53 protein-coding genes (2 of these 53 running past the window's edge) are annotated in these 55861 nt (G+C 65.7%); 17 read left to right on the forward strand and 36 right to left on the reverse strand.

The annotated features are described in order from the left end of the window. Positions 1-13 carry the 3' portion of a fumarylacetoacetase gene (gene fahA / locus TQ98_RS19260; RefSeq protein ID WP_044870498.1) on the forward strand. 1292 nt of this gene lie to the left of the window's left edge, so only the last 13 of its 1305 coding nucleotides appear in the window; the start codon falls outside the window, past its left edge; it ends in the stop codon at positions 11-13. 53 nt (positions 14-66) lie between these two features. Here the strand turns inward: fahA and TQ98_RS19265 are convergent, their stop codons facing one another. Continuing rightward, positions 67-672, reverse strand: coding sequence for a hypothetical protein (locus tag TQ98_RS19265; RefSeq protein WP_044870499.1), 606 nt, complete (start codon positions 670-672; stop codon positions 67-69). Between the two features lie 236 nt (positions 673-908). On the opposite strand from TQ98_RS19265, the gene TQ98_RS19270 reads away from it, so the two are divergent. Continuing rightward, on the forward strand, positions 909-1337 hold the full coding sequence (locus TQ98_RS19270) for an anti-virulence regulator CigR family protein (protein ID WP_044870500.1): 429 nt from the start codon (positions 909-911) through the stop codon (positions 1335-1337). Positions 1338-1518: 181 nt separating this feature from the next. Here the strand turns inward: TQ98_RS19270 and TQ98_RS19275 are convergent, their stop codons facing one another. The 6 genes from TQ98_RS19275 to TQ98_RS19300 all read right to left on the reverse strand — a co-directional run bounded on the left by TQ98_RS19275 (position 1519) and on the right by TQ98_RS19300 (position 8084). Next, entirely contained in the window at positions 1519-2172 is a 654-nt protein-coding gene (locus TQ98_RS19275) for a methionine ABC transporter permease (protein WP_044870501.1), read from the reverse strand. Beyond that, positions 2156-3235: an ATP-binding cassette domain-containing protein gene (locus TQ98_RS19280; RefSeq protein ID WP_044870502.1), complete on the reverse strand. Its 1080-nt coding sequence runs from the start codon at positions 3233-3235 to the stop codon at positions 2156-2158. The genes TQ98_RS19275 and TQ98_RS19280 overlap by 17 nt, the downstream gene beginning before the upstream one ends. Positions 3236-3396: 161 nt before the next feature. Further along, positions 3397-4194, reverse strand: coding sequence for a MetQ/NlpA family ABC transporter substrate-binding protein (locus TQ98_RS19285; protein ID WP_044870503.1), 798 nt, complete (start codon positions 4192-4194; stop codon positions 3397-3399). A gap of 35 nt (positions 4195-4229) precedes the next feature. Then, positions 4230-5630, reverse strand: a complete 1401-nt coding sequence (locus TQ98_RS19290; RefSeq protein ID WP_044870504.1) for an LLM class flavin-dependent oxidoreductase — start codon at positions 5628-5630, stop codon at positions 4230-4232. Then, the gene (locus TQ98_RS19295) at positions 5630-6838 is read right to left on the reverse strand and encodes an SfnB family sulfur acquisition oxidoreductase (protein WP_044870505.1); all 1209 of its coding nucleotides are present in this window, start codon (positions 6836-6838) and stop codon (positions 5630-5632) included. Before TQ98_RS19295 ends, TQ98_RS19290 begins: the two co-directional genes overlap by 1 nt. Positions 6839-6848: 10 nt before the next feature. Beyond that, the gene (locus tag TQ98_RS19300) at positions 6849-8084 is read right to left on the reverse strand and encodes an SfnB family sulfur acquisition oxidoreductase (protein ID WP_044870506.1); all 1236 of its coding nucleotides are present in this window, start codon (positions 8082-8084) and stop codon (positions 6849-6851) included. Between the two features lie 516 nt (positions 8085-8600). Here TQ98_RS19300 and TQ98_RS19305 point away from each other — a divergent pair. Then, complete coding sequence (locus tag TQ98_RS19305; protein WP_044870690.1) at positions 8601-9767, forward strand: HPP family protein; 1167 nt, start codon at positions 8601-8603, stop codon at positions 9765-9767. Between the two features lie 118 nt (positions 9768-9885). Here TQ98_RS19305 and TQ98_RS19310 read toward each other — a convergent pair whose 3' ends face one another. The 5 genes from TQ98_RS19310 to TQ98_RS19330 form a co-directional block, all read right to left on the reverse strand. Further along, the gene (locus TQ98_RS19310; protein WP_044870507.1) at positions 9886-10329 is read right to left on the reverse strand and encodes a nuclear transport factor 2 family protein; all 444 of its coding nucleotides are present in this window, start codon (positions 10327-10329) and stop codon (positions 9886-9888) included. A gap of 120 nt (positions 10330-10449) precedes the next feature. Beyond that, entirely contained in the window at positions 10450-11673 is a 1224-nt protein-coding gene (locus TQ98_RS19315) for an RNA polymerase sigma factor (protein WP_103103160.1), read from the reverse strand. A gap of 31 nt (positions 11674-11704) precedes the next feature. After that, a complete protein-coding gene (locus tag TQ98_RS19320; RefSeq protein ID WP_044870509.1) occupies positions 11705-12091 on the reverse strand; it encodes a YciI family protein in 387 nt (128 codons plus the stop codon). Between the two features lie 179 nt (positions 12092-12270). After that, entirely contained in the window at positions 12271-12798 is a 528-nt protein-coding gene (locus tag TQ98_RS19325) for an SRPBCC family protein (protein WP_044870510.1), read from the reverse strand. 63 nt (positions 12799-12861) lie between these two features. Continuing rightward, positions 12862-13755 carry a LysR family transcriptional regulator gene (locus TQ98_RS19330; protein ID WP_044870511.1) on the reverse strand — a complete coding sequence of 298 codons (894 nt, stop codon included), beginning with the start codon at positions 13753-13755 and terminating at the stop codon, positions 12862-12864. Positions 13756-13855: 100 nt separating this feature from the next. On the opposite strand from TQ98_RS19330, the gene TQ98_RS19335 reads away from it, so the two are divergent. Both TQ98_RS19335 and TQ98_RS19340 read left to right on the forward strand, forming a co-directional pair. After that, the gene (locus TQ98_RS19335) at positions 13856-14563 is read left to right on the forward strand and encodes a CTP synthase (protein ID WP_044870512.1); all 708 of its coding nucleotides are present in this window, start codon (positions 13856-13858) and stop codon (positions 14561-14563) included. Further along, complete coding sequence (locus TQ98_RS19340) at positions 14560-14880, forward strand: antibiotic biosynthesis monooxygenase (RefSeq protein ID WP_044870513.1); 321 nt, start codon at positions 14560-14562, stop codon at positions 14878-14880. Before TQ98_RS19335 ends, TQ98_RS19340 begins: the two co-directional genes overlap by 4 nt. Positions 14881-14994: 114 nt before the next feature. Here TQ98_RS19340 and TQ98_RS19345 read toward each other — a convergent pair whose 3' ends face one another. The 4 genes from TQ98_RS19345 to TQ98_RS19360 all read right to left on the reverse strand — a co-directional run bounded on the left by TQ98_RS19345 (position 14995) and on the right by TQ98_RS19360 (position 18574). Beyond that, positions 14995-16329 (reverse strand): porin, encoded by a 1335-nt coding sequence (locus TQ98_RS19345; RefSeq protein WP_044870514.1) that lies wholly within the window; start codon positions 16327-16329, stop codon positions 14995-14997. Between the two features lie 285 nt (positions 16330-16614). Further along, on the reverse strand, positions 16615-16848 hold the full coding sequence (locus TQ98_RS19350) for a zf-HC2 domain-containing protein (protein WP_044870515.1): 234 nt from the start codon (positions 16846-16848) through the stop codon (positions 16615-16617). Then, positions 16842-17453: an RNA polymerase sigma factor gene (locus tag TQ98_RS19355; RefSeq protein ID WP_044870516.1), complete on the reverse strand. Its 612-nt coding sequence runs from the start codon at positions 17451-17453 to the stop codon at positions 16842-16844. Before TQ98_RS19355 ends, TQ98_RS19350 begins: the two co-directional genes overlap by 7 nt. Then, positions 17453-18574, reverse strand: coding sequence for a beta-ketoacyl-ACP synthase III (locus TQ98_RS19360; RefSeq protein ID WP_044870517.1), 1122 nt, complete (start codon positions 18572-18574; stop codon positions 17453-17455). The genes TQ98_RS19355 and TQ98_RS19360 overlap by 1 nt, the downstream gene beginning before the upstream one ends. 407 nt (positions 18575-18981) lie before the next feature. Between TQ98_RS19360 and TQ98_RS19365 the strand changes: the two genes are divergently transcribed. Then, positions 18982-19416, forward strand: coding sequence for an HIT family protein (locus TQ98_RS19365; protein ID WP_044870518.1), 435 nt, complete (start codon positions 18982-18984; stop codon positions 19414-19416). Between the two features lie 218 nt (positions 19417-19634). Here TQ98_RS19365 and TQ98_RS19370 read toward each other — a convergent pair whose 3' ends face one another. From TQ98_RS19370 to fadD2, 4 genes are all read right to left on the reverse strand, one after another. Then, on the reverse strand, positions 19635-20156 hold the full coding sequence (locus tag TQ98_RS19370) for a DUF3087 domain-containing protein (protein ID WP_044870691.1): 522 nt from the start codon (positions 20154-20156) through the stop codon (positions 19635-19637). 17 nt (positions 20157-20173) lie between these two features. Beyond that, positions 20174-24202 (reverse strand): ATP-dependent RNA helicase HrpA, encoded by a 4029-nt coding sequence (gene hrpA / locus TQ98_RS19375; RefSeq protein WP_044870519.1) that lies wholly within the window; start codon positions 24200-24202, stop codon positions 20174-20176. A 318-nt stretch (positions 24203-24520) separates the two neighbouring features. Further along, positions 24521-26227 carry a long-chain-fatty-acid--CoA ligase FadD1 gene (gene fadD1 / locus TQ98_RS19380; protein ID WP_044870520.1) on the reverse strand — a complete coding sequence of 569 codons (1707 nt, stop codon included), beginning with the start codon at positions 26225-26227 and terminating at the stop codon, positions 24521-24523. 343 nt (positions 26228-26570) lie between these two features. Continuing rightward, positions 26571-28259: a long-chain-fatty-acid--CoA ligase FadD2 gene (fadD2, locus tag TQ98_RS19385; protein ID WP_044870521.1), complete on the reverse strand. Its 1689-nt coding sequence runs from the start codon at positions 28257-28259 to the stop codon at positions 26571-26573. Positions 28260-28484: 225 nt separating this feature from the next. Between fadD2 and TQ98_RS19390 the strand changes: the two genes are divergently transcribed. Beyond that, a complete protein-coding gene (locus tag TQ98_RS19390; RefSeq protein WP_044870522.1) occupies positions 28485-29444 on the forward strand; it encodes an alpha/beta hydrolase in 960 nt (319 codons plus the stop codon). Beyond that, positions 29441-29911, forward strand: coding sequence for a MaoC family dehydratase (locus tag TQ98_RS19395; protein ID WP_044870523.1), 471 nt, complete (start codon positions 29441-29443; stop codon positions 29909-29911). Before TQ98_RS19390 ends, TQ98_RS19395 begins: the two co-directional genes overlap by 4 nt. 159 nt (positions 29912-30070) lie before the next feature. Here the strand turns inward: TQ98_RS19395 and TQ98_RS19400 are convergent, their stop codons facing one another. The 3 genes from TQ98_RS19400 to TQ98_RS19410 are packed head-to-tail and all read right to left on the reverse strand — an operon-like array spanning position 30071 to position 33121. Continuing rightward, a complete protein-coding gene (locus TQ98_RS19400; RefSeq protein ID WP_044870524.1) occupies positions 30071-30928 on the reverse strand; it encodes an HlyD family secretion protein in 858 nt (285 codons plus the stop codon). A gap of 11 nt (positions 30929-30939) precedes the next feature. Next, the gene (locus tag TQ98_RS19405; RefSeq protein WP_044870525.1) at positions 30940-31146 is read right to left on the reverse strand and encodes a DUF1656 domain-containing protein; all 207 of its coding nucleotides are present in this window, start codon (positions 31144-31146) and stop codon (positions 30940-30942) included. Continuing rightward, positions 31133-33121 carry an FUSC family protein gene (locus TQ98_RS19410; RefSeq protein ID WP_044870526.1) on the reverse strand — a complete coding sequence of 663 codons (1989 nt, stop codon included), beginning with the start codon at positions 33119-33121 and terminating at the stop codon, positions 31133-31135. Before TQ98_RS19410 ends, TQ98_RS19405 begins: the two co-directional genes overlap by 14 nt. Before the next feature lie 193 nt (positions 33122-33314). Here TQ98_RS19410 and TQ98_RS19415 point away from each other — a divergent pair, with 193 nt between their 5' ends. Genes TQ98_RS19415 through TQ98_RS19430 form a run of 4 tightly spaced genes read left to right on the forward strand, consistent with a single transcriptional unit; the run spans position 33315 to position 36922 of the window. After that, positions 33315-33953, forward strand: a complete 639-nt coding sequence (locus TQ98_RS19415; RefSeq protein WP_044870527.1) for a TetR/AcrR family transcriptional regulator — start codon at positions 33315-33317, stop codon at positions 33951-33953. Then, positions 33950-34912, forward strand: coding sequence for an HlyD family efflux transporter periplasmic adaptor subunit (locus TQ98_RS19420; protein ID WP_044870528.1), 963 nt, complete (start codon positions 33950-33952; stop codon positions 34910-34912). Before TQ98_RS19415 ends, TQ98_RS19420 begins: the two co-directional genes overlap by 4 nt. After that, positions 34899-35846 (forward strand): ABC transporter ATP-binding protein, encoded by a 948-nt coding sequence (locus TQ98_RS19425; RefSeq protein ID WP_197708603.1) that lies wholly within the window; start codon positions 34899-34901, stop codon positions 35844-35846. The genes TQ98_RS19420 and TQ98_RS19425 overlap by 14 nt, the downstream gene beginning before the upstream one ends. Further along, the gene (locus TQ98_RS19430) at positions 35843-36922 is read left to right on the forward strand and encodes an ABC transporter permease (RefSeq protein WP_044870529.1); all 1080 of its coding nucleotides are present in this window, start codon (positions 35843-35845) and stop codon (positions 36920-36922) included. The genes TQ98_RS19425 and TQ98_RS19430 overlap by 4 nt, the downstream gene beginning before the upstream one ends. A gap of 148 nt (positions 36923-37070) precedes the next feature. Here the strand turns inward: TQ98_RS19430 and TQ98_RS19435 are convergent, their stop codons facing one another. From TQ98_RS19435 to TQ98_RS19450, 4 genes are all read right to left on the reverse strand, one after another. Beyond that, positions 37071-38201 carry a TIGR03364 family FAD-dependent oxidoreductase gene (locus tag TQ98_RS19435; protein WP_044870530.1) on the reverse strand — a complete coding sequence of 377 codons (1131 nt, stop codon included), beginning with the start codon at positions 38199-38201 and terminating at the stop codon, positions 37071-37073. Between the two features lie 86 nt (positions 38202-38287). Further along, a complete protein-coding gene (locus TQ98_RS19440; RefSeq protein WP_044870531.1) occupies positions 38288-39307 on the reverse strand; it encodes a putative 2-aminoethylphosphonate ABC transporter substrate-binding protein in 1020 nt (339 codons plus the stop codon). 53 nt (positions 39308-39360) lie between these two features. Next, positions 39361-41082: a putative 2-aminoethylphosphonate ABC transporter permease subunit gene (locus TQ98_RS19445; protein WP_044870532.1), complete on the reverse strand. Its 1722-nt coding sequence runs from the start codon at positions 41080-41082 to the stop codon at positions 39361-39363. Position 41083: 1 nt separating this feature from the next. Next, positions 41084-42142 carry a putative 2-aminoethylphosphonate ABC transporter ATP-binding protein gene (locus TQ98_RS19450; RefSeq protein ID WP_103103010.1) on the reverse strand — a complete coding sequence of 353 codons (1059 nt, stop codon included), beginning with the start codon at positions 42140-42142 and terminating at the stop codon, positions 41084-41086. 369 nt (positions 42143-42511) lie between these two features. Here TQ98_RS19450 and TQ98_RS19455 point away from each other — a divergent pair, with 369 nt between their 5' ends. The 3 genes from TQ98_RS19455 to TQ98_RS19465 all read left to right on the forward strand — a co-directional run bounded on the left by TQ98_RS19455 (position 42512) and on the right by TQ98_RS19465 (position 45431). Next, positions 42512-44374 carry a DUF2235 domain-containing protein gene (locus TQ98_RS19455; RefSeq protein WP_044870535.1) on the forward strand — a complete coding sequence of 621 codons (1863 nt, stop codon included), beginning with the start codon at positions 42512-42514 and terminating at the stop codon, positions 44372-44374. Further along, complete coding sequence (locus TQ98_RS19460) at positions 44371-44949, forward strand: DUF2931 family protein (RefSeq protein ID WP_103103011.1); 579 nt, start codon at positions 44371-44373, stop codon at positions 44947-44949. The genes TQ98_RS19455 and TQ98_RS19460 overlap by 4 nt, the downstream gene beginning before the upstream one ends. After that, entirely contained in the window at positions 44931-45431 is a 501-nt protein-coding gene (locus TQ98_RS19465) for a DUF2931 family protein (protein WP_242443166.1), read from the forward strand. The genes TQ98_RS19460 and TQ98_RS19465 overlap by 19 nt, the downstream gene beginning before the upstream one ends. A gap of 129 nt (positions 45432-45560) precedes the next feature. On the opposite strand, the gene TQ98_RS19470 is transcribed toward TQ98_RS19465, so the two are convergent. Together TQ98_RS19470 and TQ98_RS27795 are read right to left on the reverse strand one after the other, a co-directional pair. Then, the gene (locus tag TQ98_RS19470; RefSeq protein WP_044870537.1) at positions 45561-46421 is read right to left on the reverse strand and encodes a LysR family transcriptional regulator; all 861 of its coding nucleotides are present in this window, start codon (positions 46419-46421) and stop codon (positions 45561-45563) included. A gap of 237 nt (positions 46422-46658) precedes the next feature. Then, positions 46659-46796 carry a hypothetical protein gene (locus tag TQ98_RS27795; RefSeq protein WP_158249366.1) on the reverse strand — a complete coding sequence of 46 codons (138 nt, stop codon included), beginning with the start codon at positions 46794-46796 and terminating at the stop codon, positions 46659-46661. Positions 46797-47081: 285 nt separating this feature from the next. Here TQ98_RS27795 and TQ98_RS19475 point away from each other — a divergent pair, with 285 nt between their 5' ends. Next, the gene (locus tag TQ98_RS19475) at positions 47082-47465 is read left to right on the forward strand and encodes a hypothetical protein (RefSeq protein ID WP_044870538.1); all 384 of its coding nucleotides are present in this window, start codon (positions 47082-47084) and stop codon (positions 47463-47465) included. Between the two features lie 163 nt (positions 47466-47628). Here the strand turns inward: TQ98_RS19475 and TQ98_RS19480 are convergent, their stop codons facing one another. From TQ98_RS19480 to TQ98_RS19510, 7 genes are all read right to left on the reverse strand, one after another. Continuing rightward, positions 47629-48567, reverse strand: coding sequence for a p-hydroxyphenylacetate 3-hydroxylase reductase component (locus tag TQ98_RS19480; RefSeq protein WP_044870539.1), 939 nt, complete (start codon positions 48565-48567; stop codon positions 47629-47631). Positions 48568-48670: 103 nt separating this feature from the next. Then, positions 48671-49840, reverse strand: a complete 1170-nt coding sequence (locus tag TQ98_RS19485) for a p-hydroxyphenylacetate 3-hydroxylase oxygenase component (RefSeq protein ID WP_044870540.1) — start codon at positions 49838-49840, stop codon at positions 48671-48673. A gap of 257 nt (positions 49841-50097) precedes the next feature. Further along, on the reverse strand, positions 50098-50520 hold the full coding sequence (gene hpaR, locus TQ98_RS19490) for a homoprotocatechuate degradation operon regulator HpaR (protein WP_044870693.1): 423 nt from the start codon (positions 50518-50520) through the stop codon (positions 50098-50100). Positions 50521-50733: 213 nt separating this feature from the next. Next, entirely contained in the window at positions 50734-51684 is a 951-nt protein-coding gene (gene feaR, locus TQ98_RS19495) for a transcriptional regulator FeaR (RefSeq protein WP_044870541.1), read from the reverse strand. A gap of 131 nt (positions 51685-51815) precedes the next feature. Further along, on the reverse strand, positions 51816-52385 hold the full coding sequence (locus TQ98_RS19500; protein ID WP_044870542.1) for a DUF3156 family protein: 570 nt from the start codon (positions 52383-52385) through the stop codon (positions 51816-51818). Next, the gene (locus tag TQ98_RS19505) at positions 52366-53868 is read right to left on the reverse strand and encodes an APC family permease (RefSeq protein WP_103103013.1); all 1503 of its coding nucleotides are present in this window, start codon (positions 53866-53868) and stop codon (positions 52366-52368) included. The genes TQ98_RS19500 and TQ98_RS19505 overlap by 20 nt, the downstream gene beginning before the upstream one ends. A 113-nt stretch (positions 53869-53981) precedes the next feature. Further along, entirely contained in the window at positions 53982-55469 is a 1488-nt protein-coding gene (locus TQ98_RS19510; RefSeq protein ID WP_044870545.1) for an aldehyde dehydrogenase family protein, read from the reverse strand. 253 nt (positions 55470-55722) lie between these two features. Here TQ98_RS19510 and TQ98_RS19515 point away from each other — a divergent pair, with 253 nt between their 5' ends. Next, positions 55723-55861 carry the beginning of a phosphatase PAP2 family protein gene (locus tag TQ98_RS19515; RefSeq protein WP_044870546.1) on the forward strand. The gene runs 581 nt beyond the window's last position, so only the first 139 of its 720 coding nucleotides appear in the window; it begins with the start codon at positions 55723-55725; its stop codon lies beyond the right edge, outside the window.

Below are 55861 nucleotides of genomic sequence, written 5' to 3' on the forward strand. Positions count from 1 at the left end.
GGCAGCGCGCTGAATAACAGGATGCGTGAAGAGTGGGGGCAACCAACCGGTTGCCCCCAGTCATTTCTAGCGGTGGTTCTTGCCGTCGTTCTTGCTGGACGACGCTTCGGCCTGGGAGCGGCCGTGGGCGTTGTGATCGCCGGGCGTCGTCTCGGACACCGCGCGAGCGTTGGCCAGGCCGCGGCTGTCCTTGTCGCGGGCGACAGCGGAAGTCGCTTTCCCGTGGCCCTTGTCCTCGCCATTGCGGGTGGCCTTGCCGGTGTGGTCGGCGTCCTGGCCGAACTTGTTGCCCTTGCCAGTGTGATCCGCGTCCTGGCCGAACTTGTTGCCCTGGCCGGTGTGATCCGCGTCCTGGCCGAACTTGTTGCCCTTGCCAGTGTGATCCGCATCCTGGCCGAACTTGTTGCCCTGGCCGGTATGGTCGCTGTCACGGCCGAAGCTGTTGCCCCTGCCCTCGTGGCTGCTAGAGTGGCCGCCGCCCATTCCGCCACCCATACCACCGCCGTGACCTGCGCCATGACCACCACCATTCCCGCCACCGTTACCGCCGCCATTGCCGTTGCCACGGGCGTAAGCGGAATCAACCAGGGACGCGCCACCGGGCAGGACAGTGCCCGCCGCGAGGACCATCGCACAGGTCGCTGCAGCCAACAGGGTTTTCTTGCTGATCATTTTTGGAGCCTCCACAGGCACTTGTTCACAGTGACCGTGAGACTTCATACCGCGTGAGCCGGTTCACTCACGGGAGACGAGCGGACAGGAAAGTCGACGCCTGGCGCTGCACTTTTTGAACTACGTCATATTTCCGCTCAATCACGCTGACGATTAATCCTGTAATAGTGGCGGCATTGTCCCCTGCATTCGCAGTCAATCAGCAAAGGAAACATCCTCATGGAGGCCATACGGACATGATCAAGACCCGATCCCTGATCGTAGCGTTCACCAGCCTTGCCCTGATTGCAGGGTCCCCAGCGCTGCTGGCCGACCCTGGCAAGAACAAGGGCCATGGTAATCAGGCCCAGAGCAGCAACAGCGGAACTCAGGGCAAGAACGGGGCCGACAGCGGCCCGAGGGTGGATATCGGCGGCATCCGCGGCATCCTCGACGACAACCGCGAGTACTGGGGCCCCACCCAGGCGCTGCCGCCGGGCATCCAGAAGAACCTGGCGCGCGGCAAGCCGCTGCCGCCGGGAATCGCCAAGAAGCTCGACGGCCGCCTGGTCGACCGCCTGCCCCACTACGAGGGCTATGACTGGGTTCGCGCGGGCACTGACCTGGTCCTGGTGACCGTAGCCACCGGGATCATCTACGAAGTGCTGCAGGATGTGATGGATTGAGGCCTCCACCAGCCCCGTAGGTTGGCGCTGAGGAGCGAAGCCCAACGTGTCCAGAGCGAACCGGCCGGCACATCGCTCTTCGTAGGGTGGAAATCGCTCTTCATTTCCACCCTCGATGCCATCCCGGGCACCAATGGTGGACCGGTGAAGCGTGGTCCACCCTCCGTAACATTCACAGCCCTCACACCCGCTTGTTCAACACCCGCGCCAGCCGGTCTCCGCCGAACTGGATCAGGGTCACCAGCACCACCAGCAGAATGATCACCGTCAACATGATCTGGGTGTCGAAACGCTGGTAGCCGTAGCGGTACGCCAGGTCCCCCAGTCCGCCTGCGCCGATGGCGCCAGCCATGGCCGATGAGTTGATCATGGTCACCAGGGTGATGGTGAAGCCGCCGACGATGCCCGGCCGCGCCTCCGGCAGCAGCACATTCCAGATGATGTGGCGGCGCTGGCAACCCATGGCCTGGGCCGCTTCCACCAGGCCGAAATCCACTTCCCGCAGGCTCACCTCGGCGATGCGCGCGAAAAACGGCGTGGCGGCGATGGTCAGCGGCACCACCGCCGCCCAGACGCCATAGCTGGTGCCCACGATCAGGCGGGTGAAGGGGATCAGCGCCACCATCAGGATCAGGAACGGCACGGAGCGCAGCACATTCACGACACTGCCGAGGGTGCGGTTCAGGACGCGCGCCTCGAAGATGCCGCCCGGCCCCGTGGTGACCAGCACCAGCGCCAGGGGAATCCCCACCAGGAAGACGATCAGCGAAGACGCCCCGATCATCAGCAGGGTGTCGAGGATGCCTTGCAACAGGCGATCAAGCATGGGCGACATAGCCGAGCACCTCCGCCTTGTCCGCCAATGGTCGCGCCCGTTCCAGCAACTCCAGCCCGCCCTGCCCGGCCAGCGTGGCACTGAGCAGCAGGTGACCCTGGGCCCGCCCCTGGATGCGGTCGATGCCGCCGTGTACCAGGCTCACCCGCGTGCCGAGGGCCTGGGTGATGGCCAGCAGGTCCGGCTCGCGTCCGCTGGCACCGGTGAAGTGCAGGTCCAGCAGCAGTTCGTTGGCGCCATCCCGAGGCTGGCTCACCAGGCGCGCCAGCAGGTCGTCCGGCAGGTCGTGGCGCAGGGTGCCCAAGAGCGTCCGGGTGACCTCGTGACGGGGATCGCCGAACACCTGCCAGACCGCCCCCTGCTCCACCACCCGCCCCTGCTCCAGCACCACCACCCGGTCGCAGATCTCGCGGATCACCGCCATTTCGTGGGTGATGAGCACAATGGTCAGCCCCAGGCGCCGATTGATGTCCCGCAGCAGGGCGAGGATCTGCTGGGTGCTTTCCGGGTCCAGCGCCGAAGTGGCCTCGTCGCAGAGGAGGATTTCCGGCTGATGCACCAGCGCGCGGGCAATGCCGACCCGCTGCTTCTGGCCGCCCGAGAGCTGCGCCGGATAGGCATCGCGCTTGTCCGCCAGCCCCACCAGGTGCAGCAGTTCGTTGACCCTGCGCTCGACGTCGCCCCCGGAGACTCCGGCGACTTTCAGCGGCAGGGCGACGTTCTGCCAGACGGTCTTGGCCGACATCAGGTTGAAGTGCTGGAAGATCATGCCGACGCGACGTCGCAGCCGCACCAGCTGCTGCTCGTCCAAGGCGCCGATGTCTTCGCCGTCGATCAGCACCTGGCCGGCACTGGGCTTCTCCAGACGATTGAGGGTACGGATCAGCGACGACTTGCCGGCGCCGCTGCGGCCGATGATGCCGAACACCTCGCCTCGGCGGATGTCCAGGTCGATGCCCTGCAGCGCCTGCACCGGTCCCTTGCTGCCCTGGTAGGCCTTGCCCAGCCCCTGCAAGCGGATATGCGGCAGCTCCAGGCTGATGTTGCGATTGAAACTGACCATGTGGGGCCTCTCTGTTTCGAATTACCCGAAGTCGAAAAAATTTGTAGGGGCGAATTCATTCGCCAAGCAGGCCGAAGGTCTGCCTTCGAGTCCGCAGGGGCAGCGTTGCTGCCCTTGGCAAACGAATTCCCCCGACAGCATTTTCATCGACCGTCGTTAGGTCACTCCCAACCCGGCTGATAGAGCTTGCCGTGTGCCTTATCGAGGGCCGCGCGGACCTGCGGGGAGTGCTGGTAGATATCCACAAACTGGCCGAGGCGACCGTCGTCGCGGTAATCGGCGCGGGTGACGAACTGGATGATGTATTCCTTGTTCTCGATGCCGTCGAACAGCAGCGCGCTGTTGGGATCGAGGGTGCCGGCCAGGCGGATGTAGTGCGGGTAGCCCTGGGCCAGGTCGACGTCGTCCAGGGCACGCACCAGTTGCACCGCCTCCAGCTCGATGATGTCGATGTGCTTCGGGTTCTCGACGATGTCATCCAGCGTCGCCTTGTAGCCGACGCCATCCTTCAATTTGAGCAGGCCGGCCTTCTGCAGCAGCTGCAGGCCGCGTCCGCCGTTGATGGGATCGTTGGCGATGGCCACCTTGGCGCCGTCGGGCAGGTCGGCGATGGCCTTGTACTTTTTCGAGTAGAGGCCGACGTTGTTGATCACTCCGGGGGCGAAGGGCTTGAGCGCAAAACCGCCCTCCTTCTTCGCGTTCTCCAGGAAAGGCGTGTGCTGGAAGTAGTTCACGTCGATATCGCCAGCGGCCAGGGTGATGTTGGGGGAGTTCCAGTCGGTGAACTCCACCAACTCCACCTTGAGCCCCTTCTTGGCGGCCTCCTCCACCGCCACTTCCAGGGGTGGGGCGAAGGCGGCGGTGGTGCCGACCTTGAGGGGTTTCGAATCGGCGCCATGGGCGAGGCCGGAGGCCAGGAGCAGGCTGAGGGTGAGCGTTTTGAGGAGGTGTTTGGGCATGGTTGTCATCCTTTGAGCAAGGTCTTGAAGGGAAATCAGCTGGTTGTAGGGGCGAATGAATTCGCCCCTGCAGAGGAAAATTGCCCCACTGAGAAATGGGCGCCCGGGTGGCTCTCCGGCAGCCGATCCCCCGTACCAAACAACTTGTGGCGCAGGGTCCCTTCGGCATACGCCGTCTTGTAGGCGCCGCGTGCCTGCAACTCAGGCACCACCAGGTCGATGAAGTCCGCGTAGCTTTCCGGCGTGACGATGCGGGTGAGGTTGAAGCCGTCCAGCCCGGTCTCGTCGATCCAGGCCAGCAGCTCATCGGCCACCTGAGTGGGCGAGCCGATCAGCAGGATGTAGCGCCCACCCAGGGCGTGCTGTTCCAGCAACTGGCGGCGGGTCAGGCTGTTGTCCCTGAGCTTGCTGGCGGCCGATTCGATGGCGTTGGTCTTCACGTAGGGGATCGGCTCGTCCAGCCCGAAGCGGGAGAAGTCGATGCCGGTGGAGCTGGCGAAGTGGGCCACGCCCGCCTCGGCGCTGGCATGGGCCAGGTACTCGGCATGCTTGGCGCGGGCCTCGGCTTCAGTGGGGGCGACGATCACGCTGATGCCCATGAACACCTTCACCGCGTGTGGATCGCGCCCGGCTGCCAGTGCCGCGCCGCGCACCTTGTCCACCTGGGCACGGGTGGCGGCCTTGTTGTTACCGCTGATGAACACGCACTCGGCGTGTTCCCCGGCAAAGCGCAGCCCACGTGCCGAAGAGCCGGCCTGGAACAGCACCGGCGTGCGCTGGGGCGAAGGCTCGCAGAGGTGATAACCCTCCACGCTGAAGAACTCGCCCCGGTGGCGAACCTTGTGCACTTTCTCCGGCCGGGCGTAGAGGCGCTGCTGGCGGTCGACGACCACCGCGCCCTCTTCCCAGCTCCCTTCCCAGAGTTTGTAGAGCACCTCCAGGTATTCATCGGCCTGGTCGTAGCGGCGGTCGTGTTCCTCCTGCCGGGCAAGGCCCATGGCGCGGGCGGCGCTCTCCAGGTAACCGGTGACGATGTTCCAGCCCACCCGCCCGTCCGTGAGGTGGTCCAGCGTGGACATGCGCCGGGCGAAGAGGTACGGCGCGTCGTAGCTCAGGTTGGCGGTCAGGCCGAAACCCAGGTGCCGGGTGACTCCGGCCATGGCCGAAACCAGCAGCAGCGGGTCGTTCACCGGCAGCTGGATACTCTCCGCCAGGGTCAGGTCCACGTTGCCCTGGTAGACGTCATAGACCCCGACGATGTCCGCCAGGAACAGACCGTCGAACAGGCCGCGCTCCAGCAGCCGGGCCAGCTCCGTCCAGTGGGAGAGCTTGCGGTAGTCGGCCGAGCGGTCGCGTGGGTGAGTCCAGAGGCCGTGGTTGATGTGCCCCACGCAGTTCATGTTGAAGGCGTTGAGGAGGATCTGCTTGCGCGCCATCAGATCGTCCCCCGCCGTGGCGGCAGTTGGTCGTTGAGGTAGTAGTTGCCCACCGCGTGGTACTTCCAGCGCAACGGGTCGTGCAGGGTGTGGACCCGTGCGTTGCGCCAGTGACGATCGAGGTTGTGCTCGGCCAGGCTGGCGCGAGTGCCAGCGAGTTCGAACAGCTTGCTGCCGGCGGCGAGGGATACCTCGGTGGTCAGGGCGCGAGCTTCGGCCACGCCGATGGAGGCGGCGGCCACGGTTTCGGCCGTGGGCGCGGCGGTGGCGGCATCCAGCACGCGGCCGGCACGGTCGAGGATGGCTTCGGCGGCGTGCAGGCGGATCGCCAGGCGGCCGAATTCCTGGATGGCCAGCGGATCGTCGCGGGCCTTGTCCACGCCCGAGTCGATCCAGGGCCGCGAGCGTTCGCGGACGAAGTCCAGCGCGTCCTCATACGCGGCGCGGGCGATGCCGACATCGATGGCGGCATGGAGAATCTGGGCGAAGGGTCCCACGGTGGTCGGGCGCTCGAAGGCGGCCTGGAAGGACACCAGGTCCTCGGTCCTGACCGGTACATTTTCGAACACCACCGAGCCGCTGCCGGTGGTGCGCTGGCCGAAGCCCGACCAGTCGTCGATCACCGTCAGCCCCGGGGCATTGCGCGACACGAACGCCAGGTACTGATGGCCATCCTCGGCCACCACCAGGGTCGGCACGCGCTGGGCGAAAAGGGCGCCGGTGCAATAGAACTTGCGACCGTGGATGCGATAGCCGGCGCCTTCCTTGATCAGCCGGGTGTTGCGGTCATTGGCGGTACGGGTGCCAATCTCGGCGAGGGCGTTGCCGAAGCGTTCACCGGCCAGGGCGGCGGCGAACAGGCGGCGCTGCTGGGCTTTGCCACCATTCACCCGCAGCACTTCCAGGGCGTAGAAATGGTTCTGCGGAATCTGCCCCAGGGAGCCATCCGCCGCGCTGATGATGGCGACGACCCGAGCCAGGGTGACACGGGACACCCCCGCCCCGCCGAACTCGCGGGGCACGCCTATGCCCCCGAGGCCAGAGCGGCTGAAAGCCTCCAGTTCTTCATGGGGCAGGCGCCGGTCGCGGTCACGTTCGGCGGCGCCGGGCTTGAATTCGGCGGCGAGGCGGTGCGCCACATCGAGGGCTTCGGCGTCGTCGCGGATGATGGTGACGTGGGTCGCCGGGGCGTGTTGCAGCAAAGTCATGGCGAGCTCCTCAGATCCAGGAATGGCGTGCCGGGCGGGTGCCGTTGAGGTGCCAGGCGCCAACCGCCTGGACCTTCCAGCGCACCGGGTCGTGCAGGGTGTGGACGCGGGCATTGCGCCAGTGGCGGTCGAGGTTGAACTCGGCGAGGGTGGCGCGGCTGCCGGCCAGTTCGAAGAGCTTCTCGCTGGCGGCCAGGGCGATCTCGGTGGTCAGCACCTTGGCTTCGGCCACGGCGATGGAGGCGCGGGCAGCGGAGTCGGCATCGATGGGCGCGGCAGCCACTTCGTCCAGGACCCGGCCGGCACGTTCCAGCAAGGCATTGGCGGCATTCAGCTCCACCTTGAGGCGGCCGAACTCGGCGATGGTGTAGAGCTCTTCGCTGGCACGGTCGACGCCGGCATCCACCCAAGGTCGCGAGCGCTCGCGGACGAAGGCGATGGCGTCGTCGATGGCCGCTGCGGCGATGCCGGCATCGATGGCCGCCTGGATCAGTTGAGAAACGGCGCCCTGGATGCTCGGTACCTCGGCCAGCCGGCTGTTCTGGAACACCAGGTCGTCGGCCACCGGGGCGTTTTCCAGCAGCACGGTGCCGCTGGCGGTGGTGCGCTGACCGAAGCCGGACCAGTCGTCGATGATGGAAAGCCCCGGCACGCCCCGCTCCACCAGCCCCAGCACGCCGACGCCGTTGTCATCGATGGCCTTCACCGCCACCCAGTGGGCGAACAGCGCGCCGGTGGAATAGAACTTCTCGCCGCTGATCTTCAGGCCATCATCGGTGCGGGCGATGCGCGCCTTGATCTCCAGGGTGTGCCGGGTGTTGCGCTCAGGGCCCGCATTGGCCAAGCGGCGGCCAGCCAGGATGCCGGCGAAGACCTTGCGTTTCTGCGCCTCGCTGCCGACGTTCTCCACCACGCTGAGCAGGCCGAACTGGTTCTGCGGAATCTGCCCCAGGGCCGGGTCGGCGGCGCAGATGATGCGGAACACCTCGGCCAGGGTGACATGGGACACCTCCGCTCCGCCGTAGGCGCGGGGAATGCGGATGCCGCCCAGTCCCAGGCGGGTGAAGAGTTCCAGTTCACGCCAGGGCAGCTGGCGCTCGCGGTCCCGGGTGGCGGCGTCATGGCGGGCCAGTTTTGCCACCTCGTGGGCGGCTTGCAGGGCCTGGGCATCGTTCTCGATCAGCGCCGCCGGGAGTAGTGGCGGGGCTTCATCACGAATAGCGTGGTGTGCGCTTGAGTGGGTCATGGGCAGCTTTCTTCCCTCGGAGTTTCGCCGCAATGCATCGCGGCCTTGCTTGCGAAGGGGTATTGCAGCGCCCGTGCCAGTTTATTTTTTCTTTGATAATCAGATAGTTATAGAAGCCATCCAGAAATCAAGGCCGCCTGAAACAGGCCATCTGTTGGTCAACTGTTGCTGGAGCAACACCTTGCCGCTCGGAGTGCGCCGGTTCCGCCATACCGCCATGACCTCGGTTTAAGTGCATTTTTTTTGCACTGAAACAGCAACAACATTCATTGGCCTTCTATTTTCTCGCCCCTTAGGATTCGCCCATCCCCGACGCCCGGCCCGGCCGGGGCCTGCCCAGGCAGGCCTCCCGAGGAACCGTGCGCGAGAAATAGACGTTTCCATCTCCAGGGAAGGAGGCCCCCACTCCGGTGGGATTGAGGGGTCCCAGGCGCTGTACGAAAAATCACCGAGCCACGGCGGTTTTCGCACAGCACCTGGCGGCCTCCCCTTTTACAACTGCCCAGTGTCATGACCATGCCCCAGAACCCTCTGCGCCTCTGGCTGCAGCGTCTGCTGCCGGATGCGAGCAACGCCCCACCCCGGCAGTGGGTGCGCGCCGCCATTGGCGGCAGCATCGCCGTCGCCCTGGCCACCCTGGCCTGCCTCCATCTGTTCGGTGCTGAACCGGCCCTGCGCCTGGCTGCCCCCTTCGCTGCCTCGTCGGTGCTGCTGTTCGCTGTGACTTCAAGCCCCGTGGCGCAGCCTTGGCCCGTGGTGGCCGGCAATGTGCTGGCGGCCGCCATCGGCCTGTTCGTGGGCCAGTGGGGGCTACCGCCGCTGGCGGCCGCTGCGCTGGCCTTTGGCCTGGCGCTCGTCGCGATGCAGGCCCTGCGCTGCCTGCACCCGCCGAGCTGTGCCGTGGCCCTGGGCGCGGCCCTGGGCGGACCGATCGTCGCGGCAATGGGCTGGCACCTGCTGCTGCCGGTAGCGCTCGGTTCGCTGCTGCTGGTGAGTACCGCCCTGCTGTTCAACAACCTCAGCGGCATTCCCTACCCACGCAAGGTGGCCCATCCCGCCAGTGGACCCCACCTGACCGCCGACCCGCTACCCGGCGAGCGCAACGGCATCGCCGAAGTGGACCTGGACCATGCACTGGCGGAATTCGGCAGCTTCGTCGACGTCACCCGCGACGACTTGCAGCGCCTGCTCCAGCTCACCGAGAAGCATGCCCTGCGCCGCACCATGGGCGACCTGCGGGCCGCGCGGATCATGTCCCGCGACCTGCGCACGGTCGGTCCCCAGGCGCCGGTGAGCGACGCCTGGAGGCTGCTCGACCGCCATCACCTGAAGGCCCTGCCGGTGCTCGACGACCAGCAGCGGCTGGTGGGCATCCTGACCCTCTCTGACCTGCTCGGCCACGCCGCCAATACCGCTTCACGCAGCCTGGCCGACCGCTTCCGCGCCCGCCGCGAGGCGCCGGTGTCCCGGCTGATGACCCGCCCGGTGCGCTGCGTGACGGTGGATACGCCGGTGGTGGAGCTGGTGTCGCTGCTCTCCGATCAGGGACTGCACTGCCTGCCGGTGCTGGATGATGGCGGACGGGTGGTGGGCATCGTCAGCCAGAGCGACCTGATCGCCGCGCTCTACCGCAACTGGTTGCAGGACCTGCACCGGCAGCCGGAGTTGCAACTGGCCAGTTGATGGGCGTCGGGTCTTGAGTGGGGCTGGCTGCCCTCTCCCCGTAGGGTGCGCTGTGCGCACCGAAATCTCCGCACGGTGTTTCGGTGGGCACACCCTACGATCAGCCAAGCGCCGGGGGTCAGGGCTGGAGGTCGAACAGGGCCTTGGTGGTTTCCATGTCGAAGGGCGCGGAGAAGTGTTCGTGGATGATCTTCCACTGCCCGCCGCGCTTGACGTAGCACTGGGTGCCGCGCATCCAGCTGGTCTGTACCTGGCCGTCATGTTCGCCGCCGCAGCGGATCAGGCAATGCAGGAAAGCCACGTTGCCGTCGGCATGGATGGTCGGGTCGGCCGGTTCGAAGATGTGGTCGCCGCTGCACATTTCCATGCAGTAGCGCCAGTGCTGGCCGTAGGCCTGAATGCCCTTGAACTGCAGCTGGAGGATGGCGTCGTAGGCGATCACGTCGTCCGCATAGCGCGCCACGATGCCGTCGATGTCCTTGGCACGGGCGGCCTTGAGCCACTGGTTGAAGGCTTCGTGCACGTCCAGCTCGGCGGTGGCCTTGAGGGTTTCACTGCTCATGGTGCGTCTCCTTGTTCCAGGAAAGGATTCCGCCCGGCTGCAGGCCGACGGGTTCATCTATTGTCGTACGCCGCTGCCGGTCTTCGACCTGGCCCATCTCAGGACCGACCAACGGCCCGTTCAGTCTTCCAGCTCGCGCAGGCGCATCTCGATGAAACGCCGCTCAGGCTCCTGGCGAACCAGCGCCAGGGCACTGCGATAGGCCGCACGTGCGTCCTCCTTGCGCCCAAGGCGCCGGCAGAGGTCGGCGCGGGCCGCGTGCGCCAGGTGGTAGTCCCGCAGGTCGCCGGTTTCCAGCAGGGCATCCACTTCCACCAGCCCCGCTGCCGGTCCGTCCCGCATGGCGATGGCCACGGCACGGTTCAGTGCCACCACCGGCGACTGCACCAGACGTTGCAGCACATCGTAGAGGCCGACGATCTGGCCCCAGTCGGTGCGCGATGCGTCCGGCGCCTGGGCATGCACGGCGGCGATGGCAGCCTGTAGCACGTAGACGCCAACACGTCGGCCGGCCAGGGCCCGGGTCACCAGCGACAGGCCTTCGGCGATCTGCGCCCGGTCCCACAGGGAGCGGTCCTGGTCATCCAGCAGTATCAGCTCTCCATCGGCGCTGGCGCGGGCCGCGCGGCGCGAGTCGTGCAGCAGCATCAGGGCCAGCAGGCCCATCACTTCCGGGTCGGGCAGCAGTTCCAGGAGCAGGCGCGCCAGCCGGATGGCCTCGACGGAGAGATCGGTACGGGTCAGGGAGTCCCCCGAGGACGCCGAATAACCCTCGTTGAACACCAGGTAGATGACCCGCAGGACGTTATCCAGGCGCTCCGGCAGCTCGGCCATGGCCGGCACCTGGTAGGGAATGCGTGCGTCGCGGATCTTCGCCTTGGCGCGGACGATGCGCTGGGCGATGGTGGACGGGCTGCTGAGGAAGGCCCGGGCGATTTCCTCGGTCTTCAGGTCGCAGACCTCGCGCAAGGTCAAAGGCACCTGGGCGTCGGCGGGCAGCGCCGGGTGGCAACAGGTGAAGATCAGCCGCAGGCGGTCATCCTCCACGTCCTCGCCCTCCTCGAAGGCACTGGCGGCCTCTTCCAGCTCCTCCACCAGCTGACTCTTGGAGGCGTCGAAGCGCGACCGTCGGCGCAGGCTGTCGATGGCCTTGAAGCGCCCGGCCGAGACCAGCCAGGCACGCGGGTTGGCGGGGATACCATCCCGCGGCCATTGCTGCACGGCGGCGATGAACGCGTCGTGCAGGGCTTCCTCGGCCAGGTCGAAATCCCCCAGCAGACGGATCAGGGTGGCGAGCACCCGGCGCGAGTCGCTGCGGTAGATCGCCTCGACCCGCTGGCGCAGCGCGACCTCGTCCATCAGGCGCGCCGCCCTGTCACGAGGCCACGCCAAGCGGCTGGATGTTCGGCCGCATTTCCGGTTCGCGGACTGGCCGGACCTCGATGCAGCCCAGGCGTGCCGGCGGGATCTTGGAGGCGATCTGGATGGCTTCGTTGAGGTCGCGGGCTTCGATCAGGTAGAAGCCGCCCAACTGCTCCTTGGTTTCCGCGAAAGGCCCGTCGGTCATGGAGACCCGCCCGCCCTGAATACGCAGGGTGGTGGCGGTGCCCACCGACTCCAGGGCGTTGGACGCCAGGTAATGACCACTTGCGGTGAGCTGCGTGGTGTATTCCAGGCACTCGCCGGCGATGGCCTGGTAGTCGGCATCGGTCAGGCTGGCCAGCTTGGCCTCTTCGATATAGATCAGGCACAGGTATTTCATGATGGGTTCCTCGGGTGGCTTGGGGTACTGACACCCTTTTGTCGATCCGCTGACGGGGGAATCGACAGGGCCGCCGAAATTTTCTGGCTCGCAATGGAATGGACTGCCCCGTGGGGCGCGAATTCACTCGCGCCCCACGGGAAGGATTCAGGGTAGTCGACGGGTCGGCGGGGGTAGGACTATTTCTCGGCGGCGGCCTTCAGGTTGTTCAGACCCTGGTCGAACTTGCCGCCCACCATGTCATCCATGTCGAAGAACACCTGCATCAGCCGGTGGGTGTAGGGGGAAGGCCCGTACATGGCCCAGGTCACCTGGGTTCCGCCCTCGTGGGGCTGGAGGAGGAATTCGGCGGTGTTGTGCGCTTCGAAGGGCATCTGGAAGTCCAGTTTGATCTCCACCTTCGAGGCCGGCTCGCTCTTGGTGATCTCCATGCTGCCGGTGCCCACCTCATTGTTGCCCTTCCAGGCGTAGGTAGAGCCCACGCCCTGGGCCGGACCGCTGTATTCACGCTTCAGGGCCGGGTCGATCTTTTCCCAGGGCGACCAGGCGGTCCATTGATGGAAGTCGTTGATGAGCGGAAAGACCTTGTCCGGCGGTGCGGCGATGTGGGCCGTACGTTCGATGCGGAAGTGATCCGGGCTGATCGCGGCGTATCCCAGCACACCGACGCACGCGACGATAAGGATGGCAAAGATGGCTTTGAGCATGGCGCGCTCCAGGGGCTTGCAGGCAGGTTGGACCGGCGAATCGGCAGGACGGCAAGAACAAGGTTAGTCGCTCTGCGTTGCCGCGTCCGGCAGCCTGATATGCCGCGCCAGCTCCTCGAACAGGGTGGTGACGGAGCGCAGGGCGCGGCAGTCCGGCCGGGTCAGCAGCCAGAGGGCGCTGGCGCAGCCGGTCAGGTCCGTCTCCAGCACACGCAACCTTTCATCGCCTTTCACCAGGAATTCCGGCAAGGCCGCCACACCCAGGCCGGCGCGCACCAGTTGGGCCACCGAGAACATGCTGTTGCAGCGATAGGCGGGCTGCGCTTCGGGATAGCGTTGGCGGCGCCAGACCACGCTGGATTGGTTGGGCAGGAAGTCGTCCGGAGCGATCCAGGTCATCCGCGCCGGATCGTCACCGGCTTCTCGCGACAGGTACGCCTCCGACGCGCACAGCACGTAGGGTACGCGGCCCAGGCAACGGCCCACCAAGTGGCCCGGGGGCGCGGTGGTCAGGCGCAGGGCGATATCGGCATCGCGACGGCTGAGGTTGGCGAAGTCGTTGGAGGTGGTCAGCTCCAGTTCCAGCGCCGGGTAGGCCGGCATGAAGCGCGCCAGGGCCGGTAGCAGCAGCCCCTGGAGCACGGCGTCGGTGCAGGTCAGGCGCAGGGTGCCGCTGACCGCCTCGCGGCCTTGCTCCAGCCCCAGGCGCGCGGCATCCAGCGCCCTCTCCGCCAGTTCGGCCTGCTGCGCCAGCAGCTGCGCCGCGGCATTGGGCAGGTAGCCGGCGCGACTCTTCTCGAACAGCACGCTGCCCAGGGCCTGTTCCAGGCGGCGCAGGGATCGGAATACGGTGGACACGTCCACCTTGAGCAGTTCGGCCGCCCGCGCCAGGGTGCCGCCACGCACCAATGCCAGCACCAGGGCGAGGTCCGCGTGGTCGATGCTGTATTGCGTCATTGCAAACCTGCCTTGCCTGATCGCCAATATTGATTGCCCGATCGCAACTATATAGTCCGCCTGAACGGGCGCAAGACGCGCTCCCTTGGGAGGACAGGACATGAAGCATCCCCGGCACCTGCGCATCGCCCTGGTGGGCGACAGGGACGACAGCATCACCGCGCACCGCGCCATTCCCCGCGCCCTGGACCTGGCGTCGAGCGCCACTGGCCTGGCGCTGGAAGCCGTCTGGCTGGCGACCGACCGCATCGCCGACACCCCGCTGGAAGATTTCCACGGCCTCTGGTGCGTCCCCGGCAGCCCCTACCGCGATACCGAAGGCGCCCTTTCGGCCATCGCCCACGCCCGCCGCAACGCCCTGCCCTTCCTCGGCACCTGCGGCGGCTTCCAGCATGCGTTGCTGGAGCACGCGCGCAACGTGCTCGGCTGGGCCGACGCCGAACATGCCGAAACCACCCCGGACGCGCCGCGCGCGGTGATCAGTCCCCTGCCCTGCGCCCTCAGGGAAACCCTGGAGCGGGTGCAATTGCGCCCCGGCTCGCGCCTGGCCAATGCCTATGGCGCTGACGAAGCCTTCGAGGGCTATCACTGCGGTTACGGCCTCAACCCGGCCTTCCGCGAACAGCTCACCCAAGGGCCGCTGCAAGTGGCCGCCACCGACGCCAGCGGCACGGCGCGAGCGGTGGAGCTGGACGACCATCCCTTCTTCGTCGCCACGCTGTTCCAGCCGGAGCGCGCCGCCCTGATCGGCCGCCTGCCGCCGCTGGTAGCCGCCTTCGTCAATGCCTGCCGGGATGAAGCCCGATGATCGCCCGCACGCCTGAACCGCCCTATTACGCGGTGATCTTCACCTCCCTGCGCAGCGAGTCCGAACAGGACTACGCCGAAACCGCCGGCCGCATGCTGGAACTGGCCCGCGACCAGCCGGGCTTTCTCGGTGTGGAGTCCGCCCGTGGCGCCGATGGATTGGGGATTACCGTGTCCTACTGGAGCAGCGAGGAGGCCATCCGCAGCTGGCGCGCCCAGGCCGAACATCGGGAAGCACAGCGGCGCGGGCGAGAGGAGTGGTACCAGGCGTTTCGCACCCGAGTGGCACATGTAAGCCGGGAGTATGGGAAGGCGTGAATCCGGGCTGAGGGCGCTCCGCCCGGACGCCCGATCGAGACGTTCCGTCGCCCCATAAAAAAGCCCCGCCAGATTGGCGGGGCTGAAACTAAAGGAGCAGAACGTTTCGTCGTCTTAGAACACGTACTGGGCGCGGAAGACCATGCCGTCGCCGGAGTCGTCGCCGTTGGCGTTCTCGGCGTTGTCGACGTTGGCCTTGACGTAGTAGCCGCTCAGCTTGACCGCTTCGTTGGCGTACCAGTTCACACCGAAGTTGTGGACCTTGGCTTCGACGTCGTCGATGTTGGCGAAGGCGCCGTTGTCGTCTTCAGCGCTGATGTTGTCGAAGCGGTAGAACACTTCCCAGGCGCCGATGCGGTTGTTGGACGGCTTGATCTTGTCGAACTTGCCGAGTTTGTAGTCACGGGCTTCGCCGGTCAGGGTGTAGGCCAGCTGCACGTAGTAGCCGTCGGCATCGATGTCTTCGCGGTTGGCAGCCTTGGCTTCCACCTGACGCTTCAGGTATTCGCTCTGGATGGAGAACGGACCAGCGGCGAAGGCGGCTTCCAGGCCCCAGGTGCTGTCGTTGTCGAACGCGCCAGCCGGGGTGTTGTTGGCACCGGCCAGGACCAGGCGGTTGCCGTTGGTGCCAGCGTCCTGACCACCGTCGGTGCTCACGCCGCGGATGCCCAGGCGGCTGCGGATACGGCCGTCGAAAGCGGTGTCGGACAGGTCGCGCTGGGCGTAGTTCACGCCGAAGTGCAGGACGTTGCCGGCTTCGTGCATGGGGGCGAACACACCGCGGGCGTTGAACTGCTTGACGCTGTCGCCGTCTTTTTCCTGGTTGGTGGCGTCGTTGGCGGTGATGCCAGCCGAACCGTACAGAGAAGCACCCACGGTGCCGGAAACCTGTACGCCCATGCCGCCGTTGTGGGCGTTCACGTAGTCGGCCAGGTCATAGGCAGCGGTACGCTCCTGGGCAGTTACCCACTTGGAGCTGGTGGCCTTTTCCAGACCGAAATCGGGGTCGAAACGGCCCATCTTGATGACAACCGGCTGGAAGCCGATGTAGGAGATGGACGCTTCGTCGAAGTAGCCGTCACCGTTGGCGTCGCCGTTGCTGCCGCCACGGTTGTCGCCACCGGCGTTGTGGGAGAAGTCGTAGTTGACCTGGTAAGCCCAGTCGGAGAAGGCGATACCGCCGATCTCCAGGAATGCGCGACGGAAGTAACCGGCGTCGGCGGTGTCGCCGTTCACGGTATAGAAGCCGTCGAAACGGCTGTAGTCAGCCTGGAGACGGCCACCCAGCTTGAAGCTGAAAGCCTTGTCGGTGGTGCCAACTTCAAGGCCGCCTTTGGTCTTGACGACGATATCGGCGCCGTCGGTGGTAACGGTACCGGCGAAAGCCTGGGCGGAAATGGCCAGGGCCATGGCGCTGGCGGCAAAACCGGCGAAGTGCTTACGGATCATCGAAGAATTCCCCTATTGGTCTTTAGCGTTAGAAAACACTCGAGCGGTGGGCTCGTCGGTGCTGGTGGGGAATCTTGGCGACCGGTTATTTCAGCTCGGTTGCTCCTATATAAATATTTTGTGACAAAGGAACTTTTTTACTTCGAATATTTATAAGGCACGCGACGCTCTAGGACGGGCTTTTCAGCCGTTATTTGGGGAATTTTCAGGATCGAGGGGAAGAAAAAAACCGGCTTGCGGATTTCACATATCGCGACTACCGCCGGGGTAAAGCAGGGATTGGACTCAGAGGGATTCGCGTCGTTTTTGCGCCAGATGAGCCGCCAGACCCTCGACTTCGCCCCCTTGCAGATCCGGCAGGTGACGGATCACCGCCTGGGTGAGTTTCATCTGTTTGATGAAGCGCCGGCAGTTGCGGCAGAGCATCAGGTGGCGGCGCAGCGCCATGCGCTCACGGAAGCTCAGCGTGCCGTCGAGGAGATCGCTGGAACGGGCAACCAGTTCCTTGCAATTCAGCATTGGCCTGTCTCCTCGAAGTGTTCCAGCGTGGCGAACAGTTTCAGGCGTGCGCGATGCAGCAGCACCCGGACATTGGAGAGCGAGACATCCAATAAATTACAGATCTCCTCCAACTCCAGGCCCTGGCACTCACGCAGCAGCAGCACACTGCGCTGCGTGTCCGAGAGGCTCAGCAAGGTCTTTTCCAGGCACTCGCGCAGTTCGTCCTCGGCGAGCAGCGCTTCGGGCGAGTCCTCGTGCCAGGCGGGAAGATTGCCGACCCAGTGGCCGTCCTCGGCAAATCGCTCATCCCCGACGGAACCGTGGGGTCCGGGGAGATCGTCGAGCAACACTTCGCGGCGGTTCTGCCTGAGGCGACTGCGGGCGGTGTTGGCGACGATGGTCAGAATCCAGGTCTTGAGGCTGGAGCGCTGCTGGAAGCCGTCCAGGTTGCGCACCACGGCCAGCCAGGCGTCCTGCACCACTTCGTCGGCATTGCGGTGGCCGACGATGGCGTAGGCCACCGCGCGCATGGCGCCCTGATAGGCGCCGATCAGCTCGCGAAAGGCGCCCTGATCCCCGGCCAGCAGCCGGGGTAGCAGGTCCGCGTCGGCCGGTAGGCTCATCAGCGTTTGCGCAGAATCACGCTGCCGATGGAGTAGCCGGCACCGAAGGAGCTGAGCACACCCAGCGCGCCGCTGGGCAGGTCGTCCTGGTGCTTGTGGAAAGCGATCACCGAGCCAGCGGAGCTGGTGTTGGCGTAGGTGTCGAGGATCACCGGCGCCTCATGGGACTCGGCGTCACGGCCCAGCAGCTTGCGAGCGATCAGCAGGTTCATGTTGAGGTTGGCCTGGTGCAGCCAGAAGCGCTTCACGTCGGTGACGTTGAGCTTGTTCTCGGCCAGGTGGGCGGCGATCAGCTCGGCGACCATCGGGCAGACGTCCTTGAACACCTTGCGGCCTTCCTGCACGAACAGCTTGTCACGGGCACCTATGCCCTCTTCCGCGGCACGGTTGAGGAAGCCGAAGTTGTTGCGGATGTTGTTGGAGAACTGGGTCAGCAGCTTGGTGCCCACCACGTCGAACTGGTGCTTGGACGTGGCCTGGTCGGCGCGCTCGATGACCACCGCGGTGGCGGCATCGCCGAAGATGAAGTGGCTGTCGCGGTCACGGAAGTTCAGGTGGCCGGTGCAGATTTCCGGGTTGACCATCAGCACGGCGCGGGCCTGGCCGGTCTGGACCGCGTTGGTGGCAGCCTGGATACCGAAAGTGGCCGAGGAGCAGGCGACGTTCATGTCGTAGCCGAAGCCGTTGATGCCAAGGGCGGCCTGCACTTCGATGGCGACCGCCGGGTAGGCACGCTGCAGGTTGGAGCAGGCGACGATCACGCCGTCGATGTCCGCCGGGGTCTTGCCGGCACGTTCCAAGGCCTGCTTCGCAGCGCTCACGGCCATTTCGCAGAGGATGCCCCACTCGTCGTTGGAGCGTTCCGGGATGCGCGGCGCCATGCGCTTGGGATCGAGGATGCCTTCTTTATCCACCACGAAACGGCTCTTGATGCCGGAGGCCTTTTCGATGAAGGCCACGCTGGACTCGGCCAGCGCTTCGATTTCACCCCGTTCGATGGCGGCGGCGTTTTCAGCATTGAAGGCCTGGACATAGGCATTGAAGGAAGCCACCAGCTCTTCGTTGGAGATGCTGTTGGGCGGGGTATACAGGCCGGTGCCACTGATGACGACGTTGTGCACGGTCGATCCTCTCGATATTGGGCCGCTCGCGGGAGCAGCCGGTTCAGGCATTCAACCGCCGGCCTCGCAGGCCGGCGACGGGAAAGAGTTTCCCCGCATGGGCGGGGTGGGCGCAGCATCCTGCCATCGCATCCGTCTCTGCCCCTCGTATCGATAGGAAGCAGGTGCGCAATTCGCCACTGGTGGGTGCAAAGGGTAACTCCAGAAATTGCCTGTGGCGACGGGGACTTTGGCCAGAAATGCGCCCAAACCGTGTGGATAGATAGTCCAATCGCGACCATTCAGCCACTTTCTTTTCACCGTCTGCGCAGCCGTCGGCAAACGGGTGATTGATCGCCAGGGGATTCAATCCGAAAGCGGAGAGCGCTATGTTGCGCGACTCACTTTCGGCAACCGGAGAGCCCTTGATGAGCCTGCACGGCACTTACGATCCGCAGAACGTCTTCGCCCAGATCATTCGTGGCGAGGCGCCCAGCTACAAGCTCTACGAGGACGACGACGTGCTCGCCTTCCTCGATATCTTCCCGCAGTCGTTCGGCCACACGCTGGTGATCCCCAAGCGTTCCAGCGCGCGCAACATCCTGGAGATCGAGGCCGAGGCCTTGGCCAAGGTGATGGCCGTGGTGCAGCGCCTGACCCGTGTGCTGGTGGACGAACTCAAGCCGGCTGGCGTTCAGGTGGCGCAGTTCAACGGCGCCCCGGCGGGCCAGACCGTGTTCCACATTCATATGCACATCGTGCCGCGCTTCGAAGGCGAGTCGCTGGGCATCCATGCCAGCACGAAGGCCGATCCGCAGGTGCTGGAATCTCTTCAGGCGCGCCTGCTCAAGCACCTGCAATAACGCCCGGCTGCGGTGCCACTGCGCAACCGCGACGGTGGATCGGTGAAGCGTGATCCACCCTACAAGGGGCATTTCGAGCTACGTAGGGTGGATGGCGCTTTTTCCATCCACCATCGCGTGCCGACCGTCACCCTCCGGTAGCTCCAACGATGGGCGGCCCGGACCGACATGTGCGGCCCCTGAAACTTCGCTTGTTGGGTTTCGTTCCTCTACCCAACCTACAGATTCTTCACCGCGTCCAGCCAGGCGGGGTCCAGGCGGTTCTGCTCGGTTTCCAGCCCCTGGGCTTCCATGGCCTCGCGGTGCTGGTCGATCTCCCGCATCAGTTGGCTGAGATCGGAGAGGTTGCCATCCAGTTGGTGCATCTGGGTCAGGCCCAGGTGATAGAAGCGCAACAGCTTCATCGCCGCCGGATCGCGCGCTTCCACGCCGGCCTTGACCTTGTGCATGACATTGCCGATGCGCATCAGGCTGCGTTTGAGTTGCCAGCCGTAGACCGCCGGAGCCATCCAGGGGCGCGGCCAGAGCTGGATGCGCACCACGGCAACGGTCAGGGCAAGGCCGATCAGCACGCCCATCAGGTTCCAGCGGAAGTTGTCACCACCCGAGGCGCCGAACAGCTGCACGCATAAGGTGGACAGCAGCAGCGCCAGGGCGATGAAGAGGGCAGCGATCGTCAGGGTTATCCGCCGGGTCTGCTGGCGGTAGGCCTCGGGGCTCATGGGGCGGATTTCGAACATCGGATTCATGCTTTCCATTACGCCTCTACCTGGGTCCACTGTTTGTTCAATCGCTTGTCCGACACCGGCATCCGCGTGCCCAACTGCTGGGCGAACAGCGAGACGCGGTACTCCTCCAGCATCCAGCGGTAGGTCACCAGTTCCGGGTCGCGCTTGCCTTCCTGGGCGTGCTTGGCCAGGCGTGCCTGGTATTGCTCCCAGTAACCGGCGATCTCACCCGACCAGACGCGATCACGCTGCAATTGCGCGGCGATCTTGTCGAAACGCTGCTCGATGGCCTTGAGGTAGCGCGGCAGTTCCTTGAACCATTCCGCCGGGGTCTCCCGGACGAAACCCGGATAGACCAGGTTGCCCAACTGCGCCTTGATATCGTTCAGGGCCACCGCCTGAGCCAGGTCGATGCGACCCTTGAAGCGCTTCTGCAGCCCATGCCAGAGCTTCAGCACTTCCAGGGTCAGGCGGGCCAGGCGCTCGGCGTGCTCGGCCCAGGCGCCGCGCTTCTTCTCCGCCAGGGAGGCCAACGCAGCGCCATCGCGCGGCAGGCTGGCCTCGCCGTCGAGGATGCAGCTGTCCAGGCTGGCCAGCAGGATGTCCTCCACCAGGGCGTCCACCCGTCCCATATCGCGGTAGAGCAAGCCCAGCTCAGTCAGCCCCGGCAGCTTCCCACGGAGGAACTTGGCGGTTTCCGCCAGTTGCTGCAGCAATAGGCGCTGCAGGGCGCGACGATGCTGCCATTCGGCCTCGGCCTGGGTGGGGAAACGGCCTTCCTTGACGGTTCCGCCCTCCTCCACCAGCGCCGGGTAGACGGTCATGGAGAGGCCCGCCACCTTCTGCTGGGTCTTCTCCGCCACCTGGGCGAAGCCCTTGGCTTCCACCGGTTTCTGTTCCCGCTGCGCCTGGGGAATGGCCAGGGCGGCCTGGCTGGCTTCGGCGAAGCGAGCGGTGATCTCCACCAGGTCGCGTCCTTCTCCCAGGAACTTGCCCCTGGCGTCCACCACTTCCAGGTTCATCTTCAGGTGGCTTTCCAGCTGCGCGGCGGCCTCGACCCAGGCCTCTTCCGGCACGCGGGCGCCGGTCATGCGGGTCAGCTCGCGGCCCAGGGAGTCCGGCAGGGAACCCTGGCCAAAGGCGATCTTGTCCAGGGCGGCCTTCACGAAGTCCGGCACCGGCACGAAGTTCTTGCGCATCGCCTTGGGCAGGTTGCGCACCAGGGCCACGCACTTGGCCTCCAGCAGGCCCGGCACCAGCCATTCCAGGCGCTCCGGCGGCAGTTGTGGCAGCAGCGGCGCCGGCACGCGCAGGGTCACCCCGTCGCGAGGATGGCCCGGCTCGAAGTGATAGGACAGCGGCAGCTCCAGCTCGCCCAGGCGCAGCTTGTCCGGGTACTGCGCGGCGGTGACTTCACTGGCTTCGCGGGCCAGCACATCTTCCTCGCGCATGATCAGCAGGTCCGGGTTCGTCGCCCGCTCCCGCTCGTACCATTTCTCGAAGCTGGCGGTCTGGTAGATGTCCGCCGGCAAGCGCGCGGCGTAATAGGCGAACAGGGTTTCCTCGTCGGCCAGGATGTCGCGGCGACGGGCCTTGGCTTCCAGCTCGTCGAGCTTCTCCAGCAACTGGCGGTTGGCGGTGAGGCACTTGGCCTTGCTGTGGATTTCGCCACGCACCAGACCTTCGCGGATGAACAGCTCGCGCGAGGTTTCCGGGTCCACCGGGCCATAGTGAACGGCGCGGCGGCCGACGATGATCAGACCGTAGAGGGTGATCTGCTCATAGGCCACCACCTGACCACGGCGCTTCTCCCAGTGGGGCTCCAGATGGTTCTTCTTCACCAGGTGGCCGGCCAGGGGCTCCAGCCAGTCCGGCTCGATCTTCGCCACCATGCGGGCGAAGAGCTTGGTGGTCTCCACCAGCTCGGCGGTCATCACCCACTGCGGACGTTTCTTGGCGATGGCGGTGCCCGGGTGAATCCAGAAGCGGCGCTGGCGGGCCCCGAGGTAGTCGCCCTCCTCGGTCTTCTGGCCGATCTGGCTGAGGAGGCCGCAGAGGATGGCCTTGTGCACCTTGGCGTAGTCGATGCTGCGCTGTTGCTGTTCGGCCTTGGCGGTGGCGGACTGTGCAGACTGCCTCGCCTTGGCATCACTGGTAGCAGCATGGGAATCGCTGCGCTCCACCCCTCCTACGGGGGATTTGGATTTGCCGGATTCGGGGAAGAGCTTCAGTTCGCGGCAGATCAGTACCAGTTGGCGGTGTGCATCGCGCCACTCGCGCAGGCGCAGGTAGTTGAGGAAGCTCTTCCGGCACCAGTTGCGCAGGGCGTTGGAGCCCAGCGCCTGGCGCTGTTCCTCGAAGCCGCGCCACAGGTTGATCAGCGCGGCGAAGTCGGAGTCCACATCCTTCCACTGCGCGTGGGCCTGGTCGGCCGCCTGCTGGCGTTCGATCGGGCGTTCACGCGGGTCCTGCACCGAGAGTGCGGCGGCGACCACCAGCACTTCGTCGAGGCTGCCCTGGCGGGCGCCTTCCAGCACCATGCGGCCCAGGCGCGGGTCGATGGGCAGACGCGCCAGTTGGCGACCGATGGGGGTGAGCTGGCCCTCGCGGTTCACCGCCGAGAGTTCTTGCAGCAGGGTGAAGCCGTCCTTGATGGCCTTGCCATCCGGCGGCTCGATAAAGGGGAACGCCTCGATGTCGCCCAGGCGCAGATGGAGCATCTGCAGGATCACCGCCGCCAGGTTGGTGCGCAGGATCTCCGGGTCGGTAAAGGCCGGGCGCGCGAGGAAATCCTCCTCGCTGTACAGGCGTACGCAGATGCCCGGCTCCACACGGCCGCAACGGCCCTTGCGCTGGTTGGCGCTGGCCTGGGACACGGCTTCCACCGGCAGGCGCTGAACCTTGGCGCGGTAGCTGTAGCGGCTGATGCGCGCGGTGCCGCTGTCGATCACGTAGCGAATGCCCGGCACGGTGAGGGAGGTTTCCGCCACGTTGGTGGCCAGCACGATCTTGCGCCCGGGCATGGGCTGGAAAATCTTCTGCTGCTCCGCCGGGGTCAGACGCGCATAGAGCGGCAGCACCTCGGTGTGGCGCAGATTGGCCTTGCGCAGCACCTCGGCGCAGTCACGGATTTCCCGCTCGCCCGGCAGGAACACCAGCACGTCGCCGGGCCGCTTGCCCACATCGCGCTCGTGGGCAGTGATCTCGTCCAGCGCGCGAAGGATGCCCTGGTCCACGGAGAGGTCGTCGAACAGCGCCTCGCCGTCTTCGTCCACTTCGGCGGCGAGCGGCCGGTACCAGGTGTCCACCGGGTAGGTGCGGCCAGAGACTTCGATGATCGGGGCGTCCCCGAAGTGCTTCGAGAAGCGCTCCAGATCGATGGTGGCCGAGGTGATGATCAGCTTGAGGTCGGGACGGCGCGGCAGCAGGGTTTTCAGGTAACCCAGCAGGAAGTCGATGTTCAGGCTCCGCTCGTGGGCCTCGTCGACAATGAGGGTGTCGTAGCGTTCGAGGAAGCGGTCGTGCTGGGTTTCCGCCAGCAGGATGCCGTCGGTCATCAGCTTGATCAGGCTGCGTTCGTTGGACTGGTCCTCGAAGCGCACCTGATAACCCACCAGCTCGCCCAACGGGCTGCCGATCTCTTCCGCCACGCGGGTCGCTACGCTGCGGGCCGCCAGCCGGCGCGGCTGGGTATGGCCGATCAGGCCGTGGGCGCCACGGCCGATTTCCAGGCAGATCTTCGGCAACTGCGTGGTCTTGCCCGAGCCGGTCTCACCGGCGATCACCAGTACCTGGTGCTTTGCCAGCGCCGCCTTGATCTCGTCGCGCTTGGCGGCGATGGGCAGGGCATCGTCGTAGCGCATCACCGGCACGCTGGTACGCCGCGCCTCCACCCGCGACACGGAAGCCTGGAAGCGCTCGGCCCACTGCGCCAGCTTGGCGTCATCGGGGTGCTTGCGCAGCTCATGGAGCTGCCGGCGCAGGCGATGGCGGTCGGCGCCCATGGCCTGGTCGAGGCGTTGCAGGAGTTGTTCGGGGCTGGGGGATTGCTCGCTCATCGGGTCCGCTGATTCTGCTGTCGTTTTCGGCAAGGGCGGAATTGTCGCAGATTTCCCCCGGCGAGGGCTCGGGCCTGTGGGGCGCGAATTCATTCGCCAAGGGCGGCGCATTTCGTAGGATGGGTCGGGCGGCGTTCCGCGAGCTTGCGAAACCCATCAACCATGGTCCGCATGGGTTTCGTGCCTCAACCCATCCTACGGGGCTGTCCCGCCGAGGGCGCCACATCACCCTTTTCGCGAATGAATTCGCTCCAACAATCTTCCTCCGGAAACGACAAGGCCCCGCGAGTGCGGGGCCTTGTCAGTTGCGGGGCGGGATCAGGCCTGGGCCTTCTCCTGCTTGGCCTTGAGCTTCTTCAGCTCTTCGTCCCTCAGTTCGCGGCGCAGGATCTTGCCGACGTTGGTGGTCGGCAGCGCGTCGCGGAACTCGACGGCGCGGGGCATCTTGTAGCCGGTGACGTTGGCGCGCATGTGCTCCATCACCTGCTCCTTGGTGAGGCTGGCGCCCGGCTTGACCACCACGAACATCTTGATGGACTCGCCGGATTTCTCGTCCGGCACACCGATGGCGGCGCACTGCAGCACGCCCGGCAGGGCTGCCAGCACGTCTTCCAGCTCGTTCGGGTACACGTTGAAGCCCGACACCAGGATCATGTCCTTCTTGCGGTCGACGATGCGCATGTAGCCATCTTCCTGGATCACCGCAATGTCACCGGTGCGCAGCCAGCCGTCGGCGTCGAGGATTTCGTCGGTGGCTTCCTGGCGCTGCCAGTAGCCCTTCATCACCTGCGGGCCCTTGACGCAGAGCTCGCCGGGCGCGCCCAGGCCGACGTCATTGCCGGCATCGTCCACCACCTTGCACTGGGTGGACGGTACCGGAATACCGATGGTGCCGATCTGGTTGTTCTCGAAGATATTCACCGACACGACCGGGCTGGTCTCGGTCATGCCATAGCCTTCGCAGATTTCGCAGCCGGTGACCTCCTTCCAGCGCTCGGCCGTGGCCTGCTGCAATGCCATGCCACCGGAGAACGTCGCCTTCAGCGAGGAGAAGTCCAGCTTGCGGAAGTCCTCGTTGTTGCACAGGGCGACGAACAGGGTATTGAGGCCGACGAAACCGGTGAACTTGTACTTCGCCAGTTCCTTGGTCATGGCCGGCAGGTCGCGCGGGTTGCTGATCAGGACGTTGTGGCCGCCGACCAGCATCATCGCCATGCAATGGAAGGTGAAGGCGTAGATGTGATAGAGCGGCAGCGGGGCGATGAGGATCTCTTTGCCCTCAACCATGTTGGCGCCCATCAGGGCCTTCACCTGAAGCATGTTGGCCACCAGGTTGCGGTGGGTCAGCATGGCGCCCTTGGCCACGCCGGTGGTGCCGCCGGTGTACTGCAGCACGGCGATGTCGCCGCTCTGCGGGCTGGCTTCGTTCACGGCACGGCCACGGCCCTTGGCCAGGGCATCGTTGAGCTTGACCGCCTGGGGCAGGCTGAACGGCGGCACCATCTTCTTCACATGCTTGATCACGGCATTGACCAGCAGGCGCTTGAAGGTGGGCAGCAGGTCGCCCACTTCGGTGACGATGACGTGCTTCACGCCCGTCTTGGGCAGCACTTCCTCGGCCAGGTGGGCCATGTTGGCCAGGCACACCAGGGCCTTGGCGCCGGCGTCGTTGAACTGGTGCTCCATTTCCCGCGCGGTGTACAACGGGTTGGTGTTGACCACCACCAGGCCCGCACGCAAGGCACCGAAGACCACGACCGGGTACTGCAGGATGTTCGGCAGCTGCACGGCGATGCGGTCGCCGGGCTTGAGGTCGGTGTGGTTCTGGAGGAAGGCGGCGAAGGCGCCGGAGAGTTCGTAGAGCTCACCGTAGGTGAAGGTCTTGCCCAGGTTGCTGAATGCGGGCTTGTCGGCAAAGCGTTGGCAGGACTGCTTCAATACCGCCTGGACGTTGGGGTACTGATCGGGGTTGATCTCGGCAGGAACACCCGAAGGATATTTGTCCTTCCAGAAGTTTTCGGTCATGGAGGCCCACTCCTAAGCAACAGCTGATTTCACTGCCCTCAGAGGAGCAGTTGTTTGTTGTGTTCTGTGCGATTGTGCGCCCGTCCGGGCAAAAAAACGCGCCGAGAGTAGCAGCTTTGCCAGAGGCTAACCAGCACCAAAATAGCCCTGACAGGTCACAAAAATGACTTAATTAATTTTCACGGTCACTTTTGGAGTCTGAGCTCTAATTTACCGACAAACGGCGTACGGCGGGGCTTTCGCGGGTGTCTGGGGAGGCGTCGGGTGGGGTCAGGCGCAGGCCCCGGAGTTCGGGAAGGGAGAAAAGCGGGGCAGGACGGATGATCCGCCCTGCCCTCTTGCGTCAGGCGATGTCGCGCAGCTCGCGACGGAGAATCTTGCCCACCGGCGTCATGGGCAGGGCATCCTTCAGCACGATGTGCTTGGGCACCTTGTAGCCGGTGAAGTTTTCCTTGCAGTAGGCCTTCAGCTCCTCGACGCTGACGCCGCCCTCGCGGGGCACCACGAAGAGTTTCACCGCCTCGCCGGACTTCTCGTCCGGCACACCGATGGCCGCGCAGTTGGCCACTTTCGGGTGGGCCATGACCACGTCTTCGATCTCGTTCGGATAGACATTGAAGCCGGAGACGATGATCAGGTCCTTCTTGCGGTCGACGATGCGCACGTAGCCGTCCGGGTCGATCACCGCGATGTCGCCGGTCTTGAGCCAGCCCTCGGCGTCCAGCACCTCGGCTGTAGCTTCAGGTCGATTCCAGTACCCCTTCATCACCTGCGGCCCCTTGATGCACAGCTCCCCACGCTCGCCGAGGGGCATTTCGCAGCCCTGATCGTCGATGGTCTTGAACGCGGTACCCACCACCGGGATGCCCACAGTGCCCAGGCGCGCCTGGCCGCCGTAGGGGTTGGTGCTGGCCACGGGGGACGTCTCGGTCAGGCCATAGCCCTCCACCACTGAGCAACCGGTGATGGACTGCCAGCGCTCCGCAGTGGCCTTGACCAGGGCGGTACCACCGGAGTTGGTGACCTTGAGGTTGGAAAAGTCGAGGTTCTTGAACTCGGGGTGATCCATCAGCGCCACGAACAGGGTGTTCAGGCCCAGCAGCGCGGAGAAGCGCCACTTCTTCAACTCCTTGATGAAGCCGCCGATGTCACGCGGGTTGGTGATGAGTATGTTGTGGTGGCCGTTGACCATCATGCACATGCAGTTCGCGGTGAAGGCATAGATGTGGTACAGCGGCAGCGGCGCGATCATGATTTCCCGGCCCTGCTTCATCAGCGGCGCGCCGTCCGGCCCCAGCTGCGACAGGCAGGCATCCACCTGCTGCATATTGGCCACCAGGTTGCCGTGGGTCAGCATCGCCCCCTTGGCAACGCCCGTGGTGCCGCCGGTGTACTGCAGCACGGCGATGTCATCCAGCCCCACCCGCACCGGTTTCAGCGCATGGCCCTGTCCCTGCTTCAGCGCGTCCTTGAAGGGCACGGCCTGGGGCAGGTTGAAGTCAGGCACCATCTTCTTCACCGTCTTCACCACGGTGTTCACCAGCCAGCCCTTGAGGCTCGGCAGGAGGTCCCCCATGCGGGTTTCGATCAGGAATTCGATCTCGGTGTCGGGCAGCACCTCTTCGACCAGCTTGCCGAACAGGTTGATGTAGACCAGCGCGCGCACCCCGGCGTCCTTGAACTGGTGGCGCATCTCGCGGGCGGTGTAGAGCGGGTTGGTGTTGACCACGATGAGCCCGGCGCGCAGGGCGCCGAACACGGCAATGGGGTACTGCAGGACGTTGGGCATCTGCACGGCGATGCGGTCGCCGGGCGCAAGATCGGTGTGCTTCTGCAGGTAGGCGGCGAAGGCGGCGGACAGGCGATCCAGCTCGGCATAAGTCAGGGTCACGCCCAGATTGCTGAAGGCGGGGCGATCCGCGAACTTCTTGCAGGACCGCTCAAACACCTCGATCACCGACTTGTACGCCGTCAGATCGATCTGCTTGGGCACACCGGCCGGGCGTTTGTCGCTCCAGAAATCAGGTTGCATTGTTGTTGTCCTCTTATCCCTGAATGTGTCTGGCCCGTGCTTCGGGGCTGCCCGGAAATTAGCAGCTCCCCGGGATAGCGCAAATACTCCCGCGCCCGTCATTGACGACGTGAATCTTGCCGCTCACGTATTGCGCGCCATGGAACCGGCCGGTCACGATCGGACGCTTTGCGCCACCTCCGCGCCCGTGCACAATGCGCCGATTCCCAGGCAGAAGGATCGGCCATGCGCCACGACGCTTTCTGGCTCGACGCCAGCGATGCAGTGCCCCTGTACGTCAACCACTGGGCCGGCGACGCCCCGCCCCGGGCGGCGGTGATGCTGTCCCACGGCATGGCCGAACACAGCGGCCGCTACGCCCGCCTGGGCGAGGCCCTGGTGGCCGCCGGCTTCGAGCTCTACGCCCTGGACCAGCGCGGCCACGGACGCACCGCGGAGCATGGCGTCCTCGGCCAGTACGCCGCGGAGGATGGCTGGAACAAGGTGATCAGCGACCTCTCCTGCCTCAACCACCACATCCGCCAGCAGCACCCGCAGGCGCCCATCTTTCTGCTGGGCCACAGCATGGGCAGCTACATCGGCCAGGCGTATCTGATGCAGCACAGCTGCAGCCTTCAGGGCGCCATCCTTTCCGGCTCCAATCACCAGCCCGTGGCGTTGTACCGGGCCGCCCGCCTGATCGCCCGCTTCGAGCGCTGGCGCCAGGGCAAGGAAGGCCGCAGCGCGTTGATCGAGTTCCTCTCCTTCGGCTCCTTCAACAAGGCCTTCAAGCCCAATCGCACCACCTTCGACTGGCTGAGTCGTGACCCGCAGGAAGTGGACAAATACGTCAATGACCCGCTCTGCGGCTTCCGCTGCACCAATCAGCTGTGGCTCGACCTGCTCGGCGGGCTTCAGATCATCACCCCGCCGAAGAACCTGGCGCAGATCGACCCCGATCTGCCGCTGCTGGTGATCGGCGGTGAGCGTGACCCGGTCAGTGACGGCCGGCGCCTGCAGGACCTGGCCGATGCACTGCGCGCGGCCGGCCTGAAGAACGTGCAACTGAACATCTACCCCGGCGCCCGCCACGAGTTGCTCAACGAGAGCAACCGCGACGAGGTGACCGCGGACCTGATCGACTGGCTGGAACAGGCCCTTGCCCACAGCCATCGCCACCCACAGCAAGCCAAGGAGACCGCATGAGCCAGGTAACCAACTTCACCTACGACGCCCTCGAAGTCGGCCAGAAGGCCAACTTCTCCACCACCGTGGAAGAGCGCCACATCCAGCTCTTCGCCGCCGTCTCCGGCGACCGCAACCCGGTACACCTGGACGCCGAGTACGCCGCCGGCACCCTGTTCAAGGAACGCATCGCCCACGGCATGTTCACCGGCGCCCTGATCAGCGCCGCCATCGCCTGCGAAATGCCTGGCCCGGGCAGCATCTACCTCGGCCAGCAGCTGAAATTCACCCGCCCGGTGAAGCTGGGCGACAGCCTGACCGTGGAGCTGGAAATCCTCGAGAAGCTGCCGAAGAACCGCGTGCGCATCGCCACCCGCGTGTTCAACCAGAACGCCGAGCAGGTGGTGGATGGCGAAGCCGAAGTGCTGGCGCCCAAGCAGCAGCTGTCGGTGGAACTGCCGGAGCTGCCGCCGATCACCATCGGCTGAGGTTGAGCTGGAAATGAAAAAGCCCGGACTTGTCCGGGCTTTTTCATGGGCGACGCTGCCGCTTTTCTGTAGGGGCGAATTCATTCGCCAAGCAGGGCGAAGCCCTGCCGTAGGTTGGGCCTCGTTCCTCGGCGCCAACCTACGAAAAGCTCGTCCGCGTTATTCCTCCCCCACCGTCACGCTGGCCGTCATGCCGGCACTCAACTGGACGTCGGCCGGCAGCTTGTCCAGCTTGATCCGCACGGGAATCCGCTGAGCCAGGCGCACCCAGTTGAAGGTGGGTTCGACGTTGGCCAGCAACTGGGTGTCCGGACTGGCGTTGCGGTCGGTGATACCCCGGCTGATGCTTTCCACCGTGCCCGACAGCGGCTCGCCGGCGCTCATCAGCCAGACCTTCACCGGTGCCCCCACCTTGATGCGCGGCAGCTTGGTTTCCTCGAAGTAGGCCTGGACGTAGAACGAACCGTCGTCCACCAGCGCCATCACCGGCTGGCCAGCACTCACGTAGTTACCCTGGGCCAGGCGCAGGTTGGTGACCTGCCCGCTGCGCGGCGCGCGCAATTCGCTGCGGGCAAGGTTCAGTTCGGCCACCTTGAGTTCGGCCTGGGCCTCGCGGAATTCGGCGCGGGCCACTTCGGCCGTGATCAGCGCGTTCTCCCGCAGCTCCGCGCTGATGGCCTGGGGCCCCAGGTGCTCACGGCGGGAGGCTTCGTGTTCGCGCAGGCGCAGTTGATTCTGGCGGGTGTCGGCCACCGCGCGGGCCTTTTCCAGCGCTGCCTGGTAGCGCTCGCGGTCAACGCTGAGCAGCAGGTCGCCCGCCTTCACCTCCTGGTTGTCGCGGACCTTGAGGTCCATCACCCAGCCGGAAACATCCGGCGCTATCACCACCACGTCGGCGCGAATCCGCGCATCGCGGGTCCAGGGCGAAAGCATGTAGTGCTGCCAGAGGCCATAGCCGGCCACCAGAGCCACCGCGACCAGGACCAGGGTTACCGCCACACGCAACATCGAACGCATCACTCTCTCCTTCACCAGTGCCCGGTCAGCGCCACCAGGGCGGCCAGCACACAGACATACAGGGCACAATCGAACAGCGCTTCGTGCCAGATCCAGCGCGTAACCCCGATACGCGCCAGGCCAAGCCGCAGCACGCCGGTCACCAGCAGCGCCAGCAGCGCATAAATCAGAAAGGGGCTGAGCAGCACGCCGCCCAGGGACCATTCACGCAAGCCCATGGCTCGCCTCCTGTTGTTCGCACCATTGCCGCCAGCTCTGCTGCAACTGCAGCAGGGCCGCCTGGGCCAGGCGGCGGTCGATACTGCTTCCGGCGCCACGCAGGGCGGTAAGCAACTCACCGGCGGGCTCGTCGAGGGTCAGGGCACGCCCCGGCGCCGGGCCTTGCAGCAGGATGCGCTCCAGCTGTCGCAGGAAACGCTCTTCCGAAACCCCCAAGGGTTTATCGGCAGCCGCCAGGCAGCGCCGCAGGTGCAGCAGTTCATCCCCCAGGTCCAGGCTGGCGAGGCCATCGTCCCAACGGCTGCGACTCTGCTCCGGCAGCACGGGATAGAGCCGCGCCAGTTGCAGGAGGCGGTCGGCCATGCGACCGCCGAACCAGTTCTCCGCGCCCGCCAGGCGCACCCCGGTCAGACGCGCCAGGTCCGCGAGGGTCGCCTTGAGCAGGCGCCGGCCATGCCAGACCGGGTTGCGCAGCAGAATCAGCCGGAACGAGAGCACCGCGAAGCCCACGCCGAGCACCATGGAAATCGCCTCGTTGAAGAACACCCCGACGTCGAAGCGCATGATGTTCTGCGGCGCACACAGGACGATGAAATGCAGACAGAAGGAGGTGGCCGTGGCTGCCAGCGCCGGCCTGGCCATCCCCAGGGCGCCGAAGAAGAGCGGCACGCCGAGGGCCAGGCAGAGCATGGGAAAGCCACTGAGCTGGGGCAGCAGGACCTGGCCGACGACAAACGCCACGGGCAGCGCGTAGAGGATGCCGCGCAGGAACATGAAGCCGATCTGTTCGGCGTTCTCGCGGCTGGCGAACAGGCCGCAGATTACGCAAGTCAGGGTCAGGGCGCCGACCGCCGAGGTCCAGGCGGTCGCCAGCCAGAACGCCGACAGGCCGAGGAACGCCAGGGCGCTGCGCAGGCCGTAGATCGCGGCGGTCTGCACATCGCGGTGGGTGGATAGCGGCGGCGGCACGTCCGACGGTGCCTCGCCCCGCTCCACCGCATGCATGGAGCCGACCGCCGCCGCGGCCTGGCGCATCACCACCGCCATGCGGCCCAGGCAGTATTGCTGGACGGTGGACAGCGACTCGTCCTCGGAAGCCTGCAGCAGGCGATCGCGCAGATCATCCAGGCGTGAGACATCGGGTTCGGCCAGGGCCGCTTCTACTTCTTCCACCCAGGGTCGCAGGCGCTCGGCCTCCCCCTCCCCGAGCTGGCGCCACTGGCGTGCCACACCCCGGGCCAGGCGCAGCAGGCTGAGCAGGTCATGGCTGAGCACCTGCAGGGCCACCGCGCGCTGGCGGCCGCGATCGCCCTCGAACCAGGCATGCTCGCGCTGGGCATCCACCGCCACGATGCGCCCGAGCACCCCGAGCAGCCCCTGGCGCTCCTGGCGTTCGCCCTTGAGCGCGGAGATCGCCGCCTGAATGCCGCATTGCCAGGCATCCCGCGCCTGGCGGGCGAGCTGGCGCTCCACCCGCTGCGGCCAGAGCAGCGCGCTGGTCAGGGTGGCGCAGATGATGCCGAGGCTGATTTCAGTGGAGCGCGCCACCGCCTGGTCGAACACGGCCAGGGGATGGGCGATGGCCGGCAGACCGATGATGGCGACCGTGTAGCCCGCCAGGACGAACGAATAAGACCAGGCACTGCGCATCATGGTCGAGGCGGCGGTACAGATGCCCAGCCAAGTGGCCAGCGCCAGCAGGAACAGCCAGGGCGTCTGGGCGAAGAGCGCGACGATGGCCACCGACATGACCGTGCCCACCAACGTACCCAGCAGTCGTGCCAGGCCCTTCTGCACCACCATGCCGGACAGCGGCTGGGCGACGATGAAGGCCGTCATCAGCGCCCATTGCGGCTGTTCCAGGCCGAAGCGGAACGCACACCAGAGCGCCAGGCCGCCACCCAGCAACGTCTTGATCGCGAATTGCAGCGCCGGCATATCGGGCGCCAGAAAGGCACGCAGGGTATCGCGCACGGGCAAGGTCCAAGGGTGATAGGGATTGAATCTGAAGATAGTCCGCCGGGAACGGCGAGCCATACGCAAGACTTATTATTAGCTAGCTAATAGATTGCCGTCCAGAGGTCGCTTTCACGTTCGTCGGCTCCTCGTTGTTAATTAATTAAATGCATATTTAAATAAACCGTCGTCCTCCTCCGGAGATGTTCCCGTGACCCGCCCCCGCTCCCCCGGCCGCCCTACCGGCGATTCTCAGCTCCAGCGCGAACGCCTGCTGGACGCCGCCACCCACACCTTTGCCCAACTCGGCATCCATGCCGCCAGCCTGCGCGGCATCGCCCAGCACGCGGGCGTGACGCCGGCGCTGGTCAATTACTACTTCGGCAACAAGGAACGCCTGGTCGATGCGATGCTGGAAGAGCGCCTGCTGCCGCTGTTCCAGGGCATGGCCGAGCGCTTGCAGGAAGTGGGTGACGATCCCTTCGCACTGGTCAGCGCCTTCGTGCGCGGCATGAGTGCCAACCTCAGCCGCAATCCCTGGCTGCCGCCGCTCTGGGTCCGCGAAGTGCTCTGCGAAGGCGGCGCCCTGCGGGAACTGCTGCCCGGCCGCTTCGCGCCCATGGTGCCTGTCCTCCTCGCCCAGCGCTTTGCCGCGGCCCAGGCCGGCGGGCGCCTGAACCCCGACCTCGACCCGCGTTTGCTGGTGGTCTCGCTGGTCGGTCTGGTGATGCTGCCCTACGCCGCCGGCCCGGTCTGGCGCGGCATCTTCGCCAGCCCGGAGCTGGGCGACGAAGCGATGGTGAAGCACATACTGGCCCTGCTGGAGCGCGGACTGGAGGTGAAGCCATGAACCGCCTGCTCCCCTGCCTGCTGGCCTGCTTCCTGCTCAGCGGTTGCGAAGACCCGGCCCGGGAACCCCTGCTCGGCACACTTGAATGGGACCGCATCGGCCTGCCCGCCGAAGCCTCGGAAACCATCCTCGCCTGGCACGTGGCCGAGGGCGATCAGGTGCAGGCCGGCCAATTGCTGCTGGAACTCGACCCGCGCCGCCTCGACGCCCGCATCAAGGAAGCGGAAGGCGATGTCGGCCAGGCCAAGGCACGGCTGGAGGAACTGAGCACCGGCGCCCGCAGCGAAACGGTGGACGCGGCCCGCGCCACCCTCACCCGCAACCGCGCCGAACTCACCGACGCCGAACGCACGTTCCAGCGCATCTCCGCGCTCTACCAGCGCCGCCAGGTAGCCATCGCCGAACTGGACCGCGCCCGCGCCGCCCGTGACCAGGCCCGCGCCGCCGTCAGCAACGCCGACGCCCAGTTGCGGGAACTCACCAACGGCACCCGCCCGGAACAGATCGAACAGGCCGCCGCCGTACTCCAGGCCGCCCAGGGCAGGCTCGCGCAGCTGCAGGTCACCCGCGAGCACCTCAGCCTGCGTGCCCCCCGCGCCGGCAGGGTGGACGCCCTGCCCTTCAAGCCCGGCGACCAGCCGCCACTGAACGCCGAACTGGTCAGCCTGCTGGTGGGCGATGCGCCTTATGCGCGAGTCTACGTGCCGGCCTCGGTACGTCCGCAGATCGCCATCGGCGACCGGGTCTCGGTGAAGGTGGAAGGTGTGGCCGAACCCTTCGAGGCCACTGTGCGCAGCATCGCCAGCGAATCCAGCTTCACCCCCTACTTCGCGCTGACCGGCGAAGACGCCAGCCGCCTGGTCTACCGTGCCGAACTGGTGCTCGAGGGCGAAGCCGCGCGCAAGCTGCCCTCCGGACTGCCGGTGCAGGCGCAGCGGGTGAGCCATGAACAGCAGTGAAGCGGTGATCCGCGCCAGCGGGCTGACCAAGCGCTTCGGCCAGCTCACGGCGGTCGACGGGCTGAACCTCAAGGTCAATCGCGCGGAAGTGTTCGGTTTCCTCGGTCCCAACGGCTGTGGCAAGTCCACCACCATCCGCATGCTCTGCGGCCTGCTGCTGCCCAGTGCCGGCGAGATCGAGGTGCTCGGTTGCCGCATCCCGCAGGACGCCGAGACGCTGAAGCGCCGCATTGGTTACATGACCCAGAAGTTCTCCCTCTACGAGGACCTGACGGTGTACGAGAACCTCGAATTTCTCGCCACCGTTCAGGACCTGGACCGCCGCGCCGCCCGCCAGCGCATCGACGAGCTGCTGGAACGCTACTGGCTGGAGGACCGTCGCAACCAACTGGCCGGCACCATGAGCGGCGGTCAGAAACAGCGCTTGGCCCTGGCGGGCGCCGTGCTGCACAAGCCCGACCTCCTGCTGCTGGACGAACCCACCAGCGCCGTGGACCCGCAGTCGCGCCGGGAATTCTGGGATTCGCTGTTCGAACTGGCCGAAGCCGGCACCACCCTGCTGGTCTCCACCCACTACATGGACGAAGCCGAGCGCTGCACCCGCCTCGGCATCCTCGACGCCGGCCGGCTGGTGGCCGACGGCAGCCCGGCCGACCTGATGGCCGCCCTGCCCGGCCGCCCGTTGCTGGTGGAATGCGACCAGCCGCGCCAAGCCCAGCGAGCGCTGCAAGATGCCGAGGAAGTCATCGCCATGGCCCAGATCGGCGCCTCGCTCAGGGTGCTCAGTGCCGTCGCCGACGCCCGGGAGCGCATTGCCAGGCGCCTGGCCGACCAGGGCATCGTCGCCTCGGTAAAGGACACCGAGGCCAACCTCGAAGATGTCTTCGTCGCCGTCACCCACCGCCCGCTCGAGCGGGTTGGAGCATCGTCATGAACCTGCGCCGCCTGGGGGCCATCGTCCGCAAGGAACTGCGCCAGCTGCGCCGCGACCGTCTGACCTTCGCCATGATCGTCGGCATCCCCATCATGCAACTCATCCTCTTCGGTTACGCCATCAACATGGATGTGCGCGGCCTGCACGCCGCCGTGCTGGACCAGGCGAACACCGCCCGCTCCCGCGAAGTGGTGGCGGAATTCGGCGCCAGCCAAGTGCTGGATTACCGCTACCAGCTTTCCACTCCCCAACAGCTGGATCAGTTGCTGCGCGAGGGCAGCATCAGCGCCGCCCTGGTGGTGCCGCCGGACTTCGAGGCACGCCTGCAACGCAAGGACCGCCCGCCGCTGCAGCTGGTGGTGGACGGCTCCGACCAGGTGGTGCAGGCCTCGGCCCGGCAACTGGCGGCCTATCCCCTGCCCGGCTGGCCCAACCTCACCGGCGTGCAGGTGGTGAACTTCTATAACCCGGAACGGCTGGCGCCGCTGAACACGGTGCCGGGGCTGATCGGCGTGATCCTCACCATGACCATGGTGCTGTTCACCGCCATCGCCCTGGTGCGCGAGCGGGAGCGCGGCAACATGGAGCTGCTGATCACCACGCCCCTGTCGCCCTGGGAACTGACCCTGGGCAAGGTGCTGCCTTTCGTCGGTATCGGCCTGGTGCAGGTGACGGTGATCCTGCTGGTGGGGCTCTGGCTGTTCGAGGTGCCGGTGCGCGGGTCCCTGCTGGAACTCTACGGCGCGGCCGTGGTGTTCATCTTCGCCAGCCTGACCCTCGGGGTGTTCATCTCCACTCTCGCCCAGAGCCAGTTCCAGGCGATGCAGATGGCGTTTTTCACCTTCCTGCCGCAGATCCTGCTGTCGGGCTTCATGTTCCCCTTCGCCGGTATGCCCAAGGTGGCCCAGTGGATAGCCGAGGTGCTGCCACTGACCCACTTCCTGCGCCTGACCCGCGGCATCATGCTGCGCGGCGCGGGCCTGGCGGACCTCTGGCTGGAACTGGTGGTGCTGATCGTGTTCACCCTGGTCATGCTCACCGTCGCGGTGATGCGGGTGCACAAGCGGTTGGATTGAGGCGCATTCGGCCGGGCAATCATTCTGTAGGGGCGAATTCATTCGCCAAGCAGACCGAAGGCCTGCCCTGCCAAACATCAAGGGGCAGCTGCGCCGCCCTTGGCGAATGAATTCGCCCCTACAAGGACATTCCCATTCGTTACCCCGATCAGCCCAACAACCCCGCCATGGTCCGCTCGCCCAGCGCCGGGCCGATGCTCATGCCGACGCCGCTGTGCATCAGCACGGCGGTCACCCCCGGCGCGGCCTTGAGGACCGAGAAAGGACCGGGGCCGCGAGCGCCGTAGACGCCTTGCCAGCGCTCGACCACCTTGAGGCGGGTACCCAGGGTGTGTTCGGCCAGCTCCAGCATGATGTTGTCCACCGCCTCGGCGTTGAAGGGCGACGCATCGGTGCCGTAGTGGTGCGAGTCGCCGACGATCAGCTCGCCATAGGGCGTCGGGCTGACCAGCAGGTGGATGCCGTTCTCTTCCAGTTCCGGCTGCTCGTTCAGGATCTGCTCGCGAATGGCCTCCGCTTCCGGCAGGTCGGAAAAGGCGCCGTAGTGGACGCAGCTCAGGCCGGTGAGCACCGCCTGGTTCAAGCCGAAGTCGCGCTCGGGACGTACACGCAGCATCTGCAGGCGGCACACCTGGGGTTGCAGCGGGGCGATCTTCTCGGCCAGCAGTGCCTGGTACTCATGGCCCGAGCAGACCACGATCTTCTGCGCGCGGCAGCTGCCCTGGGTGCTGTGGACAAGTCCCGGTTCGACATCGCGCACCAGGGTGGAGAAGTGGAATTCGACGCCAAGCTCGGAGCGCAGGTATTCCACCAGCGCGGGAATGGCCTCGCGGGAATAGATCTGCTGATCGTCCAACCCCAGCAGCGCCGCGCGGTGGTGGCTGAACTGGCCGTTGTAGAGGTCGTGGAGGCGTTCGCCACGCAGCAACTCCACGTGGTAGCCGTACTCCGGCGCGCGGACTGCGCAGAAGGCCTCCAGCAGCTCTTCCTCGGCGCGGGTACGGGCGAACAGCAGCGAGCCGTTGCGGCGGATGTGGAAACCAGCAGCCTCGGCCCAACCGGCCCAGATTTCACGGCTGTCCCGTGCCAGCGCAAACATCGGGCCCGGCGGCTGGCCGGTGACCAGCGCCTGGCCGAAATTGCGTACCGAAGCGCCCAACGGCGTGGCGCTGCGCTCGAAGACGCTGACGCGCAAGCCGCGACGGGCGGCGGCGTAGGCGTGGGAAAGGCCGAGGATGCCGGCGCCGACGATGGCGATATCGGTGTCTTGCAGGGGCATGGGGTTCTCCTGGAATTCAGTCGCCCCCTCTCCCCAGCCCTCTCCCCGAGGGGAGAGGGCGTAGTCGGAACGAGAGGGCCGAGGTCTTACTGCGGCAGCTTCTCGGACTTGCCGTCGTAGCGCTTGCGCCATTCGGCCAGGATCTGGTCGCGGTTCTGCGAGGCCCAGGCGAAGTCGTTCTTGATCAGGCGCTGCTCGTAGTCAGCCGGCAGTTCGGTCTGCGGCTTGGCAATGCCAGGGGCGGCGAGGACGGCGAAGTTCTCCTTGTACAGGTCCATGGCGGCGGGGCTGGCGGAGAAGTCGGCGAGCTTCTTGGCCGCTTCCATGTGGTCGGTGCCCTTGACGATGCCGGTGGCTTCGATTTCCCAGCCCAGGCCTTCCTTCGGCAGGACGATGTCCAGTGGCGCACCCTGGCGCTTCAGCTGCACAGCCGGGTATTCGAAGGAGATGCCGATGGGGAACTCACCTGCGGCGGCCAGCTTGCACGGCTTGGAGCCGGAGTGGACGTACTGGCCGATGTTCTGGTGCAGGCCATCCATGTAGGCCCAGCCCTGCTTCTCGCCGAAGGTCTGCAGCCAGGCGCTGACGTCGAGGAAGCCGGTGCCGGAAGAGGCCGGGTTCGGCATCACGATCTTGCCCTTGTATTCAGGCTTGGTCAGGTCTTCCCAGCTGCCGGGCTTGGCCAGGCCCTGCTTCTCGGCCTCCACGGTGTTGAAGCAGATGGTGGCGGCCCATACGTCCATGCCGACCCAGGCCGGCGGGTTGGCGGCGTCGCGGTAGTTGGCGCCGATGGTTTCCAGGTGCTTGGGCGCGTACTTCTCCAGCATGCCCTGCGCATCGAGTATGGCCAGGCTGGAAGCCGCCAGGCCCCAGACGGCGTCGGCCTGCGGGGCGTCTTTCTCGGCCAGCAGCTTGGCGGTGATGATGCCGGTGGAGTCGCGCACCCACTTGATCTCGATGTCCGGGTTCTGCGCTTCGAAGGCCTTCTTGTAGGCCGACAGCTGTTCGGCTTCCAGGGCGGTGTAAACGGTCAGCTCGGTGGCAGCGTGGGCCTGGAGGCTGAAGCCGGCCACTGCGGCAGCGGCGAAGGCGAGGCGTTTGAACATGGAAAGCTCCTTGTCGGGGTTGGCTTGCGGTGTGTGATTGTTCAGGTGGTGGTTCAGGCGGTGGCCGGTGCGCCCCGGCGCCAGGCCTGGGACCGGCGCAGCAGGCCGCGCGAGGCCCAGGCCAGCAGCAGGGACACCGCGGCCGAGGTGAGCAGGATCAGGGTGGACATGGCGGCAGCGCCGCCGACGTTGCCGGCGTCGTCCATGTTCAGCACGGCCACGGCGGCGAGGATGCTGTCCGGGCTGTACAGGAAGATGGCGGCGGACACCGTGGTCATGGCCGAGACGAACAGATAGCGTACGATATCCAGCAGCGCCGGCAGGCAGATGGGCACGGTCACCCGCAGGTAGTGGCGCCACAGCGGGGCCTTGAGCGACAGGGCCGCAGCCTCGAACTCGCCGTCCAGCTGGCGCAGGGCGGTGGTGGCGGTCATCTGCGCGGTGGTCAGGAAGTGCGCGATGGAGCAGATCACCAGCAGGGTCATGCTGCCGTAGAGGAAATGCAGCGGGTTGCCCGGCAGGTTGAAGAAGAAGACGTAGCCGAGGCCGAGCACCAGGCCGGGTACCGCCATGGGCACGAAGCTCAGGAGACGCAGGGCCTGGTTCAGCCACTGCTGGCCACGGGTCTTCTCCATCAGGTAGGCGCCGGTGAAGATCAGCGCGCCGCCGAACAGGGCCGTGCAGGTGGCCAGGGTCAGGCTGTTGCGGTAGGCCAGCCAGCCGCCGCCGGCGGTTTCCTCGAAGGCGTAGTGACGCAGCGACAGCGACAGGTTGTAGGGCCAGAACTTCACCAGGGACGAGTACACCGCCATGCCCAGCACCAGCAGCAGGACCGCGCAGACCACCAGCACCAGGGCCAGGAAGCAGGCATCACGCACCTTCGACGGCGCCGGATGGAACACCTGCGCACGGCCGCTCATGGCCTCGCCCTGGCGGCGACGCAGCCAGGCGTCGACGCCGAAGCTGAGCAGCGCAGGCACCAGCAGCACCATGCCGATCAGCGCGCCACGACCGAACTGCTGCTGGCCGACCACGGCCTTGTAGGCCTCCAGCGCCAGCACCTGGTAATCACCACCGACGACCACGGGTACGCCGAAGTCGGTGATGGTCAGGGTGAACACCAGGCAGCAGGCGGCGAAAACGGCCTGGCGGGTCGCCGGCCAGGTGATGCTGCGGAAGGCTTTCCAGGGACCGGCGCCCATGCTGGCGGCCGCGTCGAACAGGCGTGCATCCGCCATGCCGAGGGCCGAGAGCAGCACCATCAGCGCATGGGGGAAGGTGTAGATGGCTTCGCCCAGGACGATGCCCCAGAAGCCGTAGATATTGTCCGGCAGCCAGTCGCGCAGCAGGCCCTGGTTACCGAACAGGTAGATCAGCGCGATGCCCGGCAACATCGAGGGCGCCAGCAGCGGGAGCAGGGAAATGCCACGCCACAGCCCCTTGGCCGGGATCAGGGTGCGTTGCAACGCATAGGCGAACAGGTAGGCGGTGGGCACCACGATGGCGGCCACGCTGAGGGACACCTTGAGGCTATTGCCCAGCAGCCAGTGGAAGTTGGCGCTGGCGAACAACTCCCGGGCCGCAGCGAGACCGCCGCCCTGCCCTGCGTCACCACTGAAGCCGCGCCAGAAGATGGCCAGCAGCGGCAGCAGCACGGCCACGGTCAGCACACCCAGAAACAGGGTTTTGCCGCCCTGCACGAAGAGGCGGTCGCCCAGGTCGGTGCGTGGCGCACCCTTGGCCGGGGCTTTGTCCAGCTTGATCACGGCATCCATCTCAGGCGAACACCTGCAGGCTGCGGGACGGCAGGGCCACCCAGATATCCGGGGTCCCCAGGCGCGGCAGGATCGAAGGGTCCAGCTCGGCCAGCAGCGGATGGCCCGGCAGTTGCTCCAGTTCGAAGCTCATGCGGCAACGGTTGCCGAGGAAGGTGATCTCCCGTACCTGGGCGCGGAAACGGTTGTCCTGCTGCTCGGTGGGGTTGATGGCGATGGCTTCGGGGCGGCAGAACAGGCGGCCGCTGGCGGCATTGCCGGCGGACGCGGGCAGGCGCAGGTCGAGGCTGCCGACACGGGCATGGCCGTTCTGGCGCGACTCGAAGGGCAGCCAGTTGCCCTGGCCGACGAACTCGGCGACAAAGGGGGTGGCCGGCTGGCGGTAGATGTCCTGGGGCGTGCCGTACTGCTCCACGCGGCCCTGGTTCATCACGGCGATGCGGTCGGCCATCAGCATGGCCTCGTCCTGGTTGTGGGTCACCATCAGGGTGGTGATGCCCAGGCTCTTCTGCAGCTGACGCAGCTCGGTGCAGAGATGTTCGCGGACGCGGGCGTCCAGGGCGGACATGGGCTCGTCCAGCAACAGCAGGGACGGCTTGGGTGCCAGGGCGCGGGCCAGTGCCACGCGCTGCTGCTGGCCGCCGGACAGTTGGCCGGGGTACTTCTTCTCGCTGCCGGACAGACCGACCAGCTCCAGCATCTCGGCCACACGGGCGCGGGCCTGCTCACGGCTGGCGCCGGCCAGGCCGTAGGCGATGTTCTGCTCGACGGTCAGGTTGGGGAACAGCGCATAGGACTGGAACAGGATGCCGTAGTCACGGGCCTGGGGCGGCAGGCGGGAAATGTCCCGCTCACCGATATGCAGGCTGCCGCTGTCCTGCTGCTCCAGGCCGGCGATGCAGCGCAACAGCGTGGTCTTGCCGCATCCGGACGGCCCCAGCAGGCACACCAGCTCGCCCTCGGCGATATCCAGGGACACCCCGCCCAGGGCGGTGAAATGGCCGAAGCGCTTGTGGATATCTCGCACCCGCATATGGGTGGCGTGGTCGGTTGGGGTCATGGCGGTACCTCGTTAAGCAGTGGGCGTACACAGGTGCACGACTCGACGAGGTTGATGCTAGGGAGGCAATACGAACGCCAGATGGCGGTTAGGCAAAGTCCGCCGATAGTGTCATTGGTGAATTTGGGATAGGCGATATCGACGTGTCCCGTATAACGCTCTGCTTATCCTCCCGCGCTGCGCTAGGTATTGGTGTGCGATTCACAGGGCTGGATACCCTTCACGATGCAGCCCTTCCGAAAGTTCATGTCGAAATTTCCTTTCCGTTTTCCACGGCCGTTGGCGTCGGCCACCGCTTGCTAGTTTCCGGCCTTCCTCAAGCGAACGGTTGGCGCAATCCGCCAGCCACTGGAAATCACAGGAGTCGATATGACAATCGGACATTTCATTCGCCTGCACGACAAGACCAGCTGCGGCGGCGAAGTCATCGAGGCGAGCAATCTCGTCAACATGTTCGGGCGCGCCCATGCCCGCGAAGGCGATCGGGTGACCTGCGGCAAGCACCCCGGCATCTTCAAGATCATGGGCGGTGTGCCGTTCATTCAGAGCAACGGCCGGCTGGTGGCCAGCAGCCTCTACAGCATGAGCAGTTGCCCCTGCCGCGCCAAATTCATCCCCTCGCATTTCGGCGCGGAGCATCGCCAGACCGGCACCCCGGCCAAAAGTCGCTCCGCTACCCCGTCCCCGGTAGCCGCCGTCGCTCTCTCCGCTGCCCGGCCTGACGACACACCAACGCTGGCCAGGAGCAACCTGCGGGAAGAAAAGCAAGCAGTGAACAAGCAGGACGACGTCGGCATCGTCCTGCGCCTGGGCCTGTTCTTCGACGGCACCGGAAACAACCAGGCCAACTCGGCGATCACCGAACAGTGTCGGCGCGAGGACCGCCAGCAGTTCGACGAAGGCGAACTGAGCGCCATCATCAGCTATTGCGCCCGCTACGGTTACCGCGACCCGGACGAGGGAGGCTTTTTCCGCAACGTGCCCGACAACAGCTACGGCAATGCGCCGAGCAATGTGGCGCATTTGTTCGACCTATATCCCGACAACGCAGAGGCTCCACTGAAAGCCACGGCAGACACGGGTTTTGTGAAGGCCTATCTCGAAGGTATCGGTACCACCAGCGGTGGGTCGGATTCCGTGCTGCCAGCCCAGGCCACTGGACGGGGAGAGACCGGCATCCTGCACCGGGTGGCGCAAAGCCCAAGCCAGATCAGATCAGAGTTGCGCCGTTTCCTGGAAACCAACGCAGGCACCCGCATCCGCTCTCTGGAGTTCGATCTCTTCGGTTTCAGCCGTGGCGCGGCGGCAGCCCGGCATTTCGCCAATGAGTTGCTGAAACCCGAGGGCGGCCTGCTGGCCGAGGTGCTGCGGGCTGGCCAGTTCGGCCTGGTCGCCGGCTTCCGCTGGCAGCGCGATATGCGCATCAACTTCATTGGGCTGTTCGACACCGTGGCGGCGACGGTCGCCCCATTGAAGGGTGACTGGAGCCCAGCCAACGCCGACAACCCCGGCATCAATCTCTACCTGCCGCCCGGCTGCGCCCGCAAAGTGGTGCAGTTGGTCGCCGGTTCTGAGCGGCGCTGGAACTTCGCCCTCAACAGCGTGGCCCCGCTCCACCAGGAGATCACCCTGCCGGGCGTCCACTCGGATATCGGCGGCGGGTATCCGTCGCTGATGCAAGAGCAACTGCTGGTTTCCCAGCCCCGCGCGGCGACGGAGCGCCCTGGCCACCCCCTGGAAACCAGCCCGGCCTGGCGAGAAGCCAAGGAGGAAATGGCCCGTCTGCGCTGGATCGGCCTGCCCGGTGACGGCGAAATCAAGGTCAGCTCCTGGTCGCGCCTCAGCGCCAACCCCGCCCGGGAGCAGGCCGGCATCCAGGAAGCCATGGTGGGCGTCACCCTTCGTCGGAGGGTTCGCGGAGAACTGTCGCTAGTGGCTCTGAGGGCCATGCGGGAGCTGGCGGTGAAGCATGGCGTGCCATTCCGCCCAATTCTGGACGAGGACCCGCGCTTCACCCTGCCTACGGATCTGCTTCCCGTCGCCGAAAAGATGCTCGCCTATGTACGGGGTGCCCCGAGCCAGTTGACTCACGATGACTGGCGCCATCTCTGGGCTCGCTATATCCACCTATCCGCCCACTGGACGCCGAGCAAGGGCGTGCTGGTCAACAAACCCGCGCCCAACCAGCGGCTCATCTTCAACAACAAGCCACAGGCGGGGTACCCGGAATGAAGCGCCTGCTGCTCGCCCTGACCATCCTCACCCTGGCCGGCTGCGTCGTCGGCCAGGGGCGCCCCCGACTGCCCTATGACTACTGGTATGTTGGTATCGCCGCTCCACGCTTCATGGAGGTCTGGGTGGAAAGCGTGGATGTGATCGATCAGCGAGGCCTTGCCTATTTTCGTATTCGCGGCGGCGTACCGGCCTACACCAACAAACCCGAGGGTTGGCACAAAGGGGGTGGCGGCATGAAGCAAGTGCCCAACGTCGACCTGCCGGAAACGCTCTTCGTGCGCTGGCAATCCCTAGTGGAGCCAAAGACCTACAAGTTGCGTATCGATATCCCGCAATGGGTGCGTGATGAGATGGTCAAGCCGCAGCGGGCGTTCTGCCGAGCCGACGGCAAATGGATCGACAATCTCTACCGCCATGACATCTCCATCGGCATGGCCCCCGGCGGCATCGCCAAGGCCTGGGTGGGTGGCCCCTGTCTGTCGAACATCGAGATCGGCCGATATCAGGCCAAGGTCGATCCGCGCGGGCCATTCGANGCTTTATGGAGGTCTGGGTGGAAAGCGTGGATGTGATCGATCAGCGAGGCCTTGCCTATTTTCGTATTCGCGGCGGCGTACCGGCCTACACCAACAAACCCGAGGGTTGGCACAAAGGGGGTGGCGGCATGAAGCAAGTGCCCAACGTCGACCTGCCGGAAACGCTCTTCGTGCGCTGGCAATCCCTGGTGGAGCCAAAGACCTACAAGTTGCGTATCGATATCCCGCAATGGGTGCGTGATGAGATGGTCAAGCCGCAACGGGCGTACTGCCCGGGACGTAAGCAATGGCGAGACAAGCAGTACCGTTTCGACATCTCCATCGGCATGGCCCCCGGCGGCATCGCCAAGGCCTGGGTCGGCGGGCCTTGCCTATCGAATATCGAGATCGGCCGATATCAGGCCAAGGTCGATCCGCGCGGGCCATTCGAAGGCCAATCCGGCGGCAAGTATTACTACCTGTCGGACGAGGCCAAGGTGTACGTCGAACAGCACGGTATTCCCTATGGCTCCTGGTAGTGCATGGGCGCCTACGGGACGCGAAGCGCGAGCTTGCTGGTCAACAAGCCAGAGCCTAACCAACACTTGGAGTTCCACCCTCGGCGTTCGGCATGACTCCGATGGTGGATCGGTGAAGCGTGATCCACCCTACTTGGTGATTTCCCGCGCCAGGGCCAGGAACGCCGCCGGCAGCCGCGCCTGGCGCCGCTCTTTCAGGCAATAGAGGTATTCGTCGATCAGCGGCGCGCCCTTCAGCTCGATCACCTTCAGCTCCGGGTTATCCGGCACTTCGTGGCGGGCAATGATGCTGATGCCGAGGTTGCGGATCACCGCCTCGCGGATGGATTCGCGGCTGCCGATCTCCAGCAGCGGCCCGATGGCGATGCCGGCATCCTTGAGCATGTCCTCGGTCAGTTGGCGGGTGGTCGAGCCGGGTTCGCGCATCAGCAGGCAGTGGCCCTTGAGGTCCTGCAGGGTGACGGACTTGCGCTTGGCCAGCGGGTGCTCGCGGTGCACCGCCAGCACCAGCGGGTCGCTGCCCAGCACCATGCGGGTCAGCCGCGCATCGTCGAGCTTCTGGGAGGAGGCAGCGAGGTCCACCCGATACTCCTCCAGCGCCTCGATCACCTGTTGGGAATTGCCGATATCCAGTGACACATCGATCTGCGGGAAGCGCGTGCGGAAGGCGCGTACCAGGTCGAGGATGTAGTACGGCGCGGTGGCGCCGATGCGCAGGGTGCCTTGCATCTGCCCGCAGTTGCGCAGAAAGAACTCGATATCGGCTTCCTGCTGCAGCAGCACCTTGACCATGGGCAGCAACCGCGCGCCCTCCTCGCTCACCGTCAGCCGGCGTCCGCCCCGGTGGAATAGCTCGACGCCGTACTGGCCTTCCAGGTTGCGGATCTGGGTCGTCACCGTGGGCTGGCTGAGGCCGAGCTTCTTGGCCGCCTGGGTGATGCTGCCCAGGCGAGCGACCATGTAGAAGGCCTTGAGCTCAGCGCTGAGCATGGCAAGCGGTCAGGGAAGCGGGATGGGGCACGGCCGGGACCTCGGGGGACGGTGGAGTCCCGGCATTCTAGCCGTACACCCGGACGGCTCCGCTAGCGGTGGGGGCGAATTCATTCGCCAAGGGCCACGCAGTGCCCCCATGGAACGACATCATTCTGAGTGTGGATTCAGGAGCTCCCGCATCTGGAAAAGCCGCCATGAACGAAAAAGCCCCGCACCAGGCGGGGCCCTTTCCCATCAGTAACCTCCGCCTCCACCGCCGCCCATGGGTTCGCTCTGCTGCGAACCACCGCCACCACTGCCGCCATTGCACGACGAGCCACTGATCGCAATGAACAGCGCCACCAGTACCAAGGGGATCAAGCGCTTGAGCATCTGAGTTCTCCCGTGAGGTGAGCCCCCAATCATTCAGTCAAGCGCGGGGCGGTAGAGGGTGCAAGCAAAGTGCCTCTGCGCCGTGCAAGAAATGGACACCGCTACTCGGGATGAGGTCGGTGTCGATGGCCTTGGCAGGTCCATGCCGAAGAAAAGATCGTCAGCGGAGGAATAAACAGTCTCGTGGGGCGTCTCGTTCGCAGTGGCTGGGTTCCGCTACAGCCCTGTGCACCGAAACCCGAACGTTGAACGTACCCATCGCCTTCACGACATGAGAGGTTCTCCATGCTGAAAAAACTGCTGTCTCCTGCTGCTGCCCTGACCCTTTGCGGCCTATCCTCCCTGGCCCTGGCCGCAGACCCTGCCAAGACCGTCGACACCGCCCTGGGCAAGGCCCTAGCCGACAGCCAGGGAATGACCCTCTACACCTTCGCCAAGGACGCCGAAGGCAAATCCGCCTGCAATGGCCCCTGCGCCCAGAACTGGCCACCGCTCATGGCCCCCGCCAGTGCCGAACCTGGCAATGGCTACACGGTCATCACCCGCGATGACGGCAGCCGGCAATGGGCCTATCAGGGCAAGCCTCTGTACACCTGGATCAAGGACTCCAAGCCTGGCGACACGACCGGCGACGGCGTGAATCAGGTTTGGCACGTGGCCAAGCCCTGAATCCAGGCGGGGTATTGATTGAGCTGCCAATTGGCCTGCCCCAGGCGGGCAGCTCAATTCGATGAGGTAGCCACGGCTTTCCCGCCGCTCACGCCACTCGCGGGTTCAGGCGACCGCGGGTGATGGCCTTGATCTGGTTCAACGCTTAGTCGAGCTCGAACGTTTAGCTGAGCACGATCACCGCTTTGAGCAAGGTCTTGAAGGTCTCCACCTGCTCGTCGCTGAACGCGGCGAATACTTTCTCCTGCTGTTCGCGAGCGATGCGCCAGAGAGCCTCGGCCTGCTCCATCCCGGCCTGCGTGAGCACGTAGCGATCCGCCGTGTCGGCCACCATGCCCTTGCGCTTGAGATTGGCCACGGCCTCCTCGATCTCGCGCATCGGCATCGCCACCTCGCGCTGCAGGTCGCACAGGCCGAGACCGGCATCGTTCTCCAGCACCATCAGCATGCGCGCCTCGCTGGTGCGCAGGCCGGTAGCGAGCTGCTTGGGCTGGTAGTCGGCCTGGTAGCCGCGTACCGCCTGGGTCATCAGGTAATAGAGATTGTGCGACAGGCGTCCCTGAAAGGCGCTGGATGCCGGCTGCCCCTCGGCCTTCTGCGTCATGCGGGTATGCGGCAGGACCATGGAATAGGCGCCTTGGTGGTAGAGCAGCGGCGAACGGCCGAAGTCGTCGAAACGCACCACCTTGCCGATGAGAATCCAATGGTCGCCGCCTTCCACGCGTTGATGCATCTCGCACTCGAAACGTGCCGCGCAGTCGGGCAGCAGCGGCGCTCCGCCGATGCCGGACTCCACGGCAACGCCGTCGAACTTGTCGTCGCGTGGGCGGGCGAACTGGTTGGACAGGTCGATCTGGTCGGCGGCGAGGATGTTCACCGCGAAGTGGCTGGCCTGCTCGAACACCGCCAGGCTGCTGGAGCGCTTGTCGATGCTCCAGAGAATCAGCGGCGGCTCCAGCGACACGGAGTTGAAGCTGTTGGCGGTGACGCCCACACGAGTGCCATCGGGCGCGGTGGCGGTAACCACGGTGACGCCGGTAGCGAAATTGCCCAAGGCACGGCGGAAGGCACGGGAGTCGAAGAGGGTTTCTTGAGAGGACATGGCACAGCTCCTGGCAGCCGCCTCCAAAGGACGGCCACGCGATTGTTCTGAAGGGGCGGCGCAAGGCCGCCCGGCACGCAGGCGAGCGAAGAAGCCCGAAGGATCAAACCATCGAGGGATCAGGCTCCAGCCCCATCAGCTCGCGGCCGAGGATCTGCGCACAGACGTCGTAGTCGGTGTAGGCATGGGCGCCGGTCATGTGGGAGTCGCGGAACAGACGCTGCATCTCGTTGTTCTCGAACCAGCTGGCACCACCGGCCGCCTCGAACAGACGGTCCACGGACTGGATGCACATCTTCACCGCGTAGGCCTGGTTGGTGCGCCAGAAGGCCAGGGTTTCGCGGCTGGGGTACTGGTGGCGCTCGCCATGCTCGGCGTGCTCCTGCCAGGTCTTCTCCAGGAAGGCCCGAGCGGCGGCGACCTGGTGGGTGGACTCGGCCAGGCGCATCAGCGCCGGGGTGGCGGTTCCCACGCTGGCGCCGGTGTAGGCGCGCACGCGATTCCGGGTCTTCTCCTTGTACGCTTCCAGCATGCGTTCGGCGATGCCCAGGCTGATGGCGGCGAAGCCGCTGGCGAAATACGGGCGGTAAGGCGCGTAGAAGATCTTGCTGTCCGGATACAGACCGAAGCCTTCGGAGCGGCCCTCCATCATGTCCTTGGCGGCCTGGATGCGGTAGTTCGGGACGAAGGCGTCCTTGATGATCAGGGTCTTGGTGCCACTGCCCTTCATGCCGGCCGCGAACCAGTCATCACGGATCTCGTAATCGCTGCGCGGCAAAACGGCGAAGCAGTAGACCTGCTCCCCTTCGGCGTTCTGGCGGCGGCAGCCGACGATCGCCCACTCGGCATGATCGCTGCCACTGCTCCAGCCCATCTCGCCGTTGAAGATCACCCCGCCTTCCACTTCCTCGATGCGACCGAAGGGCGCGATGGAGCTGCTGGCGGTGGCATCCGGATTCTCGCCCCAGACTTCCTCCTGCAGGCGAGAAGAGAACATGGCCAACTGGTGGCTATGGGTGCACAGCAGGCTGAAGGCCCAGGCAGTACTGGCGCAGGCTCCGGCCAGTGCGACCACGCAATCGGCAAACTCGGGCAGGGAGATCTCCATGCCGCCGAACTTCTTCGGCTGTAGCGCGCGATGCAGGCCGATGCCCTTGAGCATGGCGATGTTCTCCTCCGGCACCTGCCGCAGTTGCTCGGCTTTCGCCGCATTGGCAGCGATGGCCGGGAGGATGGCCTTGAGGTCGTCGAGAAGGGAGTTTGGCTTTTTCATGTCGAGGCCCTGCTTATTGTTAGTACTTGGAAAAGGCCAGGCGGGGAGCTCGCCGCGACAGTGAAAATCGCAGGATTCCAGAGCCTGAAACGGATACCCCAAGTGGGTGCAGGGCGATTATGGGACGGGGAACCAACCCCAAGAATGGACGTTACGGAGTCTCGATTGCACTTTTCATGGAGGGCATGAAGAGCACGCAGGATGGATTGAACTCGACGGTTCCCACCCTGCGAAACGCGCCGTCTGCGCGTCGTGGATCAGGGCTTGATCTGCTTCAGCTCGTTGAGCAGCTCGATCAGTTGCTTGAGCTTGTCCTCGCCGAACTGCTCCTGGATCTTCTGGTAGTTGGCTTCCATGCCCTCGCTCATGGAGAGGAAGCACTGGTGACCTTTCTCGGTCAGGTTGACCAGCACGCGCCGCTGGTCCTGCGGCGCCTTGCGGCGAACCACCACGCCGTCGCGTTCCAGGCGCGCCAGCACGCCGGTCATGCTCGGCTTGAGAATGCAGGCGAGGTCCGCCAACTGGTAGCTCTCCAGCTCGCCGTGCTGGCGCAGCAGACGAATCACACGCCATTGCTGCTCGGTCAGATCGTGCTGGTTGAGCAGCGGGCGGAAGAAGCTCATGGCCGCTTCGCGGGCCTGGAGCAGGGTCAGGGTCAGGGAAGGTCTTGGGCTGGGCATGATTGGCTGGGCCAGGAATTTATTCATGAAGAGTTTAACGAAAAAGCCGTGACCCGCCCACGGCCCTCCGGCATTCGTACCGACGGATCCACACACGGCCAGCCGCTCCCTGTCGTTGTCCGGCTCCAGCGCCGCGCACGGGAAATTCCCCCCCTGTGTCTCGGTGATAGCCCGCGATCATCGCCTTCGCGGCGAAAGGCGGCGGCAGTCCCGTCAGCCCACGAATGCGCTGGCACGGTAATCCCGTGGCGACTGCTCGAAATGCTTCTTGAAGGTGCGGCTGAAATGCGCCGAATCGGTGAAGCCCCAGCGGAAGGCGATATCGGTGATGGACTCGTTGCGCAAGCGCGGGTTGGCGAGGTCGGCGGCGCTGCGTTTCAGCCGCGAGCGCTGGATGAAGCGGCAGACGCTGTCGCCCTGCTCCTCGAACAGGCGGTAGAGCTGGCGCACCGAGATATTCAGCTGCCTGGCCAGTGACAGCGGCGTGAGCCCCGGTTCGGACAGGGACTGATCGATCAGTTGCTGCGCCAGTCCGCGCAGGCCGGCGTTGTGGCATTGGTCCTGCTCGCTGGCGGTCTGCCCGGCCTGCTGCCGCAGGGTCGGCGCCAGCAATGCGATCAGCGCTTCCTGCAGGGCGTCGCCCTCCTCCAGGCCGGCGCAATCGTCCAGCTCGCCGCCGCAGATCTGCTCCACCAGGGTACGCAGCACGCGGCCGCTGGCGCACTGCTGGGAGAGCTTGCCGAAGGTCGGTCGGCCTTCCGGCAGATGGCGGCAGACCTCGTCGCGGGACAGGTGGAAGGAGGCGTGCTCGATAAGACCGTGGGGGAGGATTTCGCAGGCCCGGGCCGAATCCATCAGGGCCATCTCGCCGGGCGCCAGTTCGACGCTCTCGCCGTTCTGCCGCAGCTGGGCGCGGCCACTGCGCTGGACCACGAGGAAGCAGTGGCGGTCGTCGTCATGATCGATGGAGGTGCGCTGGCGGCTGATCAACCCGGCGTTGGTGCGAATCTGCGCCACTTCCAGCCCGGAGAGGTCCTGGCGGGCGATCTCGCCGATGAACAGACCGTGGCTCAACGCCGGACGCGATTCGAATCGACCGCAGACGCCTTGCAGCTCACGGAGCCAGGAATCGAAATCATGGGAGCGGACAGCTTGGGAAACCATCGGGCACCTCCAGGGGCGGGCTGAAGCCACATTGTTATGGCGACATTATTAACATGTTATCTATTTGGTCGACAAGGAAGCTTGTCGGCCAGAACAGACCACCTGTGCCCGGGCTGGAGATGCCCTCCTATTCAGTACTCGCCCAACAGTTCCCGCAGACCTCGGAAGACCTGCAGGAGATGCTGGCGCTGTTCAGCCGTGAGACGGATGTAACGACGGAACGCCGGCATCCGGTTGACCACCTCGCTGGCGCCCATGTGTTCCAGGCGCACCACCCACTGGCTCCCTTCGCGCTCGATGCGCAGGCGCTTGAAGTCCAGGGGCATCAACGCGGCCAGCAACCGGGGGTCGTCCTGCAAGCGGTTGGCCAGCGCTCCGGCATCGCCCGCGCGGACCTTGCAGGCAATGCCCTGCCGGCGGATCGCGCCCCGGTGGTTCAGTTCGATGCGCACCGGCCCGATCCCGGCCGAAGGCACCCGCAGGACGAACTCGGTGAGCACCAGGTGCATGAGGAACTGCGCCTGCACCACCTCACGCACCTCGAAGTCCAGGGTGCCGTCTGCGCTGCGAAAGCGCATCGCCGCCCCGTCGAGCGGCTCGCCCGGCAAGCCCTGGAGATCACGCTGCACATGCACCAGCGTGGCCCCCGGCCGGTAGCCGGAGGGCGGTCGCCGCCAATACTCAGACAGGCTTGGAAACATGCTCGAAGCGCTCCACGGAGTGACCGACGCCGGGTTCGTGGTTGAACTCCTTCTCCAGCACCTCCTCCACCGGCACCGGCCGGAACGGGTTCACCTTCTGCACCACCAGGGTCCAGAACAGCGCGTAGGCGGCGGTCAGGCCGAGCATCACGCCGAAAGGCACGTAAATGTCGCTGGAGTTCATGCCCGGCGGGGTGATGAACCACATGCCAATGAGGATGCCTACCGACGAGACGATCTGCGGCAGCGGGAACCAGGGCGAGCGATAGGCGCGCGGCAGGTCCGGGCGGCGGATGCGCAGCATCACCACCGAGAGGGTCACCAGCAGGTAGGCGGTACTCCAGGCACAGACGGCGGCCAGCACCAGGTTGAAGATATCGTCGGTATTGCCGCCCAGCCACCAGGCGTGCACGCAGGGAATGGCGGCCGCCACGGCGATGCACAGCAGCGGCGTCTTGAAGCGCGGGTGCAGGTAGGTGAAAACCCTGGGCAGCGCGCCGTCCACTGCCATGCCGTACATGATGCGCGGCAGGCCGGCCATCAGGGTGTTGATGGTGGCAGCACCGGCGAAGAGGAAGCCGATGCCCAGCCAGATCGGCCCGATGTCGCCCATCACCTGCTGGGCGAACTGGGGAATGGCCATGGGCGTATCCAGCAGGTGCACGCCGGTAGCCTCGTCCAGCAGCACGTTCTCCACCTGGCGCTTCATCGCCGCGCCGTAGATGAACATGCAGGACGCCACGCCGAACAGCCCCAGGGCCATGGCGCGCGGCAGGGTGCGCGCCGAATGGCGCACTTCCGGGGCCAGCGGGGTGACGAACTCGCAGCCGACGAACATGAACATCGCCATGCCCACCAGGGACAGGATGGTGGTGAGGTCGGTACCCACCAGGGAAGCGCCGAACCAGCCGTCCAGCTGCACCGCCGGCGCGGCGATAAGGCCAGCCACGCCGAAGATCATCAACGTCGTCCACATGCCGAAGGTGAGGATCACCTCGGCCTTGCTGAATACGCTAATGCCGAAGGCGTTGAGGATGCCGAAGACGATCACGAAGCCCACGCCCAGCAACCAGGAGCCGCCGGCGGACTCCGCCAGGGTGTTGAGATGCTCGAAGTTCACCAGCGCCATGACCCCGGAGAGGATGGTCTCGGCGGTGCCGGCGAACACGTGGACGATGAGGTAGGCGGAAATGGTCCCGGTGATGGCGAAGAAGCGTCCCAGGCCGCAGGAGATGTAGTCGTACACCGAACCCGTGGTTGGCAGGATGGAGGCGGCCTCGGCGAAGGTCGTGGCCTGCGCCAGCATCATCAGCGCGGCGATCAGCATGGCCGCAGCGAAGGCGCTGCCACCGATGCCGAAGCCCATGGTGGCGGTGAGGATCACCGGGCTGGCCATGATCAGGCCGATGGTACTGGCGAGGGCGGTGGGGAAACCGACCGTTCCCTGCTCCAGGTGGGCTGAGAGTCTTGCGTGGATGGACATGGTGCTGGACCTCGAAGACGGATGTTGTCGTTGTTAGGGTTCAAGGCATGTGGAAGGCCGGGCCCGGAGGCCCGGCGAAGGTCATCGAAGGCCAATGCCTCCGGCGGCGTGGCTCAGTAGGCGATGCACACGGACTTGTTCTCGGTGAAGGCCTCGATGGCCGCATGGCCCATCTCGCGGCCGATGCCAGACTGCTTGAAGCCGCCAAAGGGCATCGAAGGGTCCAGCAGGTTGTGGGCGTTGACCCAGACGGTGCCGGCCTTCAGGCGCGGGATCAGCCCCATCACCTGCTTCAGGTCATTGGACCAGATGCTGGCGGCCAGGCCGTAGGGGCTGTCGTTGGCCAGGGCGACCACTTCATCGAGGTCGTCGAAGGCGGTGGCCACCAGCACCGGACCGAAGATTTCCTCGCGAACCACCTGCATCTCCGGACGCACATTGGCGATCACCGTCGGCTGGACGAAGAAGCCCCGTTCGCCGTACGCCTCGCCGCCGCAGATGACGCTGGCACCCTGGGCACGACCGCTGTCGATCATGCCCAGCACGCGACGCTGCTGCTTGGCGGAGATCAGCGGGTTGATCTGCGCGGACGGGTCCAGGCCCGGCCCGATGCTGAGCGAACTGGCGATGCCATGCAGGCGCTCCAGCACCTGGTCGAAGGACTTGCGCTGCACGTAGAGGCGCGAGCCTGCCGTGCACACCTGGCCCTGGTTGAAGAAGATCGCCCCGGCGGCACCGGCAGCGGCGTTGTCCAGGGCGGTGTCGTCGAGCACGATCACCGGCGATTTGCCGCCCAATTCCAGGGTGAAGCGGGTCATGTTCTCCACCGCCGCGTGACCGATCAGCTTGCCCACCGGGGTGGAGCCGGTGAAGGCGAGCTTGTCGATCCCCGGATGCGCCGCCAGGGCCGCACCGGCCTCGGCGCCCACACCGGTGACGATGTTCACCACACCCGCCGGAATGCCCGCCTCCAGGCACAGCCGGCCCAGGCGCAGGGCGGTGAGCGGGGTCTCGTCGGCGGGCTTGAGCACCACGGTGCAACCGCAGGCCAGGGCCGGCACGATCTTCCACAGCGCCATCATCAGCGGGAAGTTCCAGGGCACGATGGCGCCCACGACACCCACCGGTTCCGGCACCGTGTAGGCGCGGTACTTGCCGCCGGGAATGGCGCCAATCGAGACATCCAGGCTCTTGCCTTCGATCTTGGTGGCCCAGCCGGCCATGTAGCGCACGTACTCGACGCTGGCGCCCACCTCGATGGCGCGCGACAGGTTGATCGACTTGCCGTTGTTCAGGGTTTCCAGTTGCGCCAGCTCTTCGCCGTGGGCCTCCAGCAGATCGGCCAGTTTCAGCAGCAGGCGCTCGCGGTCTGCCGGACGCTGTTGCGCCCAGCTGCCCTCGAAGGCGCGGCGCGCGGCACCCACTGCCAGGTCGACATCCTGCGCGGCGGCAACGGCGACCCGCGCCAGCGCCTCGCCCGTGGCGGGGTTGAACACCGGCATCTCGGCGCCGGACAGCGCCGGGCGCGCTTCCCCGTCGATCAGCAGGCCGTGGCGGGCCTGGACGAAGGCCGCCACGCGGGGGTCAAGGGCAATGCTCATCTCGATTCCTCTTCTCGCTCGGCCACCGGGGCGGCCGGGTATCTCGGATAGTCGAATGGCACTCTGCGGCAAACCCCGCGGCCGCTCTTGACCCTCCCTGCCGGGAGATTTGCCACTGGCTGCCAGGGCACGGCCGGCAGAGACAACCCACCGGGCAGGGACAGACAAGCGTCGCCTCCGCCTTTGACGGACAAGGACAGTCGAGATGGCCGGAACCACCGTCTCGTCCCTTCCCACAATAAGGACCGTTGCCATGCAAAAGCCCCCACGCGCCCTGTTGTTCGGCCTCGCCCTGCTCCTTCCCGCGCTGGCCGTCCAGGCCGAACCGGCCACCCCCTACCCGCCCTACCTCGCCGAAGCCCGGCTCCAGTTGGCCGACTACCTGCCCCCGC

The sequence above is a fragment of the Pseudomonas sp. LFM046 genome (assembly GCF_000949385.2).
Classification (GTDB): Bacteria; Pseudomonadota; Gammaproteobacteria; order Pseudomonadales; family Pseudomonadaceae; genus Metapseudomonas.

Coding starts and splice junctions, on each gene's coding strand:
- TQ98_RS19265 (WP_044870499.1), bottom strand. CDS start 672: ATGATCAGCAAGAAAACCCTGTTGGCTGCAGCGACCTGTGCGATGGTC.
- TQ98_RS19270 (WP_044870500.1), top strand. CDS start 909: ATGATCAAGACCCGATCCCTGATCGTAGCGTTCACCAGCCTTGCCCTG.
- TQ98_RS19275 (WP_044870501.1), bottom strand. CDS start 2,172: ATGTCGCCCATGCTTGATCGCCTGTTGCAAGGCATCCTCGACACCCTG.
- TQ98_RS19280 (WP_044870502.1), bottom strand. CDS start 3,235: ATGGTCAGTTTCAATCGCAACATCAGCCTGGAGCTGCCGCATATCCGC.
- TQ98_RS19285 (WP_044870503.1), bottom strand. CDS start 4,194: ATGCCCAAACACCTCCTCAAAACGCTCACCCTCAGCCTGCTCCTGGCC.
- TQ98_RS19290 (WP_044870504.1), bottom strand. CDS start 5,630: ATGGCGCGCAAGCAGATCCTCCTCAACGCCTTCAACATGAACTGCGTG.
- TQ98_RS19295 (WP_044870505.1), bottom strand. CDS start 6,838: ATGACTTTGCTGCAACACGCCCCGGCGACCCACGTCACCATCATCCGC.
- TQ98_RS19300 (WP_044870506.1), bottom strand. CDS start 8,084: ATGACCCACTCAAGCGCACACCACGCTATTCGTGATGAAGCCCCGCCA.
- TQ98_RS19305 (WP_044870690.1), top strand. CDS start 8,601: ATGCCCCAGAACCCTCTGCGCCTCTGGCTGCAGCGTCTGCTGCCGGAT.
- TQ98_RS19310 (WP_044870507.1), bottom strand. CDS start 10,329: ATGAGCAGTGAAACCCTCAAGGCCACCGCCGAGCTGGACGTGCACGAA.
- TQ98_RS19320 (WP_044870509.1), bottom strand. CDS start 12,091: ATGAAATACCTGTGCCTGATCTATATCGAAGAGGCCAAGCTGGCCAGC.
- TQ98_RS19325 (WP_044870510.1), bottom strand. CDS start 12,798: ATGCTCAAAGCCATCTTTGCCATCCTTATCGTCGCGTGCGTCGGTGTG.
- TQ98_RS19330 (WP_044870511.1), bottom strand. CDS start 13,755: ATGACGCAATACAGCATCGACCACGCGGACCTCGCCCTGGTGCTGGCA.
- TQ98_RS19335 (WP_044870512.1), top strand. CDS start 13,856: ATGAAGCATCCCCGGCACCTGCGCATCGCCCTGGTGGGCGACAGGGAC.
- TQ98_RS19340 (WP_044870513.1), top strand. CDS start 14,560: ATGATCGCCCGCACGCCTGAACCGCCCTATTACGCGGTGATCTTCACC.
- TQ98_RS19345 (WP_044870514.1), bottom strand. CDS start 16,329: ATGATCCGTAAGCACTTCGCCGGTTTTGCCGCCAGCGCCATGGCCCTG.
- TQ98_RS19350 (WP_044870515.1), bottom strand. CDS start 16,848: ATGCTGAATTGCAAGGAACTGGTTGCCCGTTCCAGCGATCTCCTCGAC.
- TQ98_RS19355 (WP_044870516.1), bottom strand. CDS start 17,453: ATGAGCCTACCGGCCGACGCGGACCTGCTACCCCGGCTGCTGGCCGGG.
- TQ98_RS19365 (WP_044870518.1), top strand. CDS start 18,982: ATGAGCCTGCACGGCACTTACGATCCGCAGAACGTCTTCGCCCAGATC.
- TQ98_RS19370 (WP_044870691.1), bottom strand. CDS start 20,156: ATGTTCGAAATCCGCCCCATGAGCCCCGAGGCCTACCGCCAGCAGACC.
- hrpA (WP_044870519.1), bottom strand. CDS start 24,202: ATGAGCGAGCAATCCCCCAGCCCCGAACAACTCCTGCAACGCCTCGAC.
- fadD1 (WP_044870520.1), bottom strand. CDS start 26,227: ATGACCGAAAACTTCTGGAAGGACAAATATCCTTCGGGTGTTCCTGCC.
- fadD2 (WP_044870521.1), bottom strand. CDS start 28,259: ATGCAACCTGATTTCTGGAGCGACAAACGCCCGGCCGGTGTGCCCAAG.
- TQ98_RS19390 (WP_044870522.1), top strand. CDS start 28,485: ATGCGCCACGACGCTTTCTGGCTCGACGCCAGCGATGCAGTGCCCCTG.
- TQ98_RS19395 (WP_044870523.1), top strand. CDS start 29,441: ATGAGCCAGGTAACCAACTTCACCTACGACGCCCTCGAAGTCGGCCAG.
- TQ98_RS19400 (WP_044870524.1), bottom strand. CDS start 30,928: ATGCGTTCGATGTTGCGTGTGGCGGTAACCCTGGTCCTGGTCGCGGTG.
- TQ98_RS19405 (WP_044870525.1), bottom strand. CDS start 31,146: ATGGGCTTGCGTGAATGGTCCCTGGGCGGCGTGCTGCTCAGCCCCTTT.
- TQ98_RS19420 (WP_044870528.1), top strand. CDS start 33,950: ATGAACCGCCTGCTCCCCTGCCTGCTGGCCTGCTTCCTGCTCAGCGGT.
- TQ98_RS19425 (WP_197708603.1), top strand. CDS start 34,899: ATGAACAGCAGTGAAGCGGTGATCCGCGCCAGCGGGCTGACCAAGCGC.
- TQ98_RS19430 (WP_044870529.1), top strand. CDS start 35,843: ATGAACCTGCGCCGCCTGGGGGCCATCGTCCGCAAGGAACTGCGCCAG.
- TQ98_RS19435 (WP_044870530.1), bottom strand. CDS start 38,201: ATGCCCCTGCAAGACACCGATATCGCCATCGTCGGCGCCGGCATCCTC.
- TQ98_RS19440 (WP_044870531.1), bottom strand. CDS start 39,307: ATGTTCAAACGCCTCGCCTTCGCCGCTGCCGCAGTGGCCGGCTTCAGC.
- TQ98_RS19445 (WP_044870532.1), bottom strand. CDS start 41,082: ATGGATGCCGTGATCAAGCTGGACAAAGCCCCGGCCAAGGGTGCGCCA.
- TQ98_RS19450 (WP_103103010.1), bottom strand. CDS start 42,142: ATGACCCCAACCGACCACGCCACCCATATGCGGGTGCGAGATATCCAC.
- TQ98_RS19455 (WP_044870535.1), top strand. CDS start 42,512: ATGACAATCGGACATTTCATTCGCCTGCACGACAAGACCAGCTGCGGC.
- TQ98_RS19470 (WP_044870537.1), bottom strand. CDS start 46,421: ATGCTCAGCGCTGAGCTCAAGGCCTTCTACATGGTCGCTCGCCTGGGC.
- TQ98_RS27795 (WP_158249366.1), bottom strand. CDS start 46,796: ATGCTCAAGCGCTTGATCCCCTTGGTACTGGTGGCGCTGTTCATTGCG.
- TQ98_RS19475 (WP_044870538.1), top strand. CDS start 47,082: ATGCTGAAAAAACTGCTGTCTCCTGCTGCTGCCCTGACCCTTTGCGGC.
- TQ98_RS19480 (WP_044870539.1), bottom strand. CDS start 48,567: ATGTCCTCTCAAGAAACCCTCTTCGACTCCCGTGCCTTCCGCCGTGCC.
- TQ98_RS19485 (WP_044870540.1), bottom strand. CDS start 49,840: ATGAAAAAGCCAAACTCCCTTCTCGACGACCTCAAGGCCATCCTCCCG.
- hpaR (WP_044870693.1), bottom strand. CDS start 50,520: ATGCCCAGCCCAAGACCTTCCCTGACCCTGACCCTGCTCCAGGCCCGC.
- feaR (WP_044870541.1), bottom strand. CDS start 51,684: ATGGTTTCCCAAGCTGTCCGCTCCCATGATTTCGATTCCTGGCTCCGT.
- TQ98_RS19500 (WP_044870542.1), bottom strand. CDS start 52,385: ATGTTTCCAAGCCTGTCTGAGTATTGGCGGCGACCGCCCTCCGGCTAC.
- TQ98_RS19505 (WP_103103013.1), bottom strand. CDS start 53,868: ATGTCCATCCACGCAAGACTCTCAGCCCACCTGGAGCAGGGAACGGTC.
- TQ98_RS19510 (WP_044870545.1), bottom strand. CDS start 55,469: ATGAGCATTGCCCTTGACCCCCGCGTGGCGGCCTTCGTCCAGGCCCGC.